This is a genomic window from Candidatus Walczuchella monophlebidarum (assembly GCF_000709555.1).
GTDB lineage: Bacteria > Bacteroidota > Bacteroidia > Flavobacteriales > Blattabacteriaceae > Walczuchella > Walczuchella monophlebidarum.
The window spans coordinates 230,566-288,236 of record NZ_CP006873.1; the positions used below are offsets into that span (position 1 = coordinate 230,566).

The 57,671-nt window shown below is 32.7% G+C and carries 47 protein-coding genes, 8 tRNA genes, 3 rRNA genes and 3 pseudogenes (2 of these 61 only partly in view); 32 read left to right on the forward strand and 29 right to left on the reverse strand.

Features of this window, described 5'->3' with window-relative positions; translation table 11 throughout:
* A protein-coding gene (proS, locus tag FNIIJ_RS01160) for a proline--tRNA ligase (RefSeq protein ID WP_038436227.1) crosses the window boundary here: on the forward strand, positions 1-119 show its 3' portion. It extends 1,354 nt beyond the left edge of the window; 119 of the gene's 1,473 nt are visible here — the last part of the coding sequence; the start codon falls outside the window, past its left edge; it ends in the stop codon at positions 117-119.
* A gap of 174 nt (positions 120-293) precedes the next feature.
* On the opposite strand, the gene greA is transcribed toward proS, so the two are convergent.
* From greA to FNIIJ_RS01180, 4 genes are all read right to left on the reverse strand, one after another.
* Positions 294-767 (reverse strand): transcription elongation factor GreA, encoded by a 474-nt coding sequence (greA, locus tag FNIIJ_RS01165; protein ID WP_096325171.1) that lies wholly within the window; start codon positions 765-767, stop codon positions 294-296.
* A gap of 61 nt (positions 768-828) precedes the next feature.
* A tRNA-Glu gene (locus tag FNIIJ_RS01170) sits at positions 829-900 on the reverse strand.
* 2 nt (positions 901-902) lie between these two features.
* Complete coding sequence (gene rpsT, locus FNIIJ_RS01175; protein ID WP_038436229.1) at positions 903-1,160, reverse strand: 30S ribosomal protein S20; 258 nt, start codon at positions 1,158-1,160, stop codon at positions 903-905.
* A 91-nt stretch (positions 1,161-1,251) separates the two neighbouring features.
* Complete coding sequence (locus tag FNIIJ_RS01180) at positions 1,252-2,502, reverse strand: 3-phosphoshikimate 1-carboxyvinyltransferase (RefSeq protein ID WP_038436230.1); 1,251 nt, start codon at positions 2,500-2,502, stop codon at positions 1,252-1,254.
* Between the two features lie 94 nt (positions 2,503-2,596).
* Between FNIIJ_RS01180 and FNIIJ_RS01185 the strand changes: the two genes are divergently transcribed.
* Positions 2,597-3,670: a bifunctional 3-deoxy-7-phosphoheptulonate synthase/chorismate mutase type II gene (locus tag FNIIJ_RS01185; protein WP_199397420.1), complete on the forward strand. Its 1,074-nt coding sequence runs from the start codon at positions 2,597-2,599 to the stop codon at positions 3,668-3,670.
* A gap of 92 nt (positions 3,671-3,762) precedes the next feature.
* Here the strand turns inward: FNIIJ_RS01185 and infB are convergent, their stop codons facing one another.
* Both infB and nusA read right to left on the reverse strand, forming a co-directional pair.
* A complete protein-coding gene (infB, locus tag FNIIJ_RS01190; RefSeq protein ID WP_076690912.1) occupies positions 3,763-5,877 on the reverse strand; it encodes a translation initiation factor IF-2 in 2,115 nt (704 codons plus the stop codon).
* Positions 5,878-6,033: 156 nt separating this feature from the next.
* Positions 6,034-7,266, reverse strand: coding sequence for a transcription termination factor NusA (gene nusA / locus FNIIJ_RS01195; RefSeq protein WP_038436232.1), 1,233 nt, complete (start codon positions 7,264-7,266; stop codon positions 6,034-6,036).
* 621 nt (positions 7,267-7,887) lie between these two features.
* Here nusA and FNIIJ_RS01200 point away from each other — a divergent pair.
* The 8 genes and pseudogenes from FNIIJ_RS01200 (at position 7,888) to hisIE (ending at position 14,159) form a co-directional block, all read left to right on the forward strand.
* Positions 7,888-9,179: pseudogene (locus tag FNIIJ_RS01200) on the forward strand (ribonuclease E/G).
* A gap of 43 nt (positions 9,180-9,222) precedes the next feature.
* Positions 9,223-9,305, forward strand: a tRNA-Leu gene (locus FNIIJ_RS01205).
* Positions 9,306-9,444: 139 nt separating this feature from the next.
* Positions 9,445-10,293 (forward strand): ATP phosphoribosyltransferase, encoded by an 849-nt coding sequence (gene hisG, locus FNIIJ_RS01210; RefSeq protein ID WP_038436233.1) that lies wholly within the window; start codon positions 9,445-9,447, stop codon positions 10,291-10,293.
* 34 nt (positions 10,294-10,327) lie between these two features.
* A complete protein-coding gene (gene hisB / locus FNIIJ_RS01215; RefSeq protein ID WP_038436235.1) occupies positions 10,328-11,413 on the forward strand; it encodes an imidazoleglycerol-phosphate dehydratase HisB in 1,086 nt (361 codons plus the stop codon).
* Positions 11,410-12,009: an imidazole glycerol phosphate synthase subunit HisH gene (hisH, locus tag FNIIJ_RS01220; protein WP_038436237.1), complete on the forward strand. Its 600-nt coding sequence runs from the start codon at positions 11,410-11,412 to the stop codon at positions 12,007-12,009. The genes hisB and hisH overlap by 4 nt, the downstream gene beginning before the upstream one ends.
* 10 nt (positions 12,010-12,019) lie before the next feature.
* On the forward strand, positions 12,020-12,736 hold the full coding sequence (gene hisA / locus FNIIJ_RS01225) for a 1-(5-phosphoribosyl)-5-[(5-phosphoribosylamino)methylideneamino]imidazole-4-carboxamide isomerase (protein WP_038436238.1): 717 nt from the start codon (positions 12,020-12,022) through the stop codon (positions 12,734-12,736).
* Entirely contained in the window at positions 12,730-13,503 is a 774-nt protein-coding gene (gene hisF / locus FNIIJ_RS01230) for an imidazole glycerol phosphate synthase subunit HisF (protein ID WP_038436239.1), read from the forward strand. The genes hisA and hisF overlap by 7 nt, the downstream gene beginning before the upstream one ends.
* Complete coding sequence (hisIE, locus tag FNIIJ_RS01235) at positions 13,503-14,159, forward strand: bifunctional phosphoribosyl-AMP cyclohydrolase/phosphoribosyl-ATP diphosphatase HisIE (protein ID WP_233485137.1); 657 nt, start codon at positions 13,503-13,505, stop codon at positions 14,157-14,159. The genes hisF and hisIE overlap by 1 nt, the downstream gene beginning before the upstream one ends.
* Here hisIE and rsmA read toward each other — a convergent pair.
* Positions 14,154-14,927 carry a 16S rRNA (adenine(1518)-N(6)/adenine(1519)-N(6))-dimethyltransferase RsmA gene (gene rsmA / locus FNIIJ_RS01240; RefSeq protein ID WP_051673249.1) on the reverse strand — a complete coding sequence of 258 codons (774 nt, stop codon included), beginning with the start codon at positions 14,925-14,927 and terminating at the stop codon, positions 14,154-14,156. The two genes, hisIE and rsmA, sit on opposite strands and share 6 nt — an antisense overlap.
* Positions 14,928-15,209: 282 nt before the next feature.
* Between rsmA and FNIIJ_RS01755 the strand changes: the two are divergent.
* The 4 genes and pseudogenes from FNIIJ_RS01755 to FNIIJ_RS01260 form a co-directional block, all read left to right on the forward strand.
* A pseudogene (locus FNIIJ_RS01755) lies at positions 15,210-15,349 on the forward strand (class I tRNA ligase family protein); the annotation flags it as partial.
* A 420-nt stretch (positions 15,350-15,769) separates the two neighbouring features.
* Positions 15,770-16,573 carry a prolipoprotein diacylglyceryl transferase gene (gene lgt, locus FNIIJ_RS01250; protein ID WP_233485146.1) on the forward strand — a complete coding sequence of 268 codons (804 nt, stop codon included), beginning with the start codon at positions 15,770-15,772 and terminating at the stop codon, positions 16,571-16,573.
* Entirely contained in the window at positions 16,542-17,513 is a 972-nt protein-coding gene (locus FNIIJ_RS01255; protein ID WP_038436352.1) for a ribonucleotide-diphosphate reductase subunit beta, read from the forward strand. Before lgt ends, FNIIJ_RS01255 begins: the two co-directional genes overlap by 32 nt.
* Before the next feature lie 3 nt (positions 17,514-17,516).
* Entirely contained in the window at positions 17,517-19,229 is a 1,713-nt protein-coding gene (locus FNIIJ_RS01260) for a ribonucleoside-diphosphate reductase subunit alpha (RefSeq protein ID WP_038436243.1), read from the forward strand.
* Between the two features lie 36 nt (positions 19,230-19,265).
* On the opposite strand, the gene rrf is transcribed toward FNIIJ_RS01260, so the two are convergent.
* From rrf to FNIIJ_RS01285, 5 genes are all read right to left on the reverse strand, one after another.
* Positions 19,266-19,378, reverse strand: a 5S ribosomal RNA gene (gene rrf, locus FNIIJ_RS01265).
* A gap of 54 nt (positions 19,379-19,432) precedes the next feature.
* Positions 19,433-22,322 (reverse strand): 23S ribosomal RNA (locus FNIIJ_RS01270).
* Positions 22,323-22,375: 53 nt separating this feature from the next.
* Positions 22,376-22,449: transfer RNA gene (locus tag FNIIJ_RS01275), tRNA-Ala, on the reverse strand.
* A 14-nt stretch (positions 22,450-22,463) separates the two neighbouring features.
* A tRNA-Ile gene (locus tag FNIIJ_RS01280) sits at positions 22,464-22,537 on the reverse strand.
* A 74-nt stretch (positions 22,538-22,611) separates the two neighbouring features.
* Positions 22,612-24,162: ribosomal RNA gene (locus FNIIJ_RS01285) — 16S ribosomal RNA — on the reverse strand.
* Together the 16S, 23S and 5S rRNA genes with 2 tRNA genes alongside form the textbook arrangement of a ribosomal RNA operon.
* A gap of 266 nt (positions 24,163-24,428) precedes the next feature.
* On the opposite strand from FNIIJ_RS01285, the gene FNIIJ_RS01840 reads away from it, so the two are divergent.
* The 4 genes and pseudogenes from FNIIJ_RS01840 to FNIIJ_RS01295 all read left to right on the forward strand — a co-directional run bounded on the left by FNIIJ_RS01840 (position 24,429) and on the right by FNIIJ_RS01295 (position 27,260).
* On the forward strand, positions 24,429-24,551 hold the full coding sequence (locus tag FNIIJ_RS01840; RefSeq protein WP_262481935.1) for a hypothetical protein: 123 nt from the start codon (positions 24,429-24,431) through the stop codon (positions 24,549-24,551).
* A gap of 227 nt (positions 24,552-24,778) precedes the next feature.
* Positions 24,779-25,741, forward strand: a complete 963-nt coding sequence (locus FNIIJ_RS01290; protein ID WP_233485138.1) for a polyprenyl synthetase family protein — start codon at positions 24,779-24,781, stop codon at positions 25,739-25,741.
* A gap of 458 nt (positions 25,742-26,199) precedes the next feature.
* Positions 26,200-26,325: pseudogene (locus tag FNIIJ_RS01905) on the forward strand (DNA topoisomerase); the annotation flags it as partial.
* 713 nt (positions 26,326-27,038) lie between these two features.
* On the forward strand, positions 27,039-27,260 hold the full coding sequence (locus tag FNIIJ_RS01295) for a hypothetical protein (protein ID WP_038436245.1): 222 nt from the start codon (positions 27,039-27,041) through the stop codon (positions 27,258-27,260).
* 27 nt (positions 27,261-27,287) lie between these two features.
* On the opposite strand, the gene ccsA is transcribed toward FNIIJ_RS01295, so the two are convergent.
* From ccsA to FNIIJ_RS01785, 8 genes are all read right to left on the reverse strand, one after another.
* The gene (gene ccsA, locus FNIIJ_RS01300) at positions 27,288-30,329 is read right to left on the reverse strand and encodes a cytochrome c biogenesis protein (RefSeq protein WP_233485139.1); all 3,042 of its coding nucleotides are present in this window, start codon (positions 30,327-30,329) and stop codon (positions 27,288-27,290) included.
* A gap of 384 nt (positions 30,330-30,713) precedes the next feature.
* Positions 30,714-30,798: transfer RNA gene (locus FNIIJ_RS01305), tRNA-Leu, on the reverse strand.
* A 12-nt stretch (positions 30,799-30,810) separates the two neighbouring features.
* Positions 30,811-30,883: transfer RNA gene (locus FNIIJ_RS01310), tRNA-Gly, on the reverse strand.
* 141 nt (positions 30,884-31,024) lie between these two features.
* Positions 31,025-33,460, reverse strand: a complete 2,436-nt coding sequence (gene mutS / locus FNIIJ_RS01315) for a DNA mismatch repair protein MutS (protein WP_316929434.1) — start codon at positions 33,458-33,460, stop codon at positions 31,025-31,027.
* A 54-nt stretch (positions 33,461-33,514) separates the two neighbouring features.
* On the reverse strand, positions 33,515-34,711 hold the full coding sequence (gene clpX, locus FNIIJ_RS01320) for an ATP-dependent Clp protease ATP-binding subunit ClpX (protein WP_394332475.1): 1,197 nt from the start codon (positions 34,709-34,711) through the stop codon (positions 33,515-33,517).
* 17 nt (positions 34,712-34,728) lie between these two features.
* Positions 34,729-35,406 carry an ATP-dependent Clp endopeptidase proteolytic subunit ClpP gene (gene clpP / locus FNIIJ_RS01325; RefSeq protein WP_038436249.1) on the reverse strand — a complete coding sequence of 226 codons (678 nt, stop codon included), beginning with the start codon at positions 35,404-35,406 and terminating at the stop codon, positions 34,729-34,731.
* Positions 35,399-36,682 (reverse strand): trigger factor, encoded by a 1,284-nt coding sequence (locus FNIIJ_RS01330; RefSeq protein WP_038436250.1) that lies wholly within the window; start codon positions 36,680-36,682, stop codon positions 35,399-35,401. Before FNIIJ_RS01330 ends, clpP begins: the two co-directional genes overlap by 8 nt.
* Before the next feature lie 111 nt (positions 36,683-36,793).
* Complete coding sequence (locus FNIIJ_RS01785; protein ID WP_158499132.1) at positions 36,794-36,937, reverse strand: hypothetical protein; 144 nt, start codon at positions 36,935-36,937, stop codon at positions 36,794-36,796.
* Between the two features lie 809 nt (positions 36,938-37,746).
* Between FNIIJ_RS01785 and FNIIJ_RS01335 the strand changes: the two genes are divergently transcribed.
* A complete protein-coding gene (locus tag FNIIJ_RS01335; protein WP_038436252.1) occupies positions 37,747-37,977 on the forward strand; it encodes a Sec-independent protein translocase subunit TatA/TatB in 231 nt (76 codons plus the stop codon).
* Positions 37,978-37,984: 7 nt separating this feature from the next.
* Here the strand turns inward: FNIIJ_RS01335 and FNIIJ_RS01340 are convergent, their stop codons facing one another.
* From FNIIJ_RS01340 to sucC, 3 genes are read right to left on the reverse strand one after another with little or no spacing between them, the layout of a single operon-like run.
* The gene (locus tag FNIIJ_RS01340) at positions 37,985-38,311 is read right to left on the reverse strand and encodes a hypothetical protein (protein WP_038436253.1); all 327 of its coding nucleotides are present in this window, start codon (positions 38,309-38,311) and stop codon (positions 37,985-37,987) included.
* A gap of 11 nt (positions 38,312-38,322) precedes the next feature.
* Complete coding sequence (gene dnaX, locus FNIIJ_RS01345) at positions 38,323-39,396, reverse strand: DNA polymerase III subunit gamma/tau (RefSeq protein WP_038436255.1); 1,074 nt, start codon at positions 39,394-39,396, stop codon at positions 38,323-38,325.
* 2 nt (positions 39,397-39,398) lie between these two features.
* Complete coding sequence (gene sucC / locus FNIIJ_RS01350; protein ID WP_038436256.1) at positions 39,399-40,592, reverse strand: ADP-forming succinate--CoA ligase subunit beta; 1,194 nt, start codon at positions 40,590-40,592, stop codon at positions 39,399-39,401.
* A 198-nt stretch (positions 40,593-40,790) separates the two neighbouring features.
* Here sucC and asd point away from each other — a divergent pair, with 198 nt between their 5' ends.
* From asd to FNIIJ_RS01365, 3 genes are read left to right on the forward strand one after another with little or no spacing between them, the layout of a single operon-like run.
* Entirely contained in the window at positions 40,791-41,783 is a 993-nt protein-coding gene (gene asd, locus FNIIJ_RS01355; RefSeq protein WP_038436258.1) for an aspartate-semialdehyde dehydrogenase, read from the forward strand.
* 15 nt (positions 41,784-41,798) lie between these two features.
* Positions 41,799-42,593: an RNA methyltransferase gene (locus FNIIJ_RS01360; protein WP_038436259.1), complete on the forward strand. Its 795-nt coding sequence runs from the start codon at positions 41,799-41,801 to the stop codon at positions 42,591-42,593.
* A gap of 37 nt (positions 42,594-42,630) precedes the next feature.
* Positions 42,631-42,966, forward strand: coding sequence for a ribonuclease P protein component (locus FNIIJ_RS01365; protein WP_076690915.1), 336 nt, complete (start codon positions 42,631-42,633; stop codon positions 42,964-42,966).
* A gap of 214 nt (positions 42,967-43,180) precedes the next feature.
* Here FNIIJ_RS01365 and FNIIJ_RS01675 read toward each other — a convergent pair whose 3' ends face one another.
* From FNIIJ_RS01675 to sufB, 5 genes are read right to left on the reverse strand one after another with little or no spacing between them, the layout of a single operon-like run.
* Positions 43,181-43,288 (reverse strand): 30S ribosomal protein THX, encoded by a 108-nt coding sequence (locus FNIIJ_RS01675; RefSeq protein ID WP_076690921.1) that lies wholly within the window; start codon positions 43,286-43,288, stop codon positions 43,181-43,183.
* A 43-nt stretch (positions 43,289-43,331) separates the two neighbouring features.
* A complete protein-coding gene (locus tag FNIIJ_RS01370) occupies positions 43,332-44,558 on the reverse strand; it encodes an aminotransferase class V-fold PLP-dependent enzyme (protein ID WP_038436262.1) in 1,227 nt (408 codons plus the stop codon).
* An 8-nt stretch (positions 44,559-44,566) separates the two neighbouring features.
* Positions 44,567-45,868 carry a Fe-S cluster assembly protein SufD gene (gene sufD, locus FNIIJ_RS01375; protein WP_158499133.1) on the reverse strand — a complete coding sequence of 434 codons (1,302 nt, stop codon included), beginning with the start codon at positions 45,866-45,868 and terminating at the stop codon, positions 44,567-44,569.
* Positions 45,850-46,593: a Fe-S cluster assembly ATPase SufC gene (gene sufC, locus FNIIJ_RS01380; protein ID WP_038436263.1), complete on the reverse strand. Its 744-nt coding sequence runs from the start codon at positions 46,591-46,593 to the stop codon at positions 45,850-45,852. The genes sufD and sufC overlap by 19 nt, the downstream gene beginning before the upstream one ends.
* A 15-nt stretch (positions 46,594-46,608) precedes the next feature.
* Entirely contained in the window at positions 46,609-48,045 is a 1,437-nt protein-coding gene (gene sufB, locus FNIIJ_RS01385) for a Fe-S cluster assembly protein SufB (protein ID WP_038436264.1), read from the reverse strand.
* A 448-nt stretch (positions 48,046-48,493) separates the two neighbouring features.
* On the opposite strand from sufB, the gene lepA reads away from it, so the two are divergent.
* From lepA to FNIIJ_RS01430, 9 genes are all read left to right on the forward strand, one after another.
* A complete protein-coding gene (gene lepA / locus FNIIJ_RS01390) occupies positions 48,494-50,290 on the forward strand; it encodes a translation elongation factor 4 (protein WP_038436265.1) in 1,797 nt (598 codons plus the stop codon).
* Positions 50,291-50,343: 53 nt separating this feature from the next.
* Positions 50,344-50,658: a 50S ribosomal protein L21 gene (gene rplU, locus FNIIJ_RS01395; protein ID WP_038436267.1), complete on the forward strand. Its 315-nt coding sequence runs from the start codon at positions 50,344-50,346 to the stop codon at positions 50,656-50,658.
* Positions 50,659-50,684: 26 nt separating this feature from the next.
* Complete coding sequence (rpmA, locus tag FNIIJ_RS01400; protein ID WP_038436268.1) at positions 50,685-50,942, forward strand: 50S ribosomal protein L27; 258 nt, start codon at positions 50,685-50,687, stop codon at positions 50,940-50,942.
* 87 nt (positions 50,943-51,029) lie between these two features.
* Complete coding sequence (gene serS, locus FNIIJ_RS01405; RefSeq protein WP_038436269.1) at positions 51,030-52,304, forward strand: serine--tRNA ligase; 1,275 nt, start codon at positions 51,030-51,032, stop codon at positions 52,302-52,304.
* A gap of 6 nt (positions 52,305-52,310) precedes the next feature.
* Entirely contained in the window at positions 52,311-53,252 is a 942-nt protein-coding gene (locus tag FNIIJ_RS01410; protein WP_038436270.1) for a methylenetetrahydrofolate reductase, read from the forward strand.
* Positions 53,253-53,310: 58 nt separating this feature from the next.
* On the forward strand, positions 53,311-53,865 hold the full coding sequence (gene frr / locus FNIIJ_RS01415; RefSeq protein ID WP_038436271.1) for a ribosome recycling factor: 555 nt from the start codon (positions 53,311-53,313) through the stop codon (positions 53,863-53,865).
* 7 nt (positions 53,866-53,872) lie between these two features.
* On the forward strand, positions 53,873-55,291 hold the full coding sequence (gene asnS / locus FNIIJ_RS01420; protein WP_038436273.1) for an asparagine--tRNA ligase: 1,419 nt from the start codon (positions 53,873-53,875) through the stop codon (positions 55,289-55,291).
* A gap of 3 nt (positions 55,292-55,294) precedes the next feature.
* On the forward strand, positions 55,295-56,758 hold the full coding sequence (gene rpoN / locus FNIIJ_RS01425; RefSeq protein ID WP_038436274.1) for an RNA polymerase factor sigma-54: 1,464 nt from the start codon (positions 55,295-55,297) through the stop codon (positions 56,756-56,758).
* Between the two features lie 292 nt (positions 56,759-57,050).
* Positions 57,051-57,123 (forward strand) — tRNA-Met (locus FNIIJ_RS01430).
* A gap of 57 nt (positions 57,124-57,180) precedes the next feature.
* On the opposite strand, the gene FNIIJ_RS01435 is transcribed toward FNIIJ_RS01430, so the two are convergent.
* Positions 57,181-57,265, reverse strand: a tRNA-Leu gene (locus FNIIJ_RS01435).
* Between the two features lie 90 nt (positions 57,266-57,355).
* Between FNIIJ_RS01435 and gltX the strand changes: the two genes are divergently transcribed.
* On the forward strand, positions 57,356-57,671 hold the 5' end (the start) of the coding sequence (gene gltX / locus FNIIJ_RS01440; RefSeq protein WP_199397421.1) for a glutamate--tRNA ligase. The gene runs 1,181 nt beyond the window's last position; the window shows 316 of its 1,497 coding nt (coding positions 1-316); its start codon is at positions 57,356-57,358; the stop codon falls past the right edge of the window.

Genomic DNA, 57,671 nt, shown 5'->3' on the forward strand with positions numbered 1-57,671 from the left:
AAGAAGAAACTAAAGCAACTATTCGCTGTATACCATTAAATTCTGACACTAAAAAAGGATATTGTGTATATTCAGGTAAACCTTCATCAAAAAAGGTTTTTTTTGCTAGATCTTATTAATTTAAGGGTACACGAAACCTCGAGAAGACATTAGACTTGGCTACTGGGACTAAAATTATGGGCTTTGGACTTATTAAAGGAAGATCGAATTTTTGGTAGGAGATGAATTATTAAGACAAAAAATATTTTAAAAACGGGTGTTAGACCGATATATCTAGATGCCAAGACATACTTTTAATGAATTTTTAGAATTTCTAGCACAATTTTATTTCCGTTAGGGAGTCTAATATTAGAAGTTTCTCCAATCTTTTTTCCTAGTAACCCTTGGGCAATTGGTGTTTTTATAGATATTCTACCTGCGCTTAAATCAGCTTCACTTTCAGGAACCAACGTATAAATATGAATTATTCCCTTAGTAATATTTTTTATGTGGACGGTAGAAAGAATAGATACCTTAGAACGATCCACTTGAGAACTATCTATCACGCGTGCATGAGAAATTTTTTCTTTTATACGTGCAATACGCATTTCTATCAATTCCTGAGCTGCTTTAGCAGCGTCATATTCTGCATTTTCTGATAAATCTCCTTTATCTCGAGCTTCAGAAATTTGTTGAGATATTCGAGATCGTTCTACTGTTTCAAGATGTTCAACTTCTTTAATAAGTTTTTTTAATCCTTCTTCTGTCAGATATTCGGATTTTTCTATAGGCATTTTATTTTCTTTAAAAATGGGAATTATAATATTCAGGGGTTCACACATAATGAGTTAGCCCATAGGGGAATCGAACCCCTCTTTTCAGAATGAAAACCTGATGTCCTAACCGCTAGACGAATGGGCCATTTATTTGATTGCATTTATAGCACTAGCCAACTTACTTTTTAAGTTAGCAGCTTTATTTTTATGTATAATTTTCTTCTTAGCTAGTGTATCCAGCTTTGAACTTAAATATGAGTAATAAGACTCAAGGTAATTTATATCTCTTGCTTTTTCTATTTCTTTACGAATTTGTTTTACAATTGTACGAACAGTTTTGTAGCTATATCTATTACGTAACCGACGATTTTTATTATGTAGAATTTTCTTTTTTATATTTGACATGGATAATTTTTTCTATTTACACTTTATAGAGAAAAAAATTTCCCACTACAAAAGTAGATCAAGAAACTTCGTAAATCAAAATTATATAAGCTTAGTTAGGTTCAGACCACCTTTTTAAGGAAAATCCTAATTGTTTTATATCTCTCCAAAAATTCGGATAAGATTTTTCTACTACATTTGGGTTTTGTATAATCATTGATCTGTATAATGCTAAAGGAGCAAAAGACATAGCCATTCTATGATCATTATAAGTCTGGATTAGTGGTTTCCCATCAGCATTTTTAAAATTAAAAATCTCTAAGGAATTTTCTGTCATATATGTTCTAACACCTACTTTAAATAACTCATTTTGTAAAGCCTGTAACCGGTCTGTTTCTTTTATTTTTAAAGTTTCAAGTCCGGTTAATAAACATTTTATTTTTAACCCTGTACAACTTATAGCAATAGTTTGTGCGATATCCGGACATTGATTTAAATCACATTCAAAATATTCTGGGAGGTTCCGTGAAGGATCCTTTGTAAGAAAAAGACTATTTTCTTTAAAAGAAGTTTTTACTCCAAAGTAATTACAATAAATCTCATATAACTTTTGATCACCTTGCAAACTTTCTTTTTTATAAATGCTTAATTGGATATCTACTTGTTTAGACATTGCAGCTAAAGAATAATAATAGGAAGCAGAGCTCCAGTCTGATTCAACAAAAAATTTTCTACTAGCAAGAGGTTCAGTTGCTGGGGAGATAAAAACTTCACGGTTATTCCAAAACACCGAAATCCCAGCTTTTCTCAACAACTCTATAGTCATAGATATATAAGGTTTTGAAGTTATTTTTTTCTCGAGGTTCAGAGAAAGACCTTTTTCAAAAAAAGCCCCTATTAACATCAATGCGCTTATATACTGACTACTAGTATCAGCCCTTACAGATAAGTTTCCTCCAATCAATTTGTTTCCATATATTTTTAAAGGAGGATATCCTTCGGTTCCTAAGTAATCAATATTAGCACCAAGTTTTCTAAGAGCTTGGACTAAGACTCCTATTGGTCGTTCGTGCATTCTTTTCGATCCAATAAGAGTGAAAGTTTTGTTAGATTGTATTGTGCAATAAGCTGTTAAAAAACGCATAGCAGTTCCAGCATTTTGAACATATAGGACATTATTAGGACCAAAAAGTGCTTTATGTAAAATTTTCGTGTCCTTCGCAGAAGACATATTTTCAATATTCAGATTTTTAGGAAAAAGTCCTTTTAAAATAAGTAAACGATTGGATTCACTTTTGGACCCTCCTATAGTTAGCCTACCACTAAGGCTGGACTCGTCTTTATAAAGTTCAATATACGTCATAATTATTGCGATATATCGGTTTTCGACAGCTATGGGGAATTGAAATATATTTTATATTTATGGTTAAAAGTTACATGATATAAAAAGAATGATTATGCAAACACTAAATGAATTAGACCAAGATTGGATGAGATGTTTTCAAAAACCGATTATTATATCAGGTCCTTGCAGTGCAGAAAGTCAAGAACAACTGCTGGAAATTTCTAAAAATCTGGACAAGTCTTATGTGAAAATTTTTCGAGCTGGCATATGGAAACCTCGCACGAAACCTGGAGGTTTTGAGGGAGTAGGGGAAATTGGTCTAAAATGGCTCCAAAAAGTCAAAGAGGAAACAGGAATGATGATTGCTACAGAAGTAGCGAATACTGACCATGTAAAGGCTTCCCTGGCCTATGATATTGATATCCTATGGATAGGTGCTAGAAGTACAGTTAATCCGTTTACGGTCCAAGAAATTGCTGAGTCATTAAAGAATACAGAAAAAATAATACTTGTAAAGAATCCTATAAATCCTGATTTTGATTTATGGGTAGGAGCCCTAGAACGTCTTGTAGCTCAGGGAATAAAAAAAATAGGCGTAATCCACAGAGGATTTTCTTATTATAAAAAATCCCAATATCGGAATCATCCCCATTGGGATATAGCATTGAATTTCAAAAATTTCTATGGGAATATTCCTATTATATGCGACCCTTCACATATTTGCGGAGAAAGAGAAGGCATTGCTACCGTTGCAAAACAAGCGTTGAATTTGGAATACGACGGATTAATGATAGAGAGTCACTGTAATCCAGATAAAGCATGGAGCGATTCTAAACAACAAATAACCCCACAACAACTTGTCAAAATTCTTAAAAAAATTGAGTTTAGTAAAGAACAAGATTCAAAAAAAACTCAAATAGAAATATTACGTGATAAAATTGATGAACTAGATGAGAATGTTCTTTCATTATTAGCAAGTAGATTCCTTTTATCGAGAGAGATTGGCATGCTCAAAAAAAAGCATAATGTAGACATATTCCAACCTAACCGGTGGAAACAAATAATGGAAAAATTAGAATGTTTTGGGAAAAATGTAGAATTGTCTTCAGATTTTATTAAAGTCTTTTTAGAAATAATCCATCAGGAATCAATTCAGATTCAAAATCGTGTTATGCTTGATAGGTGATGCTTTTGATACGCAGGAAAACACTAAGACGCCTTAAAAGACTGTTGCTAGATTTATCGCTTTGTGGATGAATAATTAACTACTAAAAGTATTTACTTCTTCGGCAGAGATTTATCCTCGTATACTTCAATATAGTCTCCTATTTTGAGAGCATTATAGTTCTTTATTTGCAATCCGCATTCATAACCTTTAGAGACTTCTTTTACATCTTCTTTAAATCGTTTAAGAGAAGCTAATTCGCCATGAAATATGACAATACCGTCTCGGATTAATTTGATTTTAGCAGGACGAAATATTTTCCCGTTAATAACCATACATCCAGCAACGGTTCCTACTATTTTAGGAATATTAAAGATATTACGAATCTCAGCAGTACCACATATTTGTTCTTGAAGTTTAGGAGAATACATTCCTTCTATAACGTTAGAAATTTCCCTAATTACATCATAAATAATTGAATATGTACGTATTTCAATCTGTTCTCTTTCTGCAATTTTTCTGGCATTAGGAGTTGTTCTAACATTGAATCCTATAATGATAGAATGAGAGGCACTGGCTAGTAAAACATCTGATTCAGTAATTTGTCCTACACCTTTGTGAATAATATTTACCAATACTTCCTTTTTAGACAGATTTTTTAGTGCATTCATAATAGCTTCTACGGAACCGTCTACATCTCCCTTAAGAATAATTTTTATTTCCTTCCCTGCTACGTTAACGTTAGTTAACGTAACATGCTTATGTATGCGAAGATTGTGCTCTCTTTGTAATTGTTGTTTTTTTAAAGCCAGTTGTTTAGCTTCCTTATCATTACTGAACACTTTAAATTTATCACCAGCTGTAGGACCACCGTTAAGTCCCAATATAGATACAGGTTTTGAAGGACCGGCATTTTTAATGGAATTACCTCTTTCATCGAAAAGGGCCTTAACTTTTCCGTGGAAGATCCCTGCTAATATGTAGTCTCCAAGTTTGATAGTCCCAGATTGAACAAGGATAGTAGTCATATATCCACGACCTTTATCGAGAGTAGATTCAATGATTGTCCCAGAAGCCATTTTATTTGGATTAGCTTTCAATCCTAAAAGTTCAGCTTCTAGCCAAACCTTATCGAGTAATTGTTCAATACCTTCCCCTGTTTTTGCAGAAATTTCCTGAGACTGATATTGACCTCCCCATTCTTCTACCAAGATATTTATGTTAGCTAGCTGTTCACGTATTTTATCAGGATTTGCCGTAGGTTTATCTATTTTATTTAAAGCAAATATTAGAGGAACTCCAGCTACTTTTGCGTGATTTATTGCTTCTTTGGTTTGCGGCATAACTTCCTCATCCGATGCTATAACAATAATAACAATATCAGTTATCTTAGTGCCTCGGGCGCGCATTGACGTAAATGCCTCATGACCAGGAGTATCAAGAAAAGTAAGACATCGGCCGTTTTTTAATTCTACACTATAAGCACCTATATGCTGTGTAATTCCTCCAGATTCACAAGATTTAGTATTTCTAACATAATCTAAAAATGACGTTTTTCCGTGGTCTACGTGACCCATAACTGTGATAATGGGTGCACGACTATGCAGACTTTCTTTTGGATCTTCCTCTTCCTTCATAACTTTATCTATATCTTCTCCGACAAAATCTATACTGTATCCGAATTCATCAGCTACTAGGGGAAGTATTTCTGCGTCTAAACGTTGATTCATTGTTACCATAACACCTAAAGACATACAAGTAGTAATTAATTGTGTGCTAGAAACATTCATCAGAGAAGCTAATTCATTTACAGTAATAAACTCAACTATTTGAAGTACTTTTTTAGGTTTTGAATCAAGCGTTTTATTATCTTCTTTTGGTGGTTGTTTTTTTTTCCTATACTTTAAAAGTGTTGATTTCTTATTTTTTACAGGGACTTTTGAAAAAGTTTCCTTAATTTTTTCTACACGTTGTCTCACATTTTCTATTCCACTACGCAAAGTACGTTGCTTTTTTTTATCGGATTTATTTTTTTCAAATTGAGACAGATCTATTTGATCTCCTGTAAATACAGGACCTGGAAGTTTTTTATATTGTGTTTTTATAGAAATGTCTGTTTTTGATTTTGAACCGTCTGTTTTTGATTTTGATTTTGAACCGTCTGTTTTTGATTTTGAACCGTCTGTTTTTGAAACTGGTATCAGAGAATCACTCTTTATGTGAACCATCTTTCACTTTTTTGTCTTCTTTAAACTCATTTACTAGTAGTTGATAGGGGGTGGGATTTATATTAACTTCTATATTTTTTGTTCTGAGAAAGTGTACCACTCTTTGTAAGGATACATTTAATTCTTTCAATATTACTCTTAATCTGATATTATCAGTCATTTTTTTAATTCTTCTCTTAATATTCGTAAGACATCCAAAATCATTTGTTTCTCTAATTTAGTTTTCTTTATTATATCTTCCAGATCGGAATTTAGGATGGATCTCGCTGTAGAAAGGCCTGTACTTTTAAAGTTATCAATTATCCAAGGTTCTATTTCGTCACTAAATTCAGTGAGTTCCACATCCTCCTCAGACATAAAATCTCTAATAATAACAATTTTATACCCAGTGAGTTTACTTACTAAACGAAGATTTTGTCCATTACGTCCTACGGTTTTAGATACATGATCAGGATGTAACGAGACCTTGGCTATTTTATTTTTTTCATCTATCTCAATTTTAGAGATTTTCGCCGGGCTTAGAGCACGAATAATATACAACTGACTATTGTCAGTATAATTTATAATATCTATCTTTTCAGATATTAATTCTTTAACAATAGAATGGATACGCATCCCTCTGACTCCAACACAGGCCCCAACTGGGTCAATCCTATCATCATAAGATGATACAGCGACTTTGGCTTTTTCTCCAGGAATCCGGACAATGTCTTTTATCGAAATCAATCCTTCAAAAACTTCAGGAATTTCCTGCTCAAAAAGTTTTTTTAGAAATGCTGTATCACTTCGTGATAGAATAATTATTGGCCTGTTACCTTCTAAGAGAACATTTTTAATTAGAGCACGTATACGACCACTCTTTCTACTCAAATCGTTAGCCATCTGTTCTTTTTTTGGAAGGATCATTTCATTTTTGTTATCATCACGTATGATGAGATTTTGATTATCACATGTATAGTGAATCTCTCCGACGATAAGTTCCCCGATTTTTTTGTGAAATTTTTTATAAATAACTGTGTTATAGTATTCTTTACTTTGAGTAAAGATATTTTTTTTTAAAGAAAGAATAGCCCTTCGACCTAAATCTTTAAGTTCTACTTTTTCAGATACATATTCTCCTATTTCAAAATCAGGCTCTATTTTTTTTGCTTCAGAAAGTTCAATTTGTTCATTCTCTTCCTCAACAGATCCGTCTTCCACGATTGTACGATTGCGCCATATTTCAAGATCACCTTTATCAGGATTGACTATAATGTCGAAATTCTTTGAAGATCCAGATTTTTGACGTAAAATATTTCTAATAGCTTTCTCAAGTATAGCTCTAAGAGTAGAGCTATCTATCTTTTTTTCCTCCTGAAAATTTATTAAGGCCAGATTAATATTATCCATAGGAGATCACTTTTTATTTTGAAACATGTAATATATGTTTTTTTCACCAAAATGACAAATCCACGTTTATCTTAACCATCGTGAGTCCGCTCTGGAGCAAGTTATTCTGTAGTGGGTAGGCAGGAAAGAGGCCGTAGAAAACGTGATTGACAACCTGGATAAAATTTTTATTATATTGGCTAAGAAAATCGCACGAAACATTTCAATACGATTTAGAATCGGCCCTACCGATATAAGCCCTATCCCTATATATATATAATATATTAAAGATTCCATCAATTATGCCTAACGGAAAAAAAAGAAAAAAGAACAAGATTGCTACACATCAAAGAAAAAAAAAAAGCAGAAAAAATCGACATAAGAAGAAATAATATACTCATTGTTCAGTGAAAGAGTGAATATAACCAATATATAGTGTTGGACTTTGTACTTAAGGATCTTAAAAGACTAAATGAATAAAGAATTAATTATACAAACAAATGAGAAAGAGGTAATTGTTGTTATTTTGGAAAACGTAAAATTATCGGAAATACATCGTTACAGCAAAAAAAAAATTTGTTAATTGGGGATATCCACATTGGAGAAATCCAAGAAATAGTCCCGGGACTAAATGCTGCTTTTGTGAATATTGGATCTGGTCAACATGCTTTTCTTCATTATCAAGATATTGGTCCGAAATTAAAATCATTTATAAAATTATTATCATGTCATTATCCAGAAAATGTAGGTGAATTTATTCAAAATGGACAAATAATATTGGTCCAGATTACTAAAGAATCTCTTTCAAAAAAAGGTCCTAAACTTACATCAGAAATTTACCTCTCAGGTCGTTATCTTATATTAATTCCTTTCGCAGAACAAATTTTAATTTCAAAAAAAATCAAAGACAGAAAAGAAAGAGAACGATTAATTTCTCTTATACAGAGAATAAAACCAAAAAATTTTGGCCTAATTATTCGGACTATTGCGATAAATAAAAGAATTCCAACTATTGAAAATGATTTCCTATCTATAACCAAGAAGTGGAAGAATCTCCTAAAATTTTTAACAAAAAAAAATTGACAGCAAGAATACTACGGGAAAGGGATAGAGCATTATTCATTCTAAAAGATCTTTTTTATGAGGATTTCACATCCATTATTTGTGATGATGATAATCTCTGCGATGAGATGGATACCTATATCTCTAGCATTTATCCTAGTAAAACTGGGATTATTAAATATTATCGTGATAAGGAAATCCCTCTTTTTGATAAATTGGGTATTGAAAGTCAAATGAAAATCTCTTTAGGCAAGCATGTTACCCTAGGTCAAGGAGCTTATCTAATTATAGAACATACTGAAGCATTGCACGTCATTGACGTGAATAGTGGAATAAACCAGCATAAACAAATAAAATATAAAAATGTCGCTCTTGATGTAAATATTTTAGCAGCTACAGAAATTTCTAGACAATTAAGGTTAAGGGATATGGGAGGTCTTATCGTGGTAGATTTTATAGATCTGGTGGAATATCATCATCGTCAAAAATTATATGAACACCTAAAGATAGCAATGAAAAATGACAAAGCAAAATCTAAAATTTTACCCCCTAGCAAATTTGGTCTAATACAACTTACAAGACAAAGAGTACGTACTGAATTAAATATAGAAACTTCTGAAGAAAATCCTTCTAAAAATATAGAAGCGCCGGTTTCATATATATATATATCTAGAATAGAGTCTGTTTTCGAATTTCTTGTAAAAGAAAACATTAAAAAAATTACTTTGCATACTCATCCATTTCTAGCAGCTTATCTCCAACATGGATGGCCATCCAAACAGCAAAAATGGTTTCTACGATATAAAAAATGGATCAAAATTATTCAAAGAGATTCATTCAAATATCTTGAGTATCAAATTTTTTATAAATAAAATTTTATCTTCTGATAAGAACTAATCTTATCATTTTTTTTTTGCGGGTGTGGTGGAATTGGTAGACACGCTAGACTTAGGATCTAGTACTGAAAAAGTGTGGGGGTTCGAGTCCCTTCACCCGCACGACAATCATTTTGGAAAAAATGTAATATGTAATATGTAATATTTGATATTCATAGCACTGATACAATCTGTCTCTATTTTCAGAGTCGTTCTATGAAAAAATTGACAAAAACTGTGCTTGGGTAGTAATCTTTTCTTTATGGAATGTCTTAAAATAGCTTTACAAAAATCCGGTAGACTGTATACAGATTCGATAGAACTACTGAAAGATTGTGGTATAGAAATGAATTTAGGAAAACAGCTTAATACAAAGTCTCTTAATTTTCCAATGGAGATTTTATTTTTACGAGATGATGATATTCCTAAATACATAGAAGATGGAGTAGCTGATGTAGGTATTGTAGGGAAAAATCTTATTTTAGAAAAAAAGAAAAATATTAATATTATAGAATATCTAGGTTTTGGCCGTTGTCGTCTATCTATTGCTGTACCTGAAAATTTTCATTATACAAGATTAGACGATCTTGACGAAAAACGAATTGCCACAAGTCATCCTACGCTTTTAAGCGCTTTTTTAAAAAAAAGCCAGATCAAAGCGCACATTCATCATATAAGCGGATCGGTAGAAATTGCACCGAATATAGGAATATCTGATGCTGTTTGTGATTTAGTTAGTAGCGGGGAAACACTGTTTATCAACAATCTTAAAGAGATAGAAACTATCCTGGAATCGGAAGCTGTATTAACATCCTATCCACACATGAAATCGTCTAAAAAATCTATTGCGGAAATATTATATTGTAGAATACAGGCAGTTAAAAGAGCTAGAACCAATAAGTATCTGATACTCAATGCTACTAATGATAATTTAGAAGAAATATTATCTTGTCTCTCTGGAAGTCCTACAGTACTTCCCTTAAATAATACTAAATGGATTGCAGTGCACGCTATAATAGAAGAAAGATATCTATGGAACAAGATAGAAAAACTTAAAAGATTGGGTGCAAAAGACTTATTGGTTCTCCCCATTAAAAAAATGATGATTTAAAAAAAAATAGGAGGTCCTCAAAATATAAAAACTAATGAAAAAAAAGTTTCTTTTCATTGAAAGAGAGGGGCCTATAATTATAGAAAATCCTACCCCAGTTATTTTCTATCCAGGAGTATTTTCATTTCTTTCACGTATATTCTCTGAACTCGATTATGAACTAGTCATAGGGACTAATCAAGAGGGACTAGGGACAGAAAACTTTCCAGAAGAAAAATTTTGGCCAAAACAAGAATATATCATGAAAACTTTTGAAGGTGAGGGTATTTATTTTTCTTCTGTACATATTTATCGGACTCTGGCAAAAGAAAACGCATATACCAGAAAATCTTGGACTGATATGCTTCTAACTAATTATGATATTTCAAATTCTTTTTTTATAGGGGATATAATTACATATGTTCTCTTAGCTCAAAATCTTGGTTGTAAAGCGATATGGATGAATAAGGAAAATTGTAAGACGAGTCAAGAACTTAACCCTTTGATCTCTTTTGAAACCGTTTTTTGGAACCAAATTTATGAGTATCTTAAATTCGGACTTCGATGTAACACGAATAGACGTATCACTAATGAAACCGACATCAAAATTTCCCTGCAACTTGATGGTACTGGAAAAACTAATATCCATACTGGGCTCGGTTTTTTAAATCATATGCTTGAACAGATCGGTTGTCAGGGAAAATTTGACCTAACTATTAAGGTGCGTGGAGATCTACATATTGATGAACACCATACTATTGAAGATATTGGTCTCGCTCTTGGCGCTACTTTTACTAAAGCTTTAGGAGATAAGAAAGGAATTGTTAGATATGGATATTCTATATTACCTATGGATGATTCACTAGCGAAAGTAGCGATGGATCTGGGAGGTCGAAGTCATTTAGTATGGAAGGTAAATTTTGGCATAGAAAAAATAGGTGATGTCCCTACAGAAATGTTTTCACATTTTTTTAAATCTTTTTCTAATACAGCACACTGTAATATTCACATCCAAGCTGAAGGAAAGAACGAACATCATAAAATAGAAGCTATATTTAAAGCCTTTGCTAGAACACTTCATATGATTATCCGCAGAAATATAAATTACTATGAATTACCTACAACTAAAGGAATGCTATGAAAATTGTTATTGTTAAATATTCTTCTGGGAATGTACAATCAGTCCTTTTCTCTCTAAAGAATCTTGGATATAACGCTATTATAAGCGATGAATTAGATATAATTAAAAATTCTGATAAAGTTATCATTCCAGGAGTAGGAGAAGCTAGATCAGCCATGGAGTATTTTCATAAAACAGGTTTAGGAGAATTGATTGTTAGATTAACACAACCTGTTTTGGGAATTTGTCTCGGAATGCAACTTCTTTGTAAATTCTCTGAAGAAAATAACACACCATGTTTAGGGGTTTTTGATATACCAGTGAAAAAATTTAGACCTCCCTATAGCAGTAATACATTTAAAGTTCCACATATTGGATGGAATAACCTTTTTAATCTTCAAGGAAAACTTTTTAATGGAATACACAATGAAGTCGTCTATCAGTATTTTGTCCACAGTTATTATGTCCCATTTGGATCTCAGACAATAGCTACAATAGATTATATTACCCCTTGTAGCGCAGCTTTGCAAAAAGAAAATTTTTATGGCGTCCAATTTCATCCAGAAAAATCCGGAATGGATGGTAAAAAAATGATAAAAAATTTTTTGAATCTATAAATTTGGTCTAATGCAAATTATTCCAGCAATAGATATTATAGATGGAAAGTGTGTTCGACTCACCCAAGGTGATTTTTCTATTAAAAAAATCTATAGCGAAAATCCGTTAGAAATAGCATTGCGTTTTGAGGATTATGGAATATCTCGATTACATTTGGTAGATCTTGATGGTGCAAAAAAAAGAAGAGTTATTCACTGGAAGGTTTTAGAAAAAATAGCTAGACATACTCGACTATTGATTGACTTTGGTGGTGGAATACAGAAAAGTGAGGATGTCAAAACTGTTTTTGACAGTGGGGCTTATATGGCTACAGTAGGGAGTATAATTGTATCCAACCCTAATTTGTTTCTAAATTGGATTATCCAATATGGAAAGGACAAATTTTTTATAGGAGTAGACGTTAAAAACGAAAAAATTGCTATGTCAGGATGGACAAAAATTACTGACGTTTCTTTATGGGATTTAATTTCTGATCGAATAAACAATAATGTACAAAATATTTTTTGTACAGATATTGCTAAAGATGGGAGGTTATCTGGTCCTTCTATAAGTCTCTATAAAAAAATTATGCACAGATTTCCTAAATTAGGATTAACCGCTAGCGGCGGTATAAGTACTATAAAAGATCTGGAATATTTGAAATCTATCGGGTGTCATGGAGCAATTATAGGAAAAGCTATTTATGAGAACAAAATTCGTCTTTCTGAGATAAAAAAAAAATGCTAACTAAACGAATTATTCCCTGTTTAGATATTAAAGACGGAAAAACTGTCAAAGGAATTTGTTTTGAACAATTGAAATATGCCGGTGATCCAGTACAACTAGCAACATATTATGTTGAAGAAGGCGCTGATGAACTAGTCTTTTTAGATATAAGCGCTACTTCTGAAAAGAGAAAAACCGCGCATGAACTAGTTAAAAAAATAGCTAAAAAACTTTGGATACCATTTACTATTGGTGGAGGAATCGGATCGGTCAAAGATGTCGAAATTTTGCTTAATGCTGGAGCAGATAAGATATCAGTCAATACCGCTGCCTTTAAAAAACCTAAATTTCTTGACGAATTGGTAAAAATATTTGGAAGTCAATGTATTGTTTTATCTATAGATACACGTCAGATTCATGATGAATGGTGGGTTTATCTTAATGGTGGACGGATAAAAACTAATGTTAAAGCAATCGATTGGGCTAAAGAAGCTGTTTATAGGGGTGTAGGAGAAATTCTATTAACTTCTATGAATCATGATGGCACAAAAAATGGATTTGCGGTAGATTTAACTCGTGAATTTTCGTCAAAATTTTCTATACCTATTATTGCGTCTGGAGGCGCTGGAAAATTGGAAGATTTCTATAATATTTTTGTTCAAGGAAAAGCAGATGCCGCCCTGGCAGCTAGCATTTTTCATTACAAAGAAATAAAAATACCCCAACTAAAAAATTATTTAAATGAACGGAAATTACCTATACACCTTACAAAAAGTAAACATATGTAATGAACACACCTCCTATTAACGTTATCGATTTTTCAAAATCGATAGATAAACTAGTTCCGGCAATTATTCAAGATGCCGATACTTCAAAAGTAATTATGTTAGGATACATGAACGAGGAAGCTTATTTAAAAACGGTACAAACTAAACGAGTAACTTTCTATAGCCGATCTAAAAAAAGACTATGGATAAAAGGAGAAAAAAGTGGGAATTATCTGATACTTAGAGAAATAATGCTCGATTGCGATAAAGATACCTTACTTATTAAAGTTTGTCCTTTAGGAGCGAGTTGTCATACAGGAACCTACACTTGTTGGAAAGAACCGAATGAAGAAACCTATGGATTTTTAAGTAGATTGGAAGAAATTATACGTTCTAGGAAAGACCCTAAAGACCCTAAAGACCCTAAAGACCCTAAAGACCCTAAAGACCCTAGATCTTCTTATGTAGCTACACTCTTTAAAAGAGGACTGAATAGCATTTTACAAAAAGTGGGAGAAGAATCTATAGAACTTATTATAGAAGCTAAGGATGAAAATCCAATACTTTTTCTAAATGAATCAGCTGATCTATTATTTCATTATATGATATTATTGCAGATAAAAGGCTATACAATAAAATCAGTAACGGAGATTTTAAAGAATCGCAATGTGTTATGAAAAATAACGTGCAGATTTACTTAGGTTAATAAATTCGTCTACGGAAAGTTCTTCAGCCCTTTTATCGAGAATAGGCATAGTATAAAAAGATTTAGATAGAGATAAAGGCTTAAGTGAATTTCTAAGTATTTTTCTTCGATGATTAAATCCACTTTTAACAATTTTAAAAAAAATAGATTCATCTGTTCTTTCTAAAGAAGATAATTTTCTTCGAAATCTAACTATGGCAGATTTTACTTTAGGGATAGGGAAAAAGACTTTCTCATTAACTGTAAAAAGATATTCTACTTCGTAGAACGCCTGTACTAAAACTGAAATAATTCCATAAATTTTACTACCATGTTTTCCCACAATTCTCTGAGCCATATCTTTTTGAAACATCCCTATACACTCTGGGACGGAATTACGATAACGAAGTAGTCTAAATAAAATCTGGGAAGAAATATTGTACGGAAAATTGCCGATCAAGGCAAAAGAAGTAATAGAAGGTTCCCATTTTAAGAAGTCTGCATGTATGATATGGTCTTTTAAAAAGGTAAATTCTTGACGTAAATAGTTTACAGCTTCCACATCAATTTCAATAAGAAAAAGCTCTAGCGTTTTTATCTTTAAGAGATATTGTGTAAGCATCCCTATTCCAGGTCCTACTTCTACTACTGAAGAATAACCTTTAAAAGAAAGGCTGCACACAATTTTTTTAGCAATGTTTTTATCAATTAGAAAATGCTGACCTAAATATTTTTTAGGCCTAATTTTTATACTGCACATGTTTATAAAAGATTTGTAGAGACGAAAAACCACGATATCTTGTATGATCCCATTAGAGCAAAAAAGGAAGGTCTTAGACCACTTTCTGATTAAGTACAATTTGGGATTTCTTTTGACCGAGAGTTCTTATGAAGAATTTAATCAGTTTTTTTCCGAGAGGTCGGACGCAGATCAACTTTAAGCGTCCCTAGGGAGACTAAGCATTGGTATTTACCGGGATCACGGGCAATTACTAGGAGACTGGGATGGAAGGACAGGGATTATTTTTCCAGTTAAAAGCAGAAAATATCTACGGAAAGAAACTGGCTTCATGAGAAGATTTTACTGAAAGTCAGGACGGACTTCGCTATGTACTCACGGGAAATATGCCTGAAAATAAAGACAATAATTTCAGTTGGAGAGATTTCCAAACAATTCGTAATTAGTAGGGATCCCGAACTGGTATGTTTACTGAAAAGTCCCAAAACTGACAAATAACGATAGAAAAAGTTATCTGCAAGGACATATCATAGAAACTTATCGGTTTCTAGATGAGTTTATGAAGATTCCCCAGAATAAATATTTATCTTATGAAGCTCCTTGGAAAATACAGAACAAAAACGGGATCAACTTTCGTTGAACCTAGAACTTATGACATGAATATTTTTAGAATTAATTCCTTACCATGGAATATATTAACAGATCCAGAACTTTTAAACCCATATCATTCATTAGGAAAAATGACTATTATGTTTAAGAAAAGAGAGTCGGAAAGTATGGTATATATAGGGTTAGACACGTATCATGATCATTTTACGGTTGAAAATGAAAAATAATTTATGATATTACTGCATACATGGAATATGAGGGGTTATAGTTTTATGTTCTTCCTAGCTTTTTTATCAGGATGGATATTGATGAATTTATTTTACAGAAAAGAAAGAATAGAAACTCGTTCTCTTGATTCTTTATTTATATATACTGTACTAGGAACCATTATAGGTGCCCGTTTTGGGCATATATTATTCTATAATTTGATTTTTTTTAAAAACCATTGTATGGAAGCCTTTTTTCCAGTTTGGGAAAATCCCAAAGAAGGATATGAATTTATTGGGTATCGCGGGCTATCTAGCCATGGCGCAGCTATTGGATTGATTATTTCTAATTGGTTATACAGCAAACGTATTATTAAAAAACCTTTTTTATGGATCTCCGATAGGATATGTATCCCAATTACTCTAGGAGGGGTATTTGTCCGCATAGGAAATTTTTTTAATTATGAAATAGTAGGAAAACCTACTGATTTGCCTTGGGCAGTAAAATTTATCAAGATGGATAGAGAATATGGAAAGCTAGTACCAAGACATCCGACTCAATTATATGAGTCTTTGGCAGATCTATGTATTTTTTTCATCTTGCTTCTTATTTTTCATAATAAAAAACAATATCTAGGTTATATTACTGGGTTGTTTTTTATTCTTTTATGGTCTGTCAGATTTATAATAGAATTTGTAAAAGAACCACAAGGAAGAGAAATTCTTCATATAAGTATTCTTAATACTGGGCAACTTCTTAGTATTCCTTTTATTATTCTAGGGTTTTTTATTATGGGGTTAGAAAAAATTTGTCAATATTATGAGCATTACAAAAGAACGATTATACTTTAAACCTTTTGAGTATAAGTGGGCATATGACTATTGGTTTAAACAACAGAATGCGCATTGGTTGCATACAGAAATTAATATGCAATCTGATATAAAAGATTGGAAAGAAAACCTGTCAGAAAAAGACAAATCTGTTATTGGGGAAATTTTAAAAGGATTTGTCCAAACAGAAACAGAAGTAGGAAACTATTGGTCAACAATGGTCCCAGAATGGTTTAAAGTACCAGAGATAAAAATGATGGCCCAAACGTTTGGGGCTTTTGAAACGATACACGCAGTAGCTTATTCTTATTTGAACGAAATATTAGAGCTTGATGATTTTAAGGCTTTTCTTGAAGATGAGGTAACGATGAACAAGCTTCGTGGACTTATGAAGGTCCATTATGATAACAATAGAAAATATTCTATAGAAGAGATTGCACAAAGCATAGCAATTTTTTCTGCTGCAGCTGAGGGAATCCAACTTTTTTCTTCGTTTGCAGTACTACTTTCATTTAGAAAATTTAATCTATTAAAAGGTATAGGACAACAGATGATATTTTCCATACGAGATGAATCCCTACATTCGGAAGCGGGGTGTAAACTCTTTAGAGTTCTTTGCGAAGAGAACCCAAAATTATTATTGACTATAGAAAATAATATATATAATGGGATTCTTCTAGCGCTAGAAAATGAGTTTATATTTATTGATAAAATTTTCCAGAAAGGAGATCTGACTTCTATTAGTAAAGAACAATTAAAGAATTTTATGAAAGATAGGGCTAATAGAAAATTATTAGAACTAGGTCTAAATGAGAAATTTAAGATCAATCAGGATTTACTAGATGAAATGAATTGGTTTTACATGATTATATCATGTGAACAGCAAACTGACTTTTTTGATAACAGGGAAACCAATTATAGCAAACCTAACACCGATTGGGATACTGAAAATCTTTTTTAAATTATGGAAACGCACCCGACGGCAAAAAAAAATGGATGGAAAGTTGAGAAAGACTTCCCAGTTTGGGGTAATAATGAATTATACCTTACAACCATAACAGGTGGATATCTTCTAAAAGAAGAAACACCCTTTGAAGCTTATAAAAGAATAGCTAAAACAGCTGCAAGAATTCAGAAAGAACCTATTTTGGAGAAAAAAATATTTGATATTCTTTGGAAAGGATGGCTTATTCCTTCTACTCCAGTAATGGGAAATTTTGGCAATGAAAAAGGTTTGCCTATTAGCTGTTTTTCAAGCCGAGTCGGCGACAGTATGTACGATATCTATCGTAAAAATCTTGAAATGGCTATCCTAAGTAAACATGGTGGAGGTACAGCATATGATTTTACCAAGGTACGACCAATTGGAACAATGATTAAAGAGGGAACTCTAGGGACTTCTGATGGAATTATTCCTTTTATTAAATCTTATGATAGTACTATTATTGCTAGTAAACAAGGATGTACTAGAAGAGGAGCTGTAGCTATTTATTTAAATATAGAACATAAAGAATATCCACAATTTTTAGAGATAAGAGAGCCTAAGGGAGACGTAAATCGTCAATGTCATAACATTCACCAAGGAGCAGTGATTTCTGATGAGTTTATGAGAAAAGTTATTGAAAAAAATGGATCTGAACGAGAATTATGGCTTAATACTATAAAAAAACGTGTAAAAACAGGAGAACCTTATCTATTTTTCATAGACAACGCCAATAAAAATATGCCCAAAAATTGGAAAGAAAATGATCTAAAAATCTGGCATAGCAATCTTTGTACGGAAATCATGCTCCCTACAGATGAAAATCATACATTAGTTTGTTGTCTGTCTTCTCTTAATTTATATAAATATGATGATTGGAAAGACACGGATACCGTATCCTATGCAATAATGTTTCTAGATTCTGTGATTCAAGAATTTCTTGATAAAAGCCATGATATACATGGAATAGAAGATGCGGTCCGTTTTGCAGAAAAAAGTAGAGCTCTGGGGTTAGGAGTACTCGGATGGCATTCTTATTTACAATCAAAAATGATACCTTTTATTTCCCTTGAAGCTAATAGCTTAACTAGAAAGATCTTTGGAAAGATAAAGGAGGAAGCCGAAAGAACCACACAATATATGGCTAAAAAATATAAAGAAACATTATGGACTAAAAATACTGGTAGACGAAATCTGACTCTGACTACTGTTGCCCCAACCCGTAGTTCTGCTAAATTAGCTGGAGGACTATCTCAAGGTATAGAACCTATTGCAGCCAATATTTATGTAGATGACGATGCTAAAGGGATGCATATTCGGAAAAATGTTAAATTAGAATCTTTACTAAAAAAGAAAAAATTAAATACTCATGAAATGTGGGATCACATTGCTCATGAAAAAGGTTCTTGTCAAAAGATTAAAGCACTTACTAAGAGAGAACGTGAAGTTTTTAAGTGTTTTAAAGAAATTAATCAATTAGAGTTAATAAGACAGGCTTCCATCCGACAGAATTATATTGATCAAGGGCAAAGTATTAACCTAGCTTTTCCACAAAATGCCCCTGCAAGATTTATCAATCAAGTACATATAGAAGCTTGGAAAATGGGATTAAAAAGTTTATACTATTATAGAAGCGAAAGTATTTTACGTGCAGAAACTAATTTATATTCTAAATGCTTATTATGTGAGATATGAAAAGAAAAAAGCCTAATAATTAGGCTTGATAAAGAAAATGGGCAACCACATACTCTCCCGGGAGTCCATCCCAGTACCATTAGCGCTGACGGGCTTAACTTCTCTGTTCGGAATGGAAAGAGGTGATCACCGTTGCATTAGTCACCCATTAGATATGTTAATATTTAACATACGAAACAACAAATAAAATCTATATGATCTTATAGAAGAAACTTACGAGAAATTAGTACTACTCGGCTATGACATTACTGTCTTTACACCTGTAGCCTATCAACGTCGTAATCTCCAACGTCTCTTGTAAAGAAGCCTCATCTTGTGGTAAGCTTCGCACTTATATGCTTTCAGTGCTTATCTCGTCCTAACATAGCTGCTCAGCGATGCACTTGGCAGCACAACTGATACACCAGAGGTTAGTCCAACTCGGTCCTCTCGTACTAGAGTTAGCTCCACTCAAGCTTCTAACGCTCGCAATAGATAGAAACCGAACTGTTTCACAACGTTCTGAACCCAGCTCGCGTGCCACTTTAATGGGCGAACAGCCCAACCCTTGGGACCTTCTTCAGCCCCAGGATGTGACGAGCCGACATCGAGGTGCCGAACCTTCCCGTCGATATGAGCTCTCGGGGAAGACTAGCCTGTTATCCCTGGAGTACCTTTTATCCTTTGAGCGATGGCCATTCCATACAGTACCACCGGATCACTATGTCCTACTTTCGTACCTGATTGACTTGTTAGTCTCACAGTCAAGCACCCTTATGCCATTACACTCTACGCACGGTTACCAAGCGTGCTGAGGGTACCTTTGAAAGCCTCCGTTACTTTTTTGGAGGCGACCACCCCAGTCAAACTACCCACCATGCACTGTCCTAATTTTAAAGTTAGACTTCAGAAAAATAAAGGGTGGTATTTCAAGAACGACTCCACTCCACCTAGCGATAGAGCTTCAAAGTCTCCCACCTATCCTACACATTATTTATCCAAAGTCAATACAAAGTTATAGTAAAGGTTCACAGGGTCTTTTCGTCCCATTGCGAGTAATCAGCATCTTCACCGATATTACAATTTCACCGAGCTCACGGCCGAGACAGTATCCAGATCGTTACACCATTCGTGCAGGTCGGAACTTACCCGACAAGGAATTTCGCTACCTTAGGACTGTTATAGTTACAGCCGCCGTTTACTAGGGCTTCGGTCAAGAGCTTCACTAAAAAAGCTAACCCCTTTCCTTAACCTTCCAGCACCGGGCAGGTGTCAGACCCTATACATCATCTTTCGATTTAGCAGAGTCCTGTGTTTTTGATAAACAGTCGCCTGGATCTTTTCGCTGCGGCCTCCTTGATTAAGAGGCAACCCTTTTTCCGAAGTTACAGGTCCATTTTGCCTAGTTCCTTAGCCGTGATTCACTCGAACACCTTAGGATTCTCTCCCTAATTACCTGTGTCGGTTTGGGTACGAATTACCTATATTTTTTAGTGCTTAGAGGTTTTTCTTGGAAGTTTTATATTGTACTATCCAGATTATGGTACTTTCATACGTAAGCAACACATACGGATTTTCCTATATATGCTATACCCCGTTATTTAAACGCACACTTCCGTCCGTACGCGACAATTTTATTACTTCGTCACCCCATCGCAATATAAGCAAGTAGCAGAATATTAACTGCTCTCCCATCGACTACGCCTTTCGACTTTGCCTTAGGGTTCGACTAACCCTCAGCTGATTAACATAGCTGAGGAAACCTTGATATTTCGGTGTGCGGATTTTTCAACCGCATTATCGTTACTAATACCTACATTTTCTTTTGTAAAAACTCCACTGTGTTTTACAACACAGCTTCAACGTAATTTACAATGCTCCCCTACCGATCTTTCGATCCCAAAGCTTCGGCGATATACTTATGCCCGATTATTATCCACGCTCAGTCACTCAACTAGTGAGCTATTACGCACTCTTTAAATGAATAGCTGCTTCCAAGCTAACATCCTAGCTGTCTAGGCAACTAAACCTCGTTTAGTCAACTTAGTATATACTTAGGGGCCTTAGCTGTTGGTCTAGGTTCTTTCCCTCTCGGACATGGACCTTAGCACCCATGCCCTCACTACTATGCAACATATTATAGTATTCGGAGTTTGTCAGGAATTAGTAGACGGTGAAATCCCTGCATCCAAACAGTAGCTCTACCTCTATAATACTTAACATAATGCTGCACTCAAATGCATTTCGGGGAGTACGAGCTATCTCCGAGTTTGATTAGCCTTTCACCCCTACCCACAGGTCATCTGAGGACTTTTCAACGTCCACCAGTACGGTCCTCCACTATGGATTAACATAGCTTCAACCTGCCCATAGGTAGATCACTCGGTTTCGCGTCTAATTCCACTGACTATGCGCCCTATTAAGACTCGCTTTCGCTTCGGCTCCACAGCTAAACTGTTTAACCTTGCCAGTAAAATTAACTCGTAGGTTCATTATGCAAAAGGCACGACGTCACCCTACTAAAGGGCTACGACAGATTGTAAGCAACATGGTTTCAGGTTCTATTTCACCCTTCTATTCGAAGTACTTTTCATCTTTCCCTCACGGTACTAGTTCACTATCGGTCTCTGAGGAGTATTTAGCCTTACCGGAATGGTCCCGGTTAATTCAAACAGGATTCCACGTGTCCCGCTCTACTTAGGATTACTATTAAATTCAATTAAAATCGTATTTCATATACAGGATTATCACCTTCTATGATTGATTTTTCCAAATCATTCTACTATACAATTTTAATCTGTTTTAAACAGATGTATTCCTATAACCCCAATAAAGCCTAAACTTTATTGGTTTGGGCTGTTCCGATTTCGCTCACCACTACTGACGGAATCATTTTTATTTTCTTTTCCTCCAGGTACTGAGATGTTTCAGTTCCCTGGGTTCGCCTCATAATGATGTTGTATTTCACAAATATTTGTGAAACAACAGGTTTTCCCATTCGGAAATCTGCAGATACAATCGTGTTGCCAATACCTGCAGCTTATCGCAGCTGACCACGTCCTTCATCGCCTCTCAGAGCCAAGACATCCACCATGTGCTCTTATTTGTTTATTTCTAAAAGAAATCATAAAAAAATTTTATTTGTTGTCAAAGAACTTTTTAAAATGTGGAGAATATCGGAATTGAACCGATGACCTCCTGTGTGCAAAACAGGCGCTCTAGCCAGCTGAGCTAATCCCCCCCTTCTTTCTAGAGTAGTCTCGCGTGGACTTGAACCACGGACCTCTACATTATCAGTGTAGTGCTCTTACCAGCTAAGCTACGAGACTTCTTAGAAGAAGTTAAAGAGTTGAATATAAATAAAAGCATTATGTTTTCCCCTAAGAAAAAAAACTTCTCTGAAAAAGGAGATATTCCAGCCACACCTTCCAATACGGCTACCTTGTTACGACTTAGTCCTAGTTACCAATTTTACCCTAGGCAGCTCCTTTAACGGTCACTGACTTCAGATACCTCCGACTTCCAGGACTTGACGGGCGGTGTGTACAAGGCCCAGGAACGTATTCACCGCGTCATGGCTGATACGCGATTACTAGCGATTCCAGCTTCATAGAGTCGAGTTGCAGACTCCAATTCGAACTGAGACCGGTTTTAGAGATTCGCTTCTAGTCACCCAGTGGCTTCTCTCTGTACCGGCCATTGTAGCACGTGTGTGGCCCAAGACGTTAGGGCCATGATGATTTGACGTCATCCCCACCTTCCTCTCAATTTGCATCGGCAGTTTTGTTAGAGTTCCCAGCATCATCCGTTGGCAACTAACAATAGGGGTTGCGCTCGTTACAGGACTTAACCCAACACCTCACGGCACGAGCTGACGACAACCATGCAGCACCTTGCACCCCGTCCGAAAACTAAGCTGTTTCCAGCCTATTCGTGGTACATTTAAGCCTTGGTAAGGTTCCTCGCGTATTATCGAATTAAACCACGTGCTCCACCGCTTGTGTGGACCCCCGTCAATTCCTTTGAGTTTCAATCTTGCGATCGTACTCCCCAGGTGGATCACTTATCTCTTTCGATTGGCCACTGAATAATAAAAAAAAACAATCCAACAGCTAGTGATCATCGTTTACAGCGTGGACTACCAGGGTATCTAATCCTGTTTGCTCCCCACGCTTTCGTACCTCAGCGTCAGTAAAGACTTAGCAATCTGCCTTCGCGATTGGTGTTCTGTGTGATATCTATGCATTTCACCGCTACACCACACATTCCAATTGCTCCAATCTTACTCTAGGCTGCTAGTATCAATAGCAATTTTACAGTTGAGCTGTAAGATTTCACTACTGACTTAACAAACCGCCTACGCACCCTTTAAACCCAATAAATCCGGATAACGCTTGTGTCCTCTGTATTACCGCGGCTGCTGGCACAGAGTTAGCCAACACTTATTCGTATAGTACCTTCAAGTTCTTACACGTAAGAAATTTTATTTCTATACAAAAGCAGTTTACAACCCAGAAGGCCTTCATCCTGCACGCGGCGTGGCTGGTTCAGAGTTTCCTCCATTGACCAATATTCCTCACTGCTGCCTTCCGTAGAAGTCTGGTCCGTGTCTCAGTACCAGTGTGGGGGTTCACCCTCTCAGGCCCCCTACCGATTTCAGTCTTGGTAAGCCATTACCTCACCAACTAACTAATCGGGCGCATGCTCATCCTTTGCTACCAAAGGTTTTAACCCAAGGCTTTAATAAAATATTCAGGCAAAAATTTTATACTATGGGGTATTAATTCGAATTTCTACGAGCTATTCCCCAGCAAAAGGTAGATTACATACGTGTTACTCACTCGTTCGCCGGTCGCCGCCAAATAAGCAAACTTATTTTACGCTGCCCCTCGACTTGCATGTGTTAAGCCCGCCGCCAGCGTTCATCCTGAGCTAGGATCAAACTCTTCATTGTTGTTAATGTTTTAAGTATAAATATCTCTCAGGGGAAAAACACAATAGCTTTCTACTTTCATTAAAAATTCATTCAATGAACATTATTATAGGTTTAGATTGAAACCTATGCATCCATAAGGACTTTACAAAGGTATAATAAATATTTTCTTTGGCAAGAGAAAAAACAACAAAAAAAACGGAAGAATCTAAATTTTATGAAGACTTCGAACTTACTAAAAAACTTCTTGCAGAAATCCCTTATCAAGAAAGAGATGAGTAACGGATATGGGAATAAAGAAAGAAAGAAAGAAAGAAAGAAAAAAAAATACTTTAATAGCAGAAGTTAGAGATAACACTACTTCGATAGACGAGATTTCTTATAAAAAAACTGATAACTACCCCGATTAACCCAAAACGCCAAAGAAGAAGGTTCTGTAGTGACGCCGGAAAAACATTTATTAATTAGCTTCCGAAATGGGAAAGAAGCTTGCATAAATTTAGGGATCGCGATAGGAACTGTATGATTCCCAATTTTAAGCCTACGAAATCTGCTCTATTAATTCTGGCAGCCGTATCTTAGATTAGAATGCAAGCCTCGCAATATAAGCTTATTACGGACTAAAATGCAATTTAATATGATAAAACAAATACAAGAACCGATTTTAGAAGAGATGAAACTATTTGATAAAAATTGGGGTTCCTATTTGCAGAGGAAAGTACCTATGTTAAAACGTCTAATTAATTATATTATTCATCATAAGGGAAAGCAAATACGTCCTATGTTAGTATTTCTCATAGCAAAAATGTTAGGAACAGTTACGGAAAAAACACATTATACGGCTGTTTTAATAGAATTAATTCACACTGCTACTCTTATCCATGATGATGTAGTAGACGGGAGTCCGCTGCGAAGAGGATTTTCTTCTATAAATGCTTTATGGAAAAATAAAATTGCTGTATTATTTGGGGATTATCTACTTTCAGAAGGGTTAATAATTGCCACAAAAATTGATAATTCATATCTATTTAAAATTATTTCTAAAACCATACGAAAAATAATTGAAAGTGAATTATTACAAATAGAAACATCAATATATATAACTGAAAACAAATACGAAAAGATTATACGAGACAAGACCGCTAGTTTAATTAGTGCATGTTGTGAAGGAGGAGCATGTTCAATGGGGGCAGATGAAGAGACATGTTTTAAAATGAAAAAATTTGGAGAAATTATCGGATTATCTTTCCAGATTAAAGATGATTTATTTGATTATTCCCAAGATATTCCCATAGGAAAACCTATAGGAATAGATTTTAAAGAGAGAAAAATAACTTTACCGTTGATTCATGTTCTTAGTAAAAGTAATTCAAAAGATAAAAAATGGATTATAGATTCTATCAAATACCATAATAATGATACACAAAGAGTGCAAGAAATTATAAAATTTGTCAAGAAAAATGGAGGGATAAATTATGCTATAAAAAAAATGAATGAGTTTCGTCAAGAAGCATTAAAACTTTTAGAACAATTTCCGGAAAATCCGTCAAAAATCGCGTTAAAGACTATGGTGAATTATATAATAGAACGTCAGTACTGAAAAATCTATGGGAACAAATTTAATTATTGTAGAATCTCCTACGAAAGTGAAGACTATACAGAATTATCTAGATAAATCTTTTTAAGTAGGCCACATTGTTAATTTACCTTAGAAAAGTCTGGGAATAGACATACATAATGATTTTTAACCTATTTATGTAGTACCTAAAGATAAAAAAAAGATCGTTAAAAAACTTCAATCTTTAATTAATAATCATGATGGGATGCCATAATAAATTTAAAATCCCACGGAGGATAACGAAAAACCTAGACCTATAAATAATAATTTGGTATATGCACGTAGAGTTCTTGACCTTTAGCTTTCTCCAGGAGTAAAAAAATAAAGAAAGGACTTTCTGTAGTACGTGTCCAATCCGTAGCAGGACGTTTAATCGGAGAACGAGAAAAATAAATACCCAACTTTAAACCGAGTCAAATCTTTATTTGTATCAGAAAAGAAAAAAGAGTCCATTATCACCTTTTACTACTTCTAGTCTTCAGCAAGAAGCTTTTAGAAAATTAGTATCCTCAGTTGAGTATACTATGCGTATGGTTCAACAGTTATATGAAGAAGGATATATAACTTAGATTCGGACAGATAGTTTAACAGCCTCAATAAAAAAAAGATTTTATAATTAAAAACTTTGGTCTACCAAAAGTAAATCTGCACAAGAAGCCATTCGACCTACAGACGTTAGCAAATTTCATGTTAGCAATGATATAGCCGCCTGTCTGAGCTCAGATGGCAACGGACTACGCTTTGTTGGAAAAAACTACTATATACATTAACACGCCAGAGAAGTCTAATTTCCTTGCTGAGAAATAATTGTTTTCGATGGATTTTTAATACTTGATAAAAATACAATTGAAAAAGAAACAGATGAAAATTATCTTCCCAAACTGAAAGAGGGGGAAGGACTTAAAAATCAAAGTATTACAGCGATACAACGTTTTACTAAAAATTTGTCTCGTTAGAGTGAAGCATTGTTAGTCGATACTTTAGAAACCCTTGGGAGACCTTCTACATATGTTCCTCCCATATTAACTATTAAAAAACGGAATTCTATCAAAATAGAAGATATAAAAGGAATAGAACAGAATTATGAAGTAGTAAAATCAATAGTTATAATAAAACAGAATTGAGTTGAGTAAGTAAAAAGAAAATTATTAATTACGACTTTCCAGCTCAAATAGAAAATCATGGAATAACTTGATTAAGTCTTTCTATATCGGATTCCATTCAAAAATTATACAGAACGCCTACTTGAGAAGTATTCAAAATCCGTAAAAAAAAGTTTTTGCTCGGTCGTTTTGTAGAAATAAAGGATAAGGATGACCCCTTATTAAAACATCAGCATAGGATTATTAAAACTTTTGACATTCAATATGATGGAAAATCTATATCAATTCAGGAAGATAGTGGATATTGTGCTGATGAGATTACTTTGGAACAAGTGATTGAACTGATTAAAAAACAACGGAAGGAAATGGACGTTTTAGTCCAGACAAGGTCAAAATAATTTATCGAAAAATACGTACCCGAATAATCAGATGCTTATCGAGTTGGTGGGAAATTTTTTAATTTGATCACGGGCAATGATAGCTATAAAAAAAAGAAAAAACAGAATATAATAAATCCATATCGGAATAGCAATAGGATTGCCTTTAGCATAAGAATGTAGACCTGATAAATAATAGTTTACTCCAAAATAAGTCATAATTATAGAAGAAAATGAGAGAATACTAGCAAAATTAAAAGCAAAGATTCCTCGTAAATTTGGAATTAACCTCATATGTAGTACAAAAGCATAGACTATTATACTAATTAAAGCCCAAGTTTCTTTTGGATCCCAACTCCAGTATCTTCCCCAACTATTATTAGCCCAAACTCCTCCAAGGAAAGTTCCTACAGTTAATAAAAATAATCCTATTGTCAGGGACATTTCATTGATAATAGTTAGCTCTTTTATAAGATTTTCAATAGTTGGATTTTTTAATAAAGGTCGTAAAATACAAATAATTAAAACAGTTAAACCTAAGAATCCTCCAACAGAAAAAAACCCATAACTTGAAGTAATTACTGCTACATGAATAATTAGCCAATAAGATTTAAGTACAGGCACAAGATTTGTAATTTCAGGATTCATCATGTGAGCTATTCCCAGAAGTGCAGTGGAAGATAAAGTAGAAATTGAGGGGAGAAAAAAATTGACTGTACGATAAAAAAGACAAGACACCAACACTATGCACCAACTAATAAAAACTGCCGATTCATAACCATTGCTCCAAGGAGAATGGCCGGAAATATAGCAACGGAAGGCTAACCCAAAAGCATGAATAAAAAAGACTAAAACAGTAATCCTCATTATGAGGCGTCCAACTATTCTAATACTAAACGAAGAAGTAAACAAGTCAGTAAAAGCTACTATCAGAAATAGTAGACCTAAAAAAGCATAAAAAAATATAAGGTTATAAAAAATATTTAATTTATTATAAAATATTTCAGCTTCAATTTTGTGTTTACAAGGGATTATATCATGACCAAATCTATATTGATAATTAATGATTTTGTGCAAAATTTTATCCGCTGATTTCCAATAATTAGATTGTTGGGCTTTTGACAAAGCTATGAAATAATTTTTTAGCATATTCAGAGCCGGTGGATATACTTTCATAGGATTCGTTCGGATCCAAGTATGATTAACCTCATTTGGAAAAATTCTTAGATACTCTCCCTGTAAAAGACCTGATATGAGGCCTATTTTTTCGGTTAAATCTATAATCGCCTTATCATATTGATTTCTTTGTGAAGGACTCTTTAAAAAAGCTTTTTCATAATCTTTTTTTAAGAAAAAATCTATTTTCCCGGTAGACTGATTAAATTTACAAAGATTCATTAATGATGTATAAGCATTCTTATTAGCTTTGGTAATATTTAACAACTTATTTCCAATTCCTACCTTTATAAAAGGTAGGTGAATCCAAGACCTTGGATATTGATAAATAGATATCATCCATCGTACAGCTTCCCAGGGTCCTATATAATCTTTCTTGTAAATTTTACGAAGCAATTCTAGTGCCATCGTATGTATAGGTTTAATCCTTCCTGAGGGATCTTGAACCAATAACCGACTGAATTTATCAAGATGGGAATTGGGTATTTTAGGAGAAGAATTGATAAACTCTATCAGATTATAAGAAAAAGGTTTATGTTTAGCAGATATACCTATAAAAGGTAGAGGTAAAAAAATGAGAATTAGGAATTTTTTACGGTTTATTTCAGCAAGTTTTCTTCTAAGTTTTGAAAAATGAGTTCCTTTCCAAAAAAAATTTATAAACATTCCCAAACCTAATAACATATTTCCTATGTAAGATATCATAGTTCCCCAATAATCATGATTCACTGAAAGATATGTACCCTTAATATCAGAATCATAACTTGATTGAAAAAATCGATACCCTTTATAAGATAGTACATTATTCATCAAAATTCTATACTTTTTTTTATCATTCCCATCGTTAATTGTTAATTCACTAGCAAAAGAAGAAGGACTGGAAGAACCAGGATAACGTTGTAATTCAAATCGATCCAAATGCAAAGAAAAAGGAGTTTCGATAAAAATAGATCCATAACCTATGGTGATTTTTTTATTTTCTATTTGAAGTTGTCCTCCCATATTGGATAGTCCTTTTTTTGCAAAAAACGTAATAATTTTTGATTGATTTCTATTGGAAACTTCAGCAGTAATAGCATCTGGAAAATTTTCTTCTTGGTCTTTTGGAGATGATACATATTTTATAATTCCATGACGAATAGGATCTGGGACCATCCATTGTAAAGATCCCATTTTATAAATAGTTTTTAATTTCAGTTCTGAAGGAACGTTTTTTCGAATAAGACCTGAAATTCCAGTTTTCATAATAGTATACTTTCCATTAACAGAAGAAAGTAAGTATAGCTTACCCTTCTTCTGTACTATTTTCATTGTCGTAGGTATAGAATGAGATCCAAAACTAATAGATTGACCTCCAATTTTTTTAGTCTTACCTGAGAAAAGGGAATCTTCTACATAACCTTTAGCGCCCTTAGAACATAGAGTTACAATTTGAAGAAAAGGACTCCCGTTAAAACTGTCAACAATAATCTCCTGAGCATGCGGAACATAATTTATAATTTTAAGGTTAAAAATCTCATTTCCAAATTGGAACCTTCCTTGAAACTTACTGTGAAGATTAGCTAGCAAATAAGGGATTTCATAGACTCGAATTCTGTTTTTATCTGAAATTTTTAATTTAATAAAAGTATTACTTGAAAGAATATATTTAGAGGTTGCACCTTCGAGAAGGTACATCATTCCTTCAAAACCTATATATCTTGAAATGGCACCACCTATAAAAATCAATACAAAAGCTAAATGAAAAATAAGCAAAGGCCATTTTTCTCGTCTCCAAAGACAATATCTACCAATATTTACTATGAAACATAATAATAGAAGTATCATAATGGTTTCGAACCAACTAGATTCGTAAATCAGAGCCTTTGCTGTATCTGTCGTATATACTTGTTCAAGGAAAGTACCAGTGGCCATGGAAAATGCAAAAACAAGAAGAAGAATGCCCATTAACCTAGTAGAAAATAATAAATTGAAAAGCTGCCGCATGTCTAAATTAGATCGGTTAAAAATGAGAAGGAAGAAATGTTTAAAAGATTTTTCTGGAATAAAACTCGCATACCCTAAAAGAGGTCTCTACAGGATAGAGTTTACACAAAATTATTTAGAGAATATATAATCAAATCGGTATTGAACTATCTTAATGGCAATGCAGATATAGGAATTTCTTTCTGCATTTTATATACCTCGTATGTATGATCATGGTGTTGAAGATATGCAATTATTCAACATTTGAATACGAAAATAAGGTACGCAATCTATATTTTTAAACCAGTTACAGTCCCTATTTGTTCACTCTTGTACCTAGAGCGGGAATTGAACCCGCACGGTCACAATGACCACAGGATTTTAAGTCCTGCGTGTCTACCAATTCCACCATCCAGGCCTTCTGTGTACGAGCGAAAAACGGGATTCGAACCCGCGACCACGACCTTGGCAAGGTCGTGCTCTACCAACTGAGCTATTTTCGCAATAATTTACAAAGATAAAATCATTTGATTAATATTTTTTTTATTTCATTGAGTTTTATAAGGGCTTCTAGAGGAGTAAGCATATTTATATCAATACTAATCATTTTCTACCGAATTTTTTCTAAGATAGGATCTTGCAACTTATCTATTGAATGGGTCATACTTTTTTTGAAAGATCTTGATAAGATTAAATTTTTCAATATGTTTTAATAATTGTTTAGCACGACTAATAACCATATTTGGCATTCCAGACATCTTTGCTACATAAATTCCCAAACTGTGTGTACTATTTCCGGGTAATAGTTGATACATAAAAATAATTTTTTCATCTAGTTCTTTGACCAAAATAGTATAATTCTTTATTCTTTGGAAATAAACAGACATTTCATTAAGTTCTGGATAATGTGTAGCAAATAATGTTTTAGGACGAGTTGAGTGTTTGTAAAGGTATTCAATTACCGACCAAGCTAAAGAAATTCCATCAGAATTGCTTGTCCCTCTTCCTACTTCATCAAGTATTATCAAACTACGTTTTGAGAGATTATTTAAAATCTTAGCTGTTTCATTCATCTCCACCATGAAAGTAGATTCCCCTAACGATAGATTATCATAAGCCCCAACACGGCTGAATATTTTATCCACCAATCCTAATTGTGCACGTTTTGCAGGAACATAACTTCCAATTTGAGCCATAAGTACAATCAAAGCGGTTTGTCGTAAAAAAGCAGACTTTCCAGACATATTTGGTCCGGTGATAATAAAAATTTGAGAATATGCAGAATTTAACGATAAATCATTTGGAATATAAGATACTCCTATTGGAAGATGTTTTTCTATAACTGGATGTCTTCCTTTCTCTATAAAAATATTTTTACTCCTATCCATAACGGGACGAACATAATTGGATTCTTGAGAATTCTTAGTAAAAGATAATATAACGTCTAAATATGCTATAAGTTTAGAGGCCTTTTGTAGAGATTCAATATACTCTCCAACAAAAGCAACTAATTCTTGAAATAAATTTTTTTCCAGAGTTATAATTTTTTCTTCAGCTCCCAAAATCCGCATTTCATATTCATGAAGTTCTTCAGTAATATACCGTTCAGAATTGGATAATGTTTGTTTTCTTATCCAATTTTTGGGAATATTATTTTTATGAATATTTCGTATTTCTATATAAAATCCAAAAATTTTGTTAAAAGAAATTTTTAAACTTTGAATTCCCGTCCGAATTCTTTCACGTTTACAAATCTGATGTAAATAATCTTTCCCAGAAGAAACCAAATAACGTAATTCGTCAAGTTCTTTTGAAAAAAATTCTGCAATAATATTTCCTTTTCCAATTTGTTGAGGAGGATCTTCATGTAAAGCTTTAGATATATGGTTATATAAGATCCTAAAATTAGGAAAAGATTTTCCTATTTCTTTTAAAAGATTATTCTGATAAGTCGATAAAATTTTTTTTATAGTATCAAAACTATCAAGAGATAAACATAAATTCATTAATTCACGAGGATTAATTTTTTCGGTAGATACTTTTGAGATCAGACGTTCTATATCATTAAGAGAACAAAAAATCTCAATTAGTTTAGAACTTAAGTCAGGAAACATTATAAATGTTTCTAATAAATCGTGACGAGACTGAATTGCAGATAATTCTTTCAGAGGGAACATCATCCATCTTTTTAATAATCTGGCTCCCATGGGAGTCAGTGTACGATTCAGCACATCAAAAAGAGATATTCCATTAGGGTTATTTGAATGAAATATTTCAAGACTTCGAACAGTAAAATCATCCAACCACACGTATTGTTCTTCATCTATTCGACTTATTGATGACAGATGACTAATTTTAGTATTATGTGTAATTTCAAGATAAAATAATGCTGCTCCTGCTGCAATAATAGCATTCTTGAGATGTTCTATTCCAAATCCTTTCAGAGAATGAGTTTTAAAGTGCTGAATGAGTTTTTCATAAGCAGATGAATATTTAAACGCCCATTCTTCCATCGAAGAGGTAAAATATTCTTTTTTTATAAATTTTTCAAATTCGTATTTTTTATTTTTTTGATAAATAATTTCACTAGGTGAAAAACGATGAATAATTTGATAAATAGATTGAAGATTATTCTCTGTAACGAGAAATTCTCCAGTAGAAATATCTAGAATTGCTAACCCAGCAGTTTCATTATTAAAATGAATTACAGCTAGAAAATTATTAGAACATTTTGGTAAAATCCCATCATTTAAAACTACACCAGGCGTTATCAGACTAATTACTCCTCTTTTTACAAGTTTTTTAGTTGTTTTAGGGTCTTTAGGGTCTTCTATTTGATCACAAATTGCTACACGAAAACCAGCTAGTACAAGTTTTGGTAAATAGTTATCTAGTGCATGATAAGGAAATCCAGCAAGTTTTGTTTCAGATGATGAACCCTTAAAACGTTTTGTGAGAACAATATTCAGTGTTTTAGAACACTTAATAGCATCCTCATCAAAAGTTTCATAAAAATCTCCGACCCGAAATAATAATAATGCATCTGGATATAATGATTTGATTTCAGTATATTGCCTCATTAGAGGCGTATTTTTTAATTCTATGGAATTCAATGTCTGAGTATTAAAACTGAATTATGAAGCTTTATAATTATAATTATTTAATTTATTTTCTACCATTTTGCCATCGATTTTTAAAATACTTTTATTTTTTTTTATATCAAACATAAAATCATTGAAAACCTTTTCACAAATTGTTCGTAACCCTCTTGCTCCCACCCCAGTACTTAGCGATTGGGTTACAATTTTGTCAATGGCCTCTTTAGTAAGAATTAAAGAAACATTATCCATCTCAAAGAGTTTTTGATACTGTTTAAGTAAAGCATTTTTAGGTTCAGTCATAATTCTATAAAGTGCGTGTGTATCCAAAGGATGCATGTAGGTTATCACTGGAAATCTCCCAGTGAGTTCAGGAATAAGTCCAAAGTTTCTTACATCTGTAGCATTAAGATGTTGTAAAATTTCATTGTGTTCTATACTAGAACGGGTAGGATTTTTATATCCTATAGATGAAAAATTCAATCGACTGGTAATAAGTCTATCAATACCTTCAAAAGATCCTCCAGCAATAAACAAAATATTTGTTGTATCTATAGGGATCATTTTCTGATCAGGATGTTTCCTCCCACCGTGAGGAGGAACATTGACCACGGATCCTTCTAATATTTTTAGAAAAGCTTGCTGCACTCCTTCTCCAGAAACATCTCGTGTAATAGAAGGATTATCTCCCTTTCTCGCAATTTTATCTATTTCATCAATAAATACTATACCCCGTTCTGCTGCTGTAATGTTGTAATCAGCTGCTTGTAGCAATCTCGTCAATATACTTTCCACATCTTCTCCAACATATCCTGCTTCAGTGAGAATTGTAGCATCTACGATAGTAAAAGGGACATTCAAAAAACGTGAAATGCTACGTGCCATAAGAGTTTTACCAGTTCCAGTTTGACCAATAATAAGAACGTTTGATTTTTCTATTTCTATTTCATTATGTTTATCTAAGATGTCATGTGTTAACCTTTTATAGTGATTATAAACTGCTACCGAAATAATTTTTTTAGCTTCTTCTTGACAAATAATATATTGATCTAAAAACTGTTTTAGGTCCTTTGGACTACTAATATTAGAGCCTACAGAAGAAATCTCTTCTTTTTTTTTAGAAATTTTTTTGTTAATTATATGGTGAGCTTGTTCTATGCAATTAACACATATATTCCCATATAATCCGGTTAAAAATAATACGGGATTGTTTTTTTTACATCCACAGAACATACACTTTTCCATCAGATTTAAGTGATTTTGGTTTCAGGTTTTCTATATAAAACTTCATCTATCATTCCATATTTTTCAGCTTCATCAGACGTCATCCAATAATCTCTATTGGAATCATTTTCTACTTTTTCTATAGATTGTCCTGAATGTTGAGAAATAATCTCAGAAAGTTCTTTTTTCAGTTTAATAATTTCACGGGTTGCAATTTCTATATCTGAGACCTGACCTTGTGTTCCTCCTAATGGCTGATGAATCATAATTCTAGAATGTTTAAGACTTGCACGTTTGCCCTTAGTGCCTGCGCAAAGTAATATCGCTCCCATAGAAGCTGCTAGCCCCGTACATACAGTAGCGATATCTGGTTTCAAGATTTGCATCGTATCATAAATTCCTAATCCTGCATAAACAGTTCCACCAGGAGAGTTGATATAAATCTGTATATCCTTATAGGAATCTACTGATTGTAAAAATAAAAGTTGTGCCTGTACTATATTAGCTACGTGATCATCTATCGATGTACCAAGAAAAATTATTCGTTCCATCATTAAACGGGAAAAAACATCCATTTGGGCTACGTTTAATTTTCGTTCTTCTACGATGTAAGGAGTTATGGAACTAATATAATTATCTAATAAGATGCTATTTATAGAGCAATGATCAATAGCATATTTTCTAAATTCTTTTTTGTCAAACATCTTTTTTATTATAATCTTTAAGAAGATTGAGAAAATCTGACCAAGAAATGGTTTTATTTTTTGACCGTTCTCTGAAAACCTGTATTAAACTATTACGAAAGAGAAAATTATAAATTTTTCTTATTTGCATTTTTTCTGCATTAATAGGATTATACCTTTTGGTATATGCTAAAGAAAATACGGATGCTTCAATATCTTCATATCGTATGTTGATTTTTAATTTCTGCGATAATTTCTTTTCAAAGAACCGATATCGTAAATATTTTTCAAATTGGTCATATTCGGTGAAAAAATTATCTTCGGCACCTTTTTTACTTTTAGTATATTTAAGATAACGGGTTAAAAATTTCGAAGGCAAATCGAAACGTACTAGTTCAAACAACCGATAAAAAATGAAATAAAAAGAAAATTTATCAACTACTTCAGTATAATTTTTTAATATGTGTTTTTTAAACTTTCTATTAAAATCTTCTAAAGAAGTGACTTTATTTTCTCCAAAGACTTTATAAAAAAAATCTTTATTCAAAGGAGCAGGATGAACTTTAAAGATATTTTCTATAGAAAAACGTATTGGAAAATGAGAAACTCCAAATTTGCCTATAAAATTTGACCAACTATTTTCGTCTAAAAAGAGTTCAGAAGTATTTATATCGATAATATTTCCTCTTTCTTTTTTTAGAAATTTGGACCCTGTTTTTTTAGGTAAATTTTTCAACGAAAAAGCATATTCTCTAGGAAGATTTTCTCTATTATTAGAATGAATAGCTGTTATTTTACCTTGTATATAATCTGACTCGTCTATGATTTTTTTGGGGAAAAAAAAACCACACCGTTGTTGGAACTTCTCTAGATTATGATGTATATCTTCCTCTTTTAATTCTATATTATAATAAGGAATAGATAGGTTATTTAGGGGTGGTATGTCAAATTGTGGAACTAGTCCTAATTCGAATTCTAAGACAAATTCTTCAGCATTTACATCAAGAATATTTTCTTTTTTAGGAAAAATGTTTCCGAGAATATGAAGTCCTTCTCTAGAGATATAATCACTAATATTTTTTTGTAACAAAAATTGGATTTCTTCGTGAACTAATTTTTTGTAAAAATGTGTTTTAATTATTTCAATAGGAACTTTCCCTTTTCTAAACCCCGGAAATTGTGCTTTTTTATGATATCCTTTAAGTCTGTTTTCGATTTTATCTTTAAAAGCTGATTTATTAAATGATACGGTTAATATAATATTAAGTTCATCCAATTGTTTGCGTGTAATATTCATGACATATTGTTTCTAATAAAAAATATATTGGAATCCCCACGTATAATTAAAAGGAATGTAAAGAGATATATATATGAAAAAAACTAATTTTTTTGCAAAAGTTCTATAATTTTAAAAATCTTGCGTATCAAATTCTTTGGAAAGAGTATTGTTTATAGCATAGGAATTGTGCTTCCTAAGATAATTCATTACAGTTTTATCAAAATTTTTACAAGATAAAAAATCCTTTTCTCTATATATAGAGAAGTCTGCCATATCTGTTTTTTTGATCAATATTCTGACTTTCGGTATTGATAACTCTTATTTTCGGTTTTTAACATCCCGATCAACAGCAACTTTTCTCAAGCAGTATGATAAGTTTTTTAAGTATATTATTTTTTTTAAAAGATATTGCCAATATAACAGGTTATTCCAATCATAAAGAATACTTTCTAATTTTTTTTTATCTTATTTGCAGCTTCCCAATGATATGGTTTGCGTGCGAATGGAAAAGCCTTTTATTATACTTTTATACGAATTCTTAACAAGTATTTGTGATTTTTTTGTTACTTATTTTAAATCCAGAACCCCAAAACAGATTTGTTCTCCCATTTTATAAAAAATTACACGGATACATCTTTTTTTTCTAATCTGATGTCAGAAGTTTTTTATGTGTTTCTCTGTAGTAATATAAATTGTATTAGTAGTTTTCTGTTTATTGGTATATATCTCAATCTATCTTATAAAATAACAGAACAACCTTTTGTTGGTACCTATATTTCTATAATCGGAACCTGAATTATTATTTTATCAAATTTGTTCTTAAAAAGACCTGGGGTTGTATTTATAGCATCAGCATGGTTGCTTATGGAAGCATGATGTTGATTTCTTATTGGTGGGTACAGAAATATTATAGAATAAAATCCCCCTTAGGACGCATGTGTGTACACATTATATTAGGTCTTTTAGTAGCGTTAAAAGAAAAATATAATTTCTATAACGTGATAATATGATTTTTATTGTCGAAAAATATGTTAAATTCTGGATGAAGAAATTAAAAATCCTAACCGTTAACCTTAATCATAATGAAGAATATTACATCAATGTTTTTAGCCAATTTTGGTACTAGTCAATTAATTGTTATCGTTATCCTGGCTCTTCTTTTATTTGGAGGAAAAAAAGTTCCCGAACTTATGAAAGGTCTTGGGACAGGATTGAGAGAATTTAAAAAAGCTGCTCAGGGTGATGACTATGAAGAAAAAAAAAGAAATGAACACTATAAATATAAAGAAGAAAAGAAGGATCCGACGTTCTGATGGAAAATCAATCGTCAAAATATAAGTCTAAACATTCCTTAAGGATTTTTAATTGAGGATATTTTTTTATTAAAGAATAAAATTTGTTTTCCCCAGAAGTTATTTGTTTTTGATGATGTATAATCCGAGTTTCAAACTTAATATTTTTCAAGATCAATTTATGTATCGATGAAAATTTCATCATTTCTTCTTTTGAAGAAAAATATAAAATTACTAGGGAATCAGAAACAAATTCATATTTTATGGTTCTGATTAGCAAAAAATGATTTAATGTCATAAATTTTTCCCAAGACGTTTTTTCCTTCTCGGGCAGAAGATTCAAAAGTTTGATCATCAATAATTTCTTTAATTACAGGGATTGTTAGTATCCTTTAGGGAAGATAATTTAATTAAAGAAATTTCTATAGAAAGACGAGGATTCCGACTTAATTTAGAATCTATATAAGCCAGGTGACAAATCTGTATTGCTTCTATTAAAAAATCTTTAGAAACGATTGATGCCTGTTGAATATACTTTTCTTTAAGTGATTCAACAACTTCCATTAAGGAAAGTCCATCTGAGTTTTTGGCCAATATAAGATATTTAAAATGTTGAGCCAATCCTTCTATAAAGAATTTTTCATCAAATCCGTTCTGTAGTATTTCATGAAAAAGTAATAGAATTCCTGTAATATTATTGGAAAGCATAAAATCCACTGATTTAAAATAATATTCTTGATCAAGAATCCCCAATTGATCTCTTATTAAAGTTGTAGTTAATTGCTTTCCTGAAAAGGATATAAGTCTATCAAATATGGATAGTGCATCCCGTAAAGAGCCATCTGCTTGTTGTGCAATCATATACAAAGACTCAATGTCGGTTTTAATTCCTTCTAACGAAGCAATTTGGTTTAGTTTTTTATAAATATTTTCTAAAGAAATCCTTCTAAAATCGTAAATTTGACACCTAGAAAGAATAGTAGGCAATATTTTATGTTTTTCAGTAGTAGAAAGTATAAAAATCGCATGTTCAGGAGGTTCTTCTAAAGTTTTTAAAAAAGCGTTGAAGGCTGCTTGAGATAGCATATGAACTTCATCTATGATATATACTTTATATTTTCCAAGCTGAGGAGGAAAACGTAACTTATCTATTAAATTTCTGATATCATCTACTGAATTGTTAGAAGCAGCATCTAACTCAAAAACATTAAAATTATTTTCTAATATTTCTTTCTTGTGAGAAAGAATATTTACATTTCTAGCCAATATCCGAGCGCAAGTAGTCTTTCCCACTCCTTTAGGACCACAAAATAAAAACGCATGAGCTAAACGATTATTCGTTATAGCTCTCTCAAGCGTCTCAGTAACGGCTTTTTGTCCTACTACATCTTTAAAATCTTTAGGCCGATACTTTATAGCTGAAACAATATAGGCTGGCATAATTAAATTAATATTTCTTTAATTTTAGCAGCAGCTTCTTTCAGTGTAACAACGTAGTGCACGCATAATCTACTCTGATCTATCATCTTTTTAGCTTCTTTAGCATTAGTTCCTTGTAACCGTACAATCAAAGGGACATGTATTCCTCCTTCTATAATTTGATTGGCAGCTATGATACCTTGGGCAATGGTATCACAACGGACAATCCCTCCGAAAATATTAATGAATATAGCTGAAATGGTCTTATCTTTCAATAAAATACAAACAGCTTTTTCGACTCGATGTGCATCTACGGTTCCTCCTACATCAAGAAAATTAGCGGGACTTACCCCAGACAATTTAATCAGATCCATAGTCGCCATAGCTAAACCTGCCCCATTAACAATACAGCCAACATTACTATCAAGTTTTACAAAATTCAACCCTGCTTTCGCGGCCTCCACTTCATAAGGATCTTCCTCATCTATATCACGCAGAGCAGCATAGTCAGGATGTCTATAAAGAGCATTATCATCTATAACGACTTTAGTATCAACAGCTATAATCTTATTATCAGAAGTTTTTAATAATGGATTAATCTCAATCATGGAAGCGTCTGATGCAACATAAGCCTTATAAAGCGTTTTTATAAAAATGATGAATTCTTTGAATACCTGGGTAGGTAATTTCATATTAAAAGCTATCTTTTTCGCTTGAAAGTCAAATATCCCAAAGTACGGGTCTATCTCTTCTATCAAAATTTGTTCCTGTGATTCTTTAGCTATTTGTTCAATATCTACACCTCCTTCTTGAGAATACATGATTATATTTTTTTCTTTATTTCGGTCTATGAGTATAGATATATAGTATTCTTTAATCTCACTTTTCCCTTTATAATAAACATCTTGTCCTATCATTACACGATGTACTAGTTTTCCTTCCTTCGGTGTTTGAGGTGTAATCAAACGCATCCCTATAATTTTTGAGGATATTTCATAGACCTCTTTCAGAGATTTCGCCATTTTTATACCTCCTCCTTTTCCACGTCCTCCAGCATGTATTTGCGCTTTGACTATCCAAATATTGGACCCGGTGGTTTTAGTTATTTTTTTTGCCATAGTTATGGCTTCATATGGTGTTCGTGCTACCTTCCCCAATGGAACCTTTATTCCAAAAGAGTGAAGTATGTTCTTTCCTTGATATTCATGTAAATTCATAAGACTTTATTATGAATGATGAGTTAATAAAAAGATTTTTCAATCCGCGCTTTATGATTATAAAATTAAGTCGGGGGCAATTTCCTTCCGTGATAACGAGGATACGGCCTTGCGTAAAAAATAATAATAATTTGTCTCTATATTTTCCTGTTACCTAAACCCTGATATATTTATCTATTTTTAATAGATAAAAAATTTATGAAAGTCGTCGTTGTTGGAGCTACAGGAATGGTAGGTAAAGTTATACTAAAAGTATTAGAAGAAAGAAAATTCCCGGTAACCGAATTAATCTTAGTTGCTTCAGAAAGATCTCTAGAAAAAGAAATTTGTTTCAAAGGTAAAAAATATAAACTTACTAGTCTAAAAAAAGCGATTAGGATGTTCCCTAACATTGCTTTATTTTCAGCTGGAAGCGAAATTTCAAAAGAATGGGCTCCTAAATTTGCAAAAATAGGAACTACAGTCATCGATAATTCTTCAGCTTGGAGGATGGATTCTTCAAAAAAACTCGTTGTACCTGAAATTAACGCCCATCAACTAACAGAAAAAGATAAAATTATTGCTAATCCTAATTGTTCCACCATTCAGTTAGTAATGGTTCTTAATCCTTTGCATCAAAAATACGGAATCGAACGTGTCTTTATTTCTACTTATCAATCAGTCACAGGGACTGGAAAAAAAGCTGTAGATCAATTATTTGCGGAATCGAAAGGAAAATATTGCGACCGAATTTATCCATACCCCATTTACCAAAATGCAATTCCACAGTGCGATTCTTTTGAAGAAAATGGATATACTAAAGAAGAACTGAAATTGATAAGAGAACCAAAGAAAATTATGGGAGTAAAAAATATGGGGGTGAGTGCCACAGCAGTTAGGGTTCCAGTGATCGGGGGACATTCTGAAAGTGTACAGATTTCTTTCAAAAAAGACTTTGAACTAGATGAATTACGAGAAATATTGAAAAATACACCAGGATTAATACTACAAGATAATCCGAAAAATAATTATTATCCCATGCCTATTCATTCCTACGGAAAAGACGAAGTATTTGTTGGAAGATTGCGTAGGGATTTGTCACAAGAAAATAGCTTATTACTTTGGATAGTCGCTGATAATTTGCGAAAAGGTGCAGCCACTAACGCAATACAAATTGCCGAGTATTTGATAAATCATAAACTGATACAGTAGAATATTTCCCTCTGAATGAATATTTACAGTAATAAAAATTTGAAAATAAAAAATCTATTGAGATTACAAAAAAAATACGGACTTCGTATAGAGCAACATCTTATTATTGTAGAAGGCCTCAGAGAAATTGAAAAAGCGTTACAAGGAAATTATAAACCTAAAGAAATTTTTATATGTAAAGATCTTACTGAAAAGATAAATGTTCTACAACATTTTCCTAGAATTATAGAAATTAGCCGTAAAGTTTTTGAAAAAATTGCTTATAGAAAAAAAAGCGGAGGATTAATAGGTCTTTTTTATCGGCACGCTATTAAATTGGAGAATTTGAATACAAGCAAGGCATTATTTTTGCTAATTCTTGATGGGATTGAAAAACCTGGAAATTTAGGCGCTATTTTGAGAAGTGCTGAAGCTATAGATTTAGATGGGATTATACTTTATAAATCTAAAACAGATATTTTTCATCCCAATGTAATACGAGCAAGCTTAGGAACAGTATTTACCCAAAAAATCATAGAAATAGCACCTTCAAAATTATTTTTTTGGATAAAAAAAAATAAGGTCCAACTGATAGTTTCTTCACTGAGAAATGATGCTACTAATTTATATCATAGTGATTTAAGAGCAAAAATTGCTGTTGTGATAGGATCAGAATCTTTTGGGGCTTCAAAAGAAATAATTAAAGCATCCGATAAAATATTAAAAATTCCAATGCGGGGAAATATTGATTCATTAAATGTAAGTAATGCCGCAGCTGTAATCCTTTTTGAGGCCTTTCGTCAGCGTTTAGATGGTATTAGCTCAAATTAAACAGATAAACTTATTACACTCGTCAAACAATTAACAAGTGAAAAATAATTTTATCGAACTTTACAAAAATGGCTATTCTGTGCAAACGAATGGATTAAAAATTATTTTTCTCCAAAAAAAATCTATATGTTTTTTATCAAAAATTTGTGTCTATGTTCCGAAAAAATTTATTAAAAGCGCAGTAAAAAGAAATCTAGTTAAACGAAGAATCAGAAACGCCTATATACGAAAGTTTTTAAAACAAAATGGGCAACCCTCTTATTTAATATTATTTCTTTGGATGAAGAAAGAACTTACGAAAGTTCAGGAAATAGAAATGTATATTATAAATAATATAGAAAAAATATTTTACTTATTTTTAATTAGTAAATAAATAAGTATTAATAGGAACCCACATATCGAAATGATAAAACCCAAACAATATTTGAAAGGATTTTCAGACAAAAAAGATGTTGTTGGATTGAATAGTATGTAGATATATAGTACTATAAGTAAAATAAACGCACCTAAAAATAGGTATAGAATTTTTTTCATTGTTTAAAGGATGATATCTACACCTTCTACTATGTACTCTCTTTATAGTCATCCTATATTTTTTTTTTAAGACGTTTGATATTTTTTGGGCTCAACCGAGTGTTCCCATAAGTCCCTCTATTAATTTTTCCACGACGTGTTTTTTTATCTCCCTTTCCCATGTTATATGTATTTTTTTATCGTATCAAATATATAAAAATCGTGTTAAATAAACAACATTTCGCAGGCTTTAGTAATATACTCACAAAGTTTTTCAGCTTCTTCTATGGTATTATAAACAGCAAAACTAGCTCTAATGGTTCCAATTGTTCCTAAAGCTTTCATAAGCGGTTGGGCACAATGATGACCTGTGCGTACTGCAATTCCCATTCTATCTAGAAGACTACCTAGATCAAACGGGTGTACTCCAGATAAATTAAAAGATACGATAGTGGAACGTGGTGCAGTATCTGCATACTGGGAAAGACCATTTAATGAATTTAAATGACGACTTACTTCTTTTATCAGATAATCTTCGTAAGATTTAATCCTATCCAGACCTATATTTTCGATAAAAAATAATGCGCTTTCCCAAGCAATAATTCCAGCAATATTTGGGGTTCCAGCTTCTAACTTAAAAGGTAATTCAGCATAAATAGTTTTATCAAAATTTACCTCTTTAATCATTTCACCTCCTCCTTGCCATGGAGAAAATTTTTCAAGCAAATTCTTTTTTCCATATAATACTCCTATACCTGTAGGACCATACATCTTATGAGCTGAAAAAGCATAAAAGTCAACATCTAAATCTTGGACATCTATTTTAGTATGAGCAGGTGCTTGAGCTCCATCAATAAAAACCCAAGCACCTTGATTATGTACTTTTTGGATAATTTCTTTGATAGGATTTATTACTCCTAACACGTTAGAAATGTGATTTATAGAAACGATCCGAGTCCGTTCACTTAAAAGTCTATCTAAGACTTCTATACATAAACAACCATTTGTTTCTATTGGAATAATATTCAAATGGGCGTTTTTGCGTTGGCATAACATTTGCCATGGGACAATATTAGAGTGATGCTCAAGTTCTGAAAGTATAATATCATCTCCTTCATGTATAAAATCATTCATAGCGTACGCTATTAAATTAATAGATTCAGTTGTACCCTTAGTAAATATTATTTCCTGCACACTAAAAGAATTGATAAATCTGTGTATATGCTCACGACTTCTTTCCATAGCTTCTGTAGCCACTTGACTCATATAGTGAATCCCACGATGAACATTAGAATTCATAGTGCTATAATATTTATTTATAGCACTGATCACTTCCATAGGTTTTTGAGTGGTGGCTGCGTTGTCTAAATATATCCAAGGGTGATCATAGACTTTCTTAGAAAGAATAGGAAAATTTTTTCTTATGTCACGTATTTCTGATGGTGATAACATTCTGAGGTTTATAAATAAAAATTAAGATAGACATTCATTTTTTTACTTATGATTTCATAAAGATGTTTCTTTAGTTTTGGAATAGGAATATGTTCTAACACCTCTTGAACAAAAGCAAACATCAATTGTGCACGAGCCTCTTTTTCAGAAATCCCCCGGGAACGAAAATAAAAAAGAGCTTGTTCGTTAAACTGACCAATAGTACAACCGTGAGTGCATCGTACATCGTCTGCAAAAATTTCAAGGTGAGGCTTTGTCTTTACAGAAGTTTTTCTGGATAGTAAAATATTGTTATTCCTTTGAAAAGCATCAGTTTTTTTTGCTTCTTTCCGAACTATTATTTTTCCATTAAAAACACCTTTAGCTTTATCATCAAATATCCCTTTGTAGATTTCATGACTTTTACCATTAGGATAAGCATGTTCTATTACAGTATGATGATCCACCAAAATTTCTCCATGAAGAATACTAATCCCATTTAGTTTTGAACATCCTTTTGAATCACGTTGATAAATATGTAAATTGTTCCTAACTAGTTTTCCTCCAAAAGAAAAAGTACTTATAGAACACTTGCTTTTAAACTTTTGATAAATAAACGTCTGATCTATTAAAGAAGATTTAGAAATATCATTCTGGATTTTAAAATATTCTAAATGACTATGAGCATCCGTATAGATCTCTGTTACAGAATTGCTTAATGGAATATATGATCCTAATGTATAATGTTTTTCTATAATTTCGGCGTAAGATCCTTTTCCTAAAATTACCAAGTTTCTCGGAAAAAGAAGTGTATAGTGGGAATCTACCCCACTAGAAAAGTATACTATTTGTATAGGATGTTCTACTCTGAGACCATCTGGTATGTGTATATAGGCCACATCTTGGGCTAAAGCGGTATTCATAGCATTGAATCCATCTTGCGATGAAGAAAGTTTAGCATAAAAAGCTATAATATAAACATATTTTTCTGGAGAAAGTCCATGAGAAAAAACACTAATGTTTTTGTCTTGGGGCTGGGAAAACCGTGCACTATACACCCCATTAACAAAGACTAATCGGGAACTATCAGTAGGATATAATAAATGAGGCTGTATATCTTTCCATTCTATAGAAGTCTTATGAGAAAACATATAATCACGATTTAATAATGGGATGTTCCATTCGTCAATCGTGGTCAATACTTTTTTTTTAAATGTTTTTATAGCGGAAAAACGAAGTGTCTGAAAATATTCATGCCAAGGTCTTTTCTTCTTGAAATAAGAAGAGATAATCTTTTTTTTTATATCTATCATTAATGAGTTTTTATCCAATCATAACCTTTTTTTTCGAGTTCCATCGTAAGTTTTTTGTCCCCTGATTTTACGATTTTACCTTGGTATAAGACATGAACATAATCTGGAACAATATCCTGCAAAATACGATGATAATGCGTAATTATTAAAATCGCATTTTCCCTATTTTTTAGGCTCTTTATTCCATTAGCTACTATTCGTAGTGCATCAATATCCAGTCCTGAGTCTGTTTCATCAAGAATAGCCAATTTAGGTTCTAACATAGCCATTTGAAAAATTTCGGTAAGTTTTTTTTCTCCACCTGAGAAACCCTCGTTGATAGAACGATAAAGTAAATTTTTGTCTATTCCTAAAAGGGTAGAGTTTTGATGAATTTTCTTTAGCATATCAGTAGCAGTCATCTCTTCCAATCCCTTAGCCTTCCTAAAAGAGTTTATAGCTGTACGAATAAAATTTGTTATAGACACTCCTGGTATTTCTATAGGATATTGAAAAGAAAGGAATATCCCTAAATGTGCCCGCTTTTCTGGTGAATATTTTAAAATATTTTTTCCTTCGAAAAATATGCTTCCATGAGTTACTTCGTAACCTTCTTTTCCAGCAATAATAGAAGATAGCGTACTTTTTCCAGAACCATTAGGTCCCATAATGGCATGAATTTCTCCTTTCTTAATTTTCAAATTTATTCCTCTCAGAATATTTTTTTCTTTTATCCTAACATGAAGATCAATGATATTTAACATAATTACAGAATATTACTATCCTACTGATCCTTCTAAAGAAATTTCTAATAGTTTTTTGGCTTCCACAGAAAATTCCAGAGGCAATTTATTAAGTACTTCTTTGCTAAAACCGTTAACGATAAGGGCTATAGCCTTTTCTTTATTTATTCCTCTTTGATTGCAAAAAAAAATCTGATCTTCTCCAATTTTCGATGTGGTAGCTTCATGTTCTATCCTTGCAGAAGGATTGTTTACTTCTATGTTAGGGAAGGTGTGGGCTCCACATTTATTTCCAATAAGTAGTGAATCACATTGAGAAAAATTTCGGGCATTTTCCGCTTGTTTGGAAACCTTTACTAATCCTCGATAACTATTTTGTGATTTTCCGGAAGAAATCCCTTTAGAAATAATGGTACTTTTTGTATTATTCCCAATATGGATCATCTTAGTTCCTGTATCGGCTTGTTGAAAATTTTTTGTAATAGCTACGGAATAAAATTCTCCAATTGAATAATCTCCTTTCAAAATGCAAGATGGATATTTCCACGTTATGGAAGAACCAGTTTCTACTTGCGTCCAGGAAATTTTAGATCTTGTTTCGCAAATTCCCCTTTTCGTGACAAAGTTATAAACTCCTCCCTTTCCGTCTTTATCTCCAGGAAACCAATTTTGCACTGTCGAATATTTAATTTCAGCATCTTCTAACGAAATAAGTTCTACTACGGCAGCATGTAACTGATTTTCATCTCGTCTTGGAGCAGTACATCCTTCCAAATAACTTACATAAGCCCCTTTACCAGCGATAACTAATGTCCGTTCAAATTGTCCTGTCCCTCCTTCGTTAATCCGGAAATAAGTAGAAAGTTCCATTGGACAATGAACTCCATCTGGTATATAACAAAACGAACCATCAGAAAATACTGCAGAATTTAACGCAGCATAGAAATTATCTCTTATTGGGACTACCGTTCCAATGTATTTCCTTACTAATTCAGGATGCTTATGTATAGCTTCATTTATTGAACAAAAAATAATCCCTTTTTTTGATAAAGTTTTTTTGAAAGTAGTCGTTACAGATATAGAGTCTATTACTACATCTAGAGCAACTCCCGCCAAATACTTTTGTTCTTCAAGAGGAATTCCAAGTTTATTAAAAGTTTCTAATAAATAAGAATCCACTTGATCCAAACTATTGACAGTAGTTTTTCTTTTAGGAGCAGAATAATAACTAATATCTTGATAATTAAGTTTTTTATATTTAATCTGAGACCATTCAGGCTCTTTCATTTCTTTCCATATTTTAAAGGCCTCTAGTCGCCACTGCATCATCCAATTTGGCTCAGATCTTTTTTTTGAAAGAGAAACAATAACCTTTTCGTTGAGACCTTTAGGAAATTTATCAGAATCGAGTTGAGAATAAAAACCATACTTATATTCAGATTCAGGAATCTTCTGAAGAAGGTCTTGTTTCATATTAAGCGTAAAAACTCCCTACGCAACCACATTCAGCATTCGGGTTGTAAAAACCTACAGATTTTATTTCTCCTTCCTTAAATACTTTGTCTTTAGATAAACCTTCTTCTTGCATCAATAAATTTTTTTTTATACAGAATAATCACTGTAGTGAGTGTCTATATATATACTATTTCTCTTAGTGAAAGTCTAAAAGATCATAACGTCTCATATCCGTTCCTACTAAACATATTGGGTTGGTCTCGTCCTTTTACACGAGCGTTCTCAATTTCTAGGAAATCTTGCTTCAGTCTATCGATAGAAATTAACCTGCATACATAATGCCATGGTATCCGCTTTTAGGTTATAAAAATTTTACTTTTGTCAAGCTATATCATTACGATTCCGGTAGAGGGGCTTTCGTGTTACGTTATATCCCTGCGTTTGCAATACTTTAAAAAAAAACTAAATGAAATTTATACGTAACTTCTGTATTATCGCTCATATAGACCATGGAAAGAGCACCTTGGCAGATCGGTTGCTAGAACGAACGGGAACTATTTCTGATAAAGAAAAGAAAAACCAATTTCTTGATGACATGGACCTTGAACGAGAACGTGGTATTACCATTAAAAGTCACGCTATTCAAATGAATTATAAGTATAAAGGAATCGATTATATACTTAACCTGATTGATACTCCAGGACATGTCGATTTTTCCTCAGAAGTATCGCGATCGATTACTGCTTGTGAAGGAGCTTTATTGATAGTGGATGCTGTGCAAGGCGTACAAGCCCAAACTATATCTAATTTTTATCTCGCTCTAGAAAATAATTTAAAAATAATCCCTATACTTAATAAAATCGATTTACCAGGATCGAATCCTGAAAGAGTTGTTGTTGATATTGTAAATCTTATAGGATGTTTACCTGAAGAAATAATTTATGCGAGCGCTAAAAAAAATATAGGAATTGATAAAATTCTAAATACTATAATAGAGAAAATTCCTCATCCTCATGGAGATCCTATATCTCCATTACAAGCGTTGATTTTTGATTCTATCTATAACTCTTTTCGAGGAGTAGAGGCTTATTTTCGCGTTCTGAATGGTGAAATAAGGAAAGGACAGAAGATCAAATTCATGGGAACTGAAAAAATTTGTTCTGTAGATGAAATTGGAATTTTTAAATCAAAAAAAATTCCTATGGAATCCATAGGTCCTGGAAATGTAGGCTATCTGATTCCAGGAATCAAAAATGTTTTAGAAATTAAAGTAGGTGATACTTTTACCTCAATTGATAATCCAGCAACAAATCCAATCAAAGGGTTTAAAGAAGTAAAACCTATGGTATTTGCAGGAGTTTATCCAGTAGATAGTAAAGACTATGAAGAGTTGCGTACCTCCATTGAAAAATTACGATTGAACGATGTTTCTCTCACTTTTATTACAGAATCTTCCATAGCTCTTGGTTTGGGTTTTCGATGCGGATTTTTAGGTATGTTACATATGGAAATCATACGAGATCGGTTGCATCGTGAATACAATATTGCAGTAATAACAACCGTTCCGAATGTTGCCTATAAAGCTTTTTTAAAAAAATCTACTAAAAAATTCCTTTGGGTGAATAATCCCTCGGACATGCCTCCTTCTTCTTTTTTAGAAAGAATAGAAGAGCCTTATATAAGAGCTTCGATCATCACCTTATGTGAATATTTAGGTTCAATAATGTCTTTATGTATAAAAAAAAGAGGAATAATTAAGAATCAATCGTATATAACGCCTAGTAAGGTAGAACTTCTATTGGAAATTCCATTGGCTGAGGTAGTGTTTGATTTTTATGATAAACTTAAATCACTTTCTAAGGGATATGCTTCCTTTGATTATACTCCTATAGAGTATAGGACTTCCGATCTAGTAAGAATAGATGTTCTTATCAATACTAAAACAATAGATGCTTTTTCTGCCATAGTGCCAAGAAGCAACGCTTTTTATATAGGTAAAAAAATGTGTGAAAAATTATACAAACTTATTCCAAGACAACAGTTTGAAATTCCTATACAAATAGCTATCGGAAGAAAAATTATTGCTAGTGAAACAATTAAGGCATTTAGAAAAGATGTGATAGCTAAATGTTACGGAGGAGATATTTCCCGAAAAAAAAAACTTATAGAAAAACAAAAAAAAGGTAAAAAAAAAATGCGGCAAATCGGGAAAATTGAAATACCGCAATTAGCTTTTATGACCATGCTGAAATTAGAGGATTAATTATATAAAAAAAATAAAGTTGTATATTTATTATTTATTTTAATCCCCTTACCATGTATGTCATTGTAGAGATAGCAGGGTTCCAATATAAAGTTTACCAAGACAGATTCGTATATATTCCTCGGTTAAAACAAAAAGAGGGAGAAAATGTAACTTTTAATCGAGTTCTTTTACTAGAGAGGTCTGGGGATGTTACCATAGGTACTCCATTTATAAAGAAAATACAAGTAATAGGAAAGGTCCTTTCGCATATTAAATCTGATAAAATCATAGTTTTTAAAAAAAAAAGAAGAAAAGGATATCAGATCAAACAGGGTCATAGACAGAAACTTACCAAATTAAAAATTATTTCCATCAATATGGAATAAGTAAATAACTCAATAAATATATTCTAATGGCTCATAAAAAAGGAGTAGGAAGTTCAAAAAATGGACGAGATTCAGCAAGTAAACGATTAGGAATAAAAATATTTGGAGGTCAAAAGGTCCAGCCTGGAAATATTATTGTTCGTCAAAGAGGAACTAAACACCGCCCGGGTAATCTAGTTTTTATGGGTAAAGATCATACTTTACACGCTGCAGAATTAGGATTAGTGAAGTTTTATAAAAAAAAAGGAAATTCCTACGTGTCTGTTATTAAAATGGATAAATAAAAATCCATCAATGGTTATTCTTTATGACTGGTTGCAGTTTAAATATTTTTGACCATTGTTTCACGTCCAAATATACTTAATAATTATATGTTACAAGTATCATTTATACGAGAAAACCGGGAAAAAGTCATTGAAGGACTTAAAACACGTAAATTTTATAAAATTTATTTAATTGATAGAATCTTGTCTCTAGATAAGGAAAAAAGAAAAATCCAATTTCAATATAATGAATATCTTGCAGCTTACAATAATCTCTCTAAAGAGATAGGTAAACTTTTCACAAATGGTAAAGGGACACAATCACTTCGTTCCCAATCTTTAAAATTAAAGTCAGAAATACATGAACTGAATAAAAAACTTTCCCAAAAGTCAAAGCTCCTAAAGGAAGCTTTGCTTAAAATTCCTAATATTCCTTATAAATTAGTTAAATCAAAATTTGTTTCTGAAAAAAATGAGATTCTTTATAATTGTCATTCTTCCCATTTATTAAATAAAAAGAAGCTCACTCATTGCGAGCTTGCTAATAAATTTCATCTGATCGATTGGAAATTAGGTGCAAACATAAGTAAATCAGGTTTTCCAGTATATATTGGTCAAGGTGCTCGGTTACAACGAGCACTTGTACAATATTTTCTTGATAAAAATATTCGTGCAGGTTATATCGAGTACGCTTTACCGTATATAGTAAATGAATCTTCTGTACAAGGTACCGGACAATTGCCTGATAAAGAAGAACAAATGTATTATATAACTCGAGACTTTTTGTATCTAATTCCAACTGGAGAGATCCCATTAATAAATTGTTTTCGGGATAAAATTTTGCCCGAAAATAAATTACCTATTAAAGCTACTACTTATACACCTTGTTTTCGAAGGGAGGCTGGTTCCTATGGAGCTAATGTTCGAGGACTTAATCGATTACATCAATTCGATAAAGTAGAAATTGTCCAGATTTCTACCCCTGAGACTTCTTCTGAGATTTTAGAAGAAATGGTCAAATATGTTCAAGGACTTTTAATGAATTTAAATTTACCCTTTCGATTGTTACGATTATGTGGTAGAGATATAGGTTTTACGTCGGCTATTACGTATGATTTCGAAATATATTCATCGATACAGAAACGTTGGTTAGAAGTTAGTTCTATATCTAATTGTACTGATTTTCAAACTAATAGACTTAATATCCGATATAAAAATAACGGAGGAAAAATCCTGTTTTGCCATGCTCTTAATGGCAGTGCTTTAGCATTACCAAGAATTTTAGCAGTTCTTTTAGAAGAGAATCAGGATGAAAAAGAAATTCTTATTCCCAATGTCCTCGTTTCCTATACTGGATTTGAAAAAATTACTCTTCCTTTTTGAGGTTTGATGAAAGTCACGGAATACATAGAACGTGCTAAAACCACATTATTATCTTTCGAGATTCTTCCTCCTTTGATTGGAAGAAGTATTTTAGATATTTTTGATGTGCTAGATCCTCTGATGGAATTTAATCCTCCTTTTATAAATGTGACTTATCATCGGGAAGAATATGGAATAAAGAAGCTGAGAAAAAAGAAAAAATTTTCTAGAAGACCAGGGACAATGGCTATCTGTGCAGCTATTATGAATAAGTATGGAGTAGATCCCGTTCCCCATATACTTTGTGGAGTATTTAACAAAAAACGGACAGAAAATATTTTAATCGATCTCTGGTTATCAGGCATAAGAAATATTTTCGTGCTTAGAGGAGATACGATGAATTTTGAAAAAAAAAATGTACCGGAACATAATGTACATAACCATTCGGTTGATTTGGTAAAACAAATATACTACCTAAATAAGGGAATATATCTAGATAAAAACTTTATAGGTGTACATACCACGGATTTTTGTATCGGTGTAACTGGTTATCCAGAAAAACATTTTGAATCTCCTAATATGAATGAAGATATTTTTCATATAAGGAAAAAGATTACATCTGGAGCAGACTATATTATTACACAAATGTTTTTTGATAATACCAAATATTTTAATTTCGTATCTCGTTGTAGGTCAGAAGGATTAACTGTACCTATTATTCCTGGAATAAAGCCCATTTCTTCCAAATCCCAACTATGGAATATTCCTGCTCATTTTTATATCAATCTCCCTCATGAACTTGTTTGTGAAGTGCAACGGGCTAAGAATAATAAAGATGTATCTAGGATCGGCATAGAATGGGCTATTCAACAATCCAAAGAACTAAAAAAATACGGGATCCCTGTGATACACTATTATACTATGAGTAACCCTCATAACGTTTATGAAATAGTGAAAAATATTTGTTAATCCAGAAATGTTATGGATCAGCTGTGATAATAATTTACCTCTAAAGTAAATCATTCTTATGGAAGAGGTTCAACAAATTCTTTCTCTTAGTAAGAAAGAAATGGAAAAATCTCTAGAACATCTTAAAACCGATTTTTCCAAGATCCGGACTGGAAAAGCTAACCCAAATATGCTTGACACAATAAAAGTAGAATATTACGGAGTTATTACTGCATTAAATAAAATAGCCAACATTAGTATCATAGATTCGACAACTTTAAGTATTTATCCTTGGGAACGTAGTCTATTGTCTTCTATAGAGAGAGCTCTAATTAATGCTAATATAGGATTTACCCCAATGAATAATGGAGAAGCCATTATTATTCATTTTCCACCTATAACGGAAGAACGTAGAAAAGAATTAGTGAAAATAGCTAAGGAAGAAGCAGAATTAGGAAAAGTAAGTATTCGAAATGTAAGAAAAGAAACTAACCATCTTTTAAAGAAAAACAAAAATATTTCTGAAGATTTGTTAGAACTTTCTGAAGAGAAAGTGCAAAAAATTACCAATACTTATATTCATCAAATAGATGAACTTCTTGCTGGAAAAGCAAAAGAAATTATGACGATATAATCCTTTAATGAAAGTCTTTTCTATTAAAGAGTTACTGGATGAAAGTCCATCTCTTATGACAAAAGAAGTTTTTGTAAATGGTTGGGTAAAATCTGTTAGAAGTCGACGTTTTATTGATTTGAATGATGGTTCTACTATAAAAGATTTACAAATAGTAATAGAAGGGTCAAAATTTGCTTCAGATTTTCTAAAAAAAATTACTATAGGCATTGCTTTACGAGTTTTTGGAACTATTGTAATAAGTTTAGGAAAAAAACAATCTATTGAAATTATTGCTAAAGAAATTAAAATATATAGCGAAATATCCCATAATTACTTACGTGGAACTATTTTACAACCCAAACATCATAGCTTCGAAAAGCTTCGAGAACAAGCTCATCTTCGTTTTCGGACCAGATTGTTTAGTGCTATTCTGAGGATTAGACATCAATTGGCTTTTTCTATACATCATTTTTTTCATAAACATAATTTCTATTATATACATACTCCCATTATTACTACTTCGGACGCTGAAGGCGCTGGTAAAATGTTCCGAATTACTTCTTTTAACCTGGAAAATATTCCTAATCATGGTTATCTAGATGATTTCTTTGGGTGTTCTACATATCTGACCGTGTCTGGACAACTTGCTGGAGAAACTGCTGCTATGGCTTTAGGAAAGATTTATACGTTTGGACCTACTTTTCGTGCAGAAAATTCCAATACTTCACGACATCTATCCGAATTTTGGATGGTAGAACCTGAAATGGCCTTCTATGAATTAGAAGACAATATGGATTTAGCCGAAACTCTTCTCAAGAGTCTCCTAAATGATGTTTTAAATAATTGCGTTGAAGATTTAGATTTTCTTAATTGGTCTTTTATTAAAAATCAGAAACCAAAATTTGAAGGACAAAATATTGTCGAAATTTTATACTTTATAAAGCAACACTCTTTTGCTAGGGTTAGTTACAGCGAAGCTATTGAGATTTTATTATCTAGTAACTTAAATAAGAAAGGGAAATTTAAATATCCAATACGCTGGGGAATGGATTTACAATCAGAACATGAACGATTTTTGGTAGACAAATATTTTGGGGTCCCGGTTATTATATTTGATTATCCAGCAGACATTAAGGCTTTTTATATGCGAATAAATGATGATAGTAAGACCGTTAGAGCCATGGATGTCCTATTTCCTAGAATAGGAGAAATTATAGGAGGGTCTCAACGTGAAGAGAGATATGATATTTTATTAAATCGTATGAAAGCATTTCAGATCGATGAAAAAGTCCTTTGGTGGTATTTAGACACGCGGCGGTTTGGTTCAGCTCCACATAGTGGGTTCGGTTTAGGTTTGGAACGTCTTGTGCAATTTACTACAGGTATGAGCAATATTAGAGATGTCATTCCTTATCCTAGAACTCCTAAACACGCAGATTTTTAGAAAATGTTTAAACAAAACTTGCAACAGAAAGTTCAACAAAAACTTTCTCCGAAACAGATCCAATTCATGCAACTTGTGCAGCTTCCTGTTTTAGCCTTCGAAGAGAGACTTCACCAAGAAATTGAAGAAAATCCTGTATTAGAATCTTGTCTCAATGAAGAAGGTGAACATTCTGATGAATTATCCTCTTTGGAGGAAGATGCTCAAATTATAGATGTCTCTGATGTAAATATTGATTCATATCTCAGTGACGATGATCTTCCAGATTATAGAACCCATAAGATAAGTTCTTATGATAAAATTATCTCCTTTTCTACGGGAACTCTGAATAGTTTTTATGAACATCTTAAACAGCAGTTACATGGTTTTAAATTGAGTGATAAAGATGTTATTATAGTAGATTTTATTTTAGGAAACTTGGATGAAGATGGTTATTTACGTAGAAACCCTGAGGATTTATCCGATGATATAACCTGGACCACAGGAATCAAAGTGGATAAAGAAAAAGTAAACAATTTACTTGTAAATTGCGTTCAAAAATTATATCCTTTAGGAATAGGAGCAAAAGATCTTAAGGAGTGTCTTTTAATTCAAATACAAAAGAAACCTTCAAGTCCATCAATTGATTTAGCAAAAAATATTATCCTCCTGGATTTTGAGTCTTTTTCTAAAAAACATTATGAAAAGTTGCGGGAACGTTATCATGTAACATATGAAATGCTTCGAAAAGCTCTTTATCAGATAGAACGTTTAGATCCAAAGCCTGGGAAAACATATGCTAACTTGCAGGTTCAGGATGCTACAACACATATAGTTCCTGATTTTTTACTTAATATTGTAAATGGTGAATTAGAAATTTCTTTAACTAAACCGAGTTCATTAGAACTGAGAATATCGCCTTCATATGTAGAGATGTTTCGTTCATATCAGCAAGGTCAGAAGTCTTTTTATCATCCCGTACGTTTTATTAAACAAAAACTTGATGCAGCAAAATGGTTTCTCGATGCGGTTAAACATAGAGAACAAACTTTGTTATTAACAATGAATGCTATTATTGATTATCAAAAGGAATATTTTCTTAGTGGGGACAAGAAACAAATTCGGCCAATGGTATTGAAAGATATCGCTATTAACATTAACATGGATATTTCCACTATCTCACGGGTGGTAAATAGTAAATATCTTGAAACACCTTATGGTCTCTTTCTTCTAAAAGATTTTTTTTCTGACAAAATGATTAATCAAAAGGGAGAAGAAATTTCAACCATTGAGATAAGAAATATCCTTTCCAATTTTATTACTCAAGAGAATAAAAAATTACCTTTTACCGATGAAAAATTAACTACTTTACTTAGAGAAAAAGGCTATCATATAGCTAGGAGGACTGTCTCCAAATATAGAGAGCAGCTTAATATTCCTGTAGCACGATTGCGAAAATTTGTTTTATATAAAAAATGTCACCTTTGAAAAACTGAAAATACGGTTCTGACTGGAAAAAATGAATAAAAAATATTATTATACGTGGACGAGATCAGATGATTACACGATATTGTAGATGACGTAGGGGAGACTGCAGCTGTAGATGCTACGATTAATTACTGTATGCTTGTAAAATACACGGACAGCAAATTATAATGGTTTACCTGAGATATTACTTATTGATGAATGGCGTTATGGGCAATCTCTACAACGGACTCATATAGAAAAATAAAATTTGAACTCATTTTTTAGTAAAAAATGATTATATTTACAATTGGATTGCGGGGTGGAGCAGTTGGAAGCTCGTCGGGCTCATAATCCGAAGGTCACAGGTTCGAATCCTGTTCCCGCTACTATTGCGTTTCTACAATTCTGCCCTACAATTCGTACTCCGGATTCATACTCTAACGTGCCCAAAGCGGGATTCGAACCCGCACGGTCACAATGACCACTGGATTTTGAGTCCAGCGCGTCTACCCATTACGCCATTTGGGCATAAATATAAATATATATATAAAAGGGGTTTTTTATCCATTCGACGACACGTCAATTAACATAAGGATTAGTATTCTCATAAAAAAAGAGATGAAAAATATGAGAGTTCGTTTTGCTCCAAGTCCGACAGGACCATTGCATTTAGGTAGTCTCAGGACAGCTCTTTACAATTATTTATTAGCAAAAAAACATAAAGGTGATTTTATTCTTAGAATAGAAGATACTGATCAGGATAGAATTGTTCCAGGATCTGAAGATTATATAATAGAAGCGTTGAATTGGTGTGGATTGACTCCTAATGAAAGTCCCTCTAATATTGGAAATTATGGCCCTTATCGTCAATCCGAACGGAAGCCCTTATATGATGTTTATATTCGTCAACTGATCGATAAGGGACATGCTTATT

Excerpts from the sequence above, each read along its gene's own strand:
- rpsT (WP_038436229.1), bottom strand. The coding sequence starts at position 1,160 with ATGTCAAATATAAAAAAGAAAATTCTACATAATAAAAATCGTCGGTTA.
- FNIIJ_RS01180 (WP_038436230.1), bottom strand. The coding sequence starts at position 2,502 with ATGACGTATATTGAACTTTATAAAGACGAGTCCAGCCTTAGTGGTAGG.
- FNIIJ_RS01185 (WP_199397420.1), top strand. The coding sequence starts at position 2,597 with ATGCAAACACTAAATGAATTAGACCAAGATTGGATGAGATGTTTTCAA.
- infB (WP_076690912.1), bottom strand. The coding sequence starts at position 5,877 with ATGGTTCACATAAAGAGTGATTCTCTGATACCAGTTTCAAAAACAGAC.
- nusA (WP_038436232.1), bottom strand. The coding sequence starts at position 7,266 with ATGGATAATATTAATCTGGCCTTAATAAATTTTCAGGAGGAAAAAAAG.
- hisG (WP_038436233.1), top strand. The coding sequence starts at position 9,445 with ATGGAATGTCTTAAAATAGCTTTACAAAAATCCGGTAGACTGTATACA.
- hisB (WP_038436235.1), top strand. The coding sequence starts at position 10,328 with ATGAAAAAAAAGTTTCTTTTCATTGAAAGAGAGGGGCCTATAATTATA.
- hisH (WP_038436237.1), top strand. The coding sequence starts at position 11,410 with ATGAAAATTGTTATTGTTAAATATTCTTCTGGGAATGTACAATCAGTC.
- hisA (WP_038436238.1), top strand. The coding sequence starts at position 12,020 with ATGCAAATTATTCCAGCAATAGATATTATAGATGGAAAGTGTGTTCGA.
- hisF (WP_038436239.1), top strand. The coding sequence starts at position 12,730 with ATGCTAACTAAACGAATTATTCCCTGTTTAGATATTAAAGACGGAAAA.
- hisIE (WP_233485137.1), top strand. The coding sequence starts at position 13,503 with ATGAACACACCTCCTATTAACGTTATCGATTTTTCAAAATCGATAGAT.
- rsmA (WP_051673249.1), bottom strand. The coding sequence starts at position 14,927 with ATGTGCAGTATAAAAATTAGGCCTAAAAAATATTTAGGTCAGCATTTT.
- lgt (WP_233485146.1), top strand. The coding sequence starts at position 15,770 with ATGAGGGGTTATAGTTTTATGTTCTTCCTAGCTTTTTTATCAGGATGG.
- FNIIJ_RS01255 (WP_038436352.1), top strand. The coding sequence starts at position 16,542 with ATGAGCATTACAAAAGAACGATTATACTTTAAACCTTTTGAGTATAAG.
- FNIIJ_RS01260 (WP_038436243.1), top strand. The coding sequence starts at position 17,517 with ATGGAAACGCACCCGACGGCAAAAAAAAATGGATGGAAAGTTGAGAAA.
- FNIIJ_RS01840 (WP_262481935.1), top strand. The coding sequence starts at position 24,429 with ATGGGAATAAAGAAAGAAAGAAAGAAAGAAAGAAAAAAAAATACTTTA.
- FNIIJ_RS01290 (WP_233485138.1), top strand. The coding sequence starts at position 24,779 with ATGATAAAACAAATACAAGAACCGATTTTAGAAGAGATGAAACTATTT.
- ccsA (WP_233485139.1), bottom strand. The coding sequence starts at position 30,329 with ATGGCCACTGGTACTTTCCTTGAACAAGTATATACGACAGATACAGCA.
- mutS (WP_316929434.1), bottom strand. The coding sequence starts at position 33,460 with ATGAGGCAATATACTGAAATCAAATCATTATATCCAGATGCATTATTA.
- clpX (WP_394332475.1), bottom strand. The coding sequence starts at position 34,711 with ATGTTCTGTGGATGTAAAAAAAACAATCCCGTATTATTTTTAACCGGA.
- clpP (WP_038436249.1), bottom strand. The coding sequence starts at position 35,406 with ATGTTTGACAAAAAAGAATTTAGAAAATATGCTATTGATCATTGCTCT.
- FNIIJ_RS01330 (WP_038436250.1), bottom strand. The coding sequence starts at position 36,682 with ATGAATATTACACGCAAACAATTGGATGAACTTAATATTATATTAACC.
- FNIIJ_RS01785 (WP_158499132.1), bottom strand. The coding sequence starts at position 36,937 with ATGGCAGACTTCTCTATATATAGAGAAAAGGATTTTTTATCTTGTAAA.
- FNIIJ_RS01335 (WP_038436252.1), top strand. The coding sequence starts at position 37,747 with ATGAAGAATATTACATCAATGTTTTTAGCCAATTTTGGTACTAGTCAA.
- FNIIJ_RS01340 (WP_038436253.1), bottom strand. The coding sequence starts at position 38,311 with ATGATCAAACTTTTGAATCTTCTGCCCGAGAAGGAAAAAACGTCTTGG.
- dnaX (WP_038436255.1), bottom strand. The coding sequence starts at position 39,396 with ATGCCAGCCTATATTGTTTCAGCTATAAAGTATCGGCCTAAAGATTTT.
- sucC (WP_038436256.1), bottom strand. The coding sequence starts at position 40,592 with ATGAATTTACATGAATATCAAGGAAAGAACATACTTCACTCTTTTGGA.
- asd (WP_038436258.1), top strand. The coding sequence starts at position 40,791 with ATGAAAGTCGTCGTTGTTGGAGCTACAGGAATGGTAGGTAAAGTTATA.
- FNIIJ_RS01360 (WP_038436259.1), top strand. The coding sequence starts at position 41,799 with ATGAATATTTACAGTAATAAAAATTTGAAAATAAAAAATCTATTGAGA.
- FNIIJ_RS01675 (WP_076690921.1), bottom strand. The coding sequence starts at position 43,288 with ATGGGAAAGGGAGATAAAAAAACACGTCGTGGAAAAATTAATAGAGGG.
- FNIIJ_RS01370 (WP_038436262.1), bottom strand. The coding sequence starts at position 44,558 with ATGTTATCACCATCAGAAATACGTGACATAAGAAAAAATTTTCCTATT.
- sufC (WP_038436263.1), bottom strand. The coding sequence starts at position 46,593 with ATGTTAAATATCATTGATCTTCATGTTAGGATAAAAGAAAAAAATATT.
- sufB (WP_038436264.1), bottom strand. The coding sequence starts at position 48,045 with ATGAAACAAGACCTTCTTCAGAAGATTCCTGAATCTGAATATAAGTAT.
- lepA (WP_038436265.1), top strand. The coding sequence starts at position 48,494 with ATGAAATTTATACGTAACTTCTGTATTATCGCTCATATAGACCATGGA.
- rplU (WP_038436267.1), top strand. The coding sequence starts at position 50,344 with ATGTATGTCATTGTAGAGATAGCAGGGTTCCAATATAAAGTTTACCAA.
- rpmA (WP_038436268.1), top strand. The coding sequence starts at position 50,685 with ATGGCTCATAAAAAAGGAGTAGGAAGTTCAAAAAATGGACGAGATTCA.
- serS (WP_038436269.1), top strand. The coding sequence starts at position 51,030 with ATGTTACAAGTATCATTTATACGAGAAAACCGGGAAAAAGTCATTGAA.
- FNIIJ_RS01410 (WP_038436270.1), top strand. The coding sequence starts at position 52,311 with ATGAAAGTCACGGAATACATAGAACGTGCTAAAACCACATTATTATCT.
- frr (WP_038436271.1), top strand. The coding sequence starts at position 53,311 with ATGGAAGAGGTTCAACAAATTCTTTCTCTTAGTAAGAAAGAAATGGAA.
- asnS (WP_038436273.1), top strand. The coding sequence starts at position 53,873 with ATGAAAGTCTTTTCTATTAAAGAGTTACTGGATGAAAGTCCATCTCTT.
- rpoN (WP_038436274.1), top strand. The coding sequence starts at position 55,295 with ATGTTTAAACAAAACTTGCAACAGAAAGTTCAACAAAAACTTTCTCCG.